The following is a 53,651-nucleotide window of genomic DNA, read 5'->3' on the forward strand; positions in this document are numbered from 1 at the left end:
CGACTTGCATGTATTAGGCACGCCGCCAGCGTTCGTCCTGAGCCAGGATCAAACTCTCCAAAGAATTTGATATAGCTCTTGAAAATGACGAAGCTTGCGCTTCAATCAAAACTTGTAAAACTTTTTTTGCCTCATCGTTCAGTTTTCAAAGACCAAATGTTGTCGTGTTAGCGACTTTTTAATAATAGCGAGTTCACTTTTTAAAGTCAACCATTTTTTATTATTTTTTCACTTTTTTTCTGTTGCTCAAATTTGAACAGCAGCGACGTTTATTAATATATCAATGCCTGCACTATTCGTCAACTGTTTTTCTAAAAAAACTTTGATTGCTTCAAAAATTATTTCGATACGCTTAAATTGGCCGTGGACTCCCTTCTTAACCAATGGAAAAGCTCAGGCGAAATCACCTGAGCTCATCACTGGCAAGAGAACATTACGACGATTTGGACGAGACGCGTTTCTTCGTCTTTAATGACTCTTTAGGACCACTATTCGATTTTGACACTGCTTCACCGTGCGCTGGCGCTTGGAAGCGATGAAGCATCAACACTTGGTAAGCGTTGGCGAACACGAGCGTCGCAAGTGCCGGCCATAGAAGAGCGATCTCATCTGTCGCTTGCAGTGCCGGAATCCACTCAATCAACGTAATGACGATCATCAAGAAGAGCGCGGGGATAAATGCACTCGCGTTCGTCTGTCTCGCCTTGCTCGTCGCTACGATCCACGACACGACGACTAGGACGAGCATCTCTCCGATATAACGCCACATGTGATCATTTCCAAATGCGAGCATGCGTAGATAGACCGCGTCAAATAACGCGAATACAATCAAGAGCACTTGAACTCGATTCCACAGTTTCGCTCCGCGGAATAAATCCAAGCCGACTCGGTGGACGATCAAGTAGGCAAAAAAGCCCATCATACTGATTCCCGTCCACGTGCTCGAGTAACTGAGTGCCGTCACGATCGCTTCCCACGACTGACTGACCAAATAACCCGGATTGGCGAGTATATTCATCAGGAACCCAAATAGCGTCCCGAAAACGAGCGTCGTCCAAAACAAACGTAAAAAACCTTGTACTTTCATCTGCTAACCATTCACCCTTCTATTTGTTGAATGACCGATTGCGCCAATTCATCATATGTTGTCTCAAACGGATGCCCATCCCGGTAGACCGAAGGCGCAAAGTCGTCTTCGTTGTCATACGGCTGACCGAGCGGGATTTGCGCGAGCAGTTTACTCTTGAGCGCTTCTGATAATTTTTCGCCGCCGCCGTAACCGAAGACGTATTCTTTCTCGCCCGTTACCTTACTCTCGAAGTACGCCATATTCTCAATGATTCCGAGCACTTTATGGTTCGTCTTGATTGCCATCGCACCCGCTCGAGCCGCGACGAAAGCAGCGGTCGCGTGAGGTGTCGTTACAATCAACTCCTGGCATGACGGGAGCATCGAGTGGATATCAAGCGCGACGTCACCTGTCCCTGGCGGTAAATCGAGCAACAAGTAGTCGAGGTCGCCCCACTCCACATCATTGAAGAAGTTGTTGAGCATCTTCCCGAGCATCGGTCCGCGCCAGATGACCGGCGCATTGTCTTCGACGAAGAAGCCCATCGAGATGACTTTTACCCCGAACCGCTCGACCGGGATGATTTTTTCACCTCGGACGACGGGACGTTCTTCAATCCCGAGCATGTCCGGGACGCTGAACCCGTAAATATCGGCATCGATCAAGCCGACCTTTTTACCGGCACGTGCTAACGCGACCGCCAAGTTGACCGACACCGTCGACTTCCCGACGCCGCCTTTTCCTGAAGCGATTGCTATGAACGTCGTTCCTGAGTTTTCACGAAGGATAGCCGGTTTTGTCGCTTCTTGTAAACTTTCGTCATTTAGCGCTTCGAAACGAAGGCCGACCGTCTTAAAGCCTTTTCCTTTCAACAATGTGACGATCTCTTGTTGCAGCTGAAGCTGCTCTCCGCTCCCGGTCTGACCGAGTGCCACTTTCACGCTGACATAGTCTTCTTTAATTCGGACGTCTTTCACGCCAGCTGTATCTCCAAGCGTACGATTGATCGTCGGATCGACCAACCCTGCTAATTCTTCACGAACTTGTTCTACTGTAAGCATGTCATTTCCCCCTAATTTCTGTCTCGATAACAGTATATCAAAAAAAGCGTTTTCTTGAGGGAACGAAAACCAACTATTTCTCGAGCAACAAAAAAACTCTCCGCCCATAAAGGGCGGAGAGTTTAGACCAAACTGTTCGAAGATTAACGCTTCGAGAACTGTGGTGCGCGACGTGCTGCTTTAAGACCGTATTTTTTACGCTCTTTCATACGTGCGTCACGAGTCAAGAAGCCTTTTTCTTTGAGGCTTGGACGGAATTCTGGGTCCGCTTGAAGAAGCGCACGTGATACGCCGTGGCGAATCGCTCCAGCTTGTCCAGTGAATCCACCACCGTTAACGTTAACGATGATATCGTATTTACCTTCTGTTTCAGTCAATACGAGTGGTGATTTTGCCATCATGATCAAAGTCTCATGACCGAAGTATTCTGAAATATCACGGCCATTTACAACAACTTTGCCGTCACCTGCAACGAGGTGAACACGAGCCACCGAGTGCTTGCGGCGGCCAGTTCCGTAGTAACGTACATCTGCCATCGTTTAGTTCCTCCTTGTGTCCCGATTAACCGCGAAGTTCGTAAACTTCTGGTTTTTGTGCTTCGTGGTTGTGCTCAGCTCCAGCGTAAACGTGGAGTTTAGTGAATTGTTGACGACCGAGTGATCCTTTTGGAAGCATCCCTTTGATCGCGAGTTCAAGCATACGCTCTGGGCGTTTTGCAAGAAGCTCTTTTGCAGTTTGTGATTTCAAGCCGCCTGGATGACCTGAATGACGGTAGTACATCTTGTCGTTCAGTTTGTTACCAGTCAATTTGACTTTCTCAGCGTTGATGATGATGACGTGGTCTCCGCAATCAACGTGTGGTGTGAAAGTTGGCTTGTGCTTACCGCGAAGAAGTGATGCTACTTCACTAGTCATACGACCGAGTGTTTTGCCTTCTGCATCGATAAGGTGCCATTTGCGTTCTACTTCAGATGCTTTAGCCATGAATGTCGTGCGCATGTGGAATACCTCCTAAAATGTCTGTTCATTTGAATTTTTTAATGCTTGTTTGATGCTTTATCATAATCCTAGTTTACGGGGCTAAGATTGTGGTTCATCTCTCAATGTGAAAATGAAATGCCAATGAATATGATACGTTTTTACAAGGGGAATGTCAATCTACTTTTTTATAATTCACATTCCATAAATATAGACCGTGCGGTGGAGCCGTAATCCCAGCACTGCGGCGGTCTTTCGCCGCGAGCATTCGACTCACATCGGCCGGCTCATACTTCCCTCTGCCAACCTCCATTAACGTACCGACCATAATCCGGACTTGGTTGTACAGAAAGCCGGATCCGACGAACCGAAAGTACATTTCGTCTCCCACCTCAACGAGTTCCGCTTCATAAATCGTGCGGACACGGTCCACCACTTCTGACTTCGTCACCGAAAACGAAGTGAAATCATGTGTCCCGACGAGTGACCGGAGCGCTTGACGCATCCGTTCCCGGTCAAGCGCATACGTCACCGTCACGGCATGATGGCGGCGGAACGGATCGACGTCAGTGCGAATGAAGTAACGATACTCTTTCCGTTTCGCACCGTAGCGGGCATGGAAAGAAGCATCTACTTCTTCGGCCGAACAAACAAGGATATCATCTGGCAACATCGCGTTCAACGCTTTGACGAAGCGATCTGCCGGCATCGATAAATGCGTATCGAAGTGGATGACCTGACCTTTCGCGTGAACACGGGCATCCGTCCGCCCAGAAGCGACAACTTTCATCGCTTGACCATGCATCTTCGCAAGAACCGTCTCGACTTCGGCCTGAACCGTATTGCCGTTTGGCTGGACTTGATAACCCGCATAATTCGTCCCATCATAAGCAATCGTCAATTTAACCCGTCTCATCCTATCCCTCGCAATCCAATCAAAATGAGTGTCAAGCAGACAAATACGATCAACAATCCTGTGTCGCGTCGTTCCCACGTCATCTCACGCCACCTCGTCCGCCCTTCACCCCCACGGTACCCGCGGGCTTCCATCGCCGTGGCAAGGTCCTCAGCCCGCTTAAACGCGGACACGAACAATGGGATCATGAGCGGGACGACCGCTTTTAACCGATCTTTAATCGGACCACTCTTTAAATCGACGCCTCGCGCCTGTTGCGCCTTCATGATGCGATCCGTCTCGTCGGCTAGCGTCGGCAAGAAACGAAGCGAGATGGACAGCATCAGGGCGATCTCGTGTGCCGGCACTCGTATGCGTTCGAGGGGACGAAGACCAGCTTCAATCGAATCGGTCAGTTCCATCGGCGTCGTCGTCAAGGTGACGAGCGTCGTCAACATGACGAGATAGAAGAAACGGAGCGAGACGATCAAGCCCATTCTCACCCCTTCCGAATAAATCGAGAACGGACCGAGTGAAACGAGCAACGTCCCTTCCCGATTGAAGAACAGTTGCAACAGGAGTGTGAACACGATCAAAAATAAAATCATTTTCAACCCGTTCCATAAATAGCGCCATGACAACTGAGACAATTTGACCGCGAATAACGTGAACGCGAGTAAAAACACGTTCGTCCACAAATTGTCGGCCAAGAAGACGACTGGAATAAACCCGAGGATGAACAGCGTTTTGGCCCGAGCGTCAAGTGTGTGCAGCCATGAATGACCGGGAATGTATTGCCCGATAATCATATGGCTCCCCCCTTTCTCAACTCGGCCGCAATCCAGTCCGCCAGTTCGACTTCCGTCCGAAGGGATGGAGGCTCGACCCCGAACGTCGGTGCGAGTTCAAGCGCGAGCCGAAGCACGTTCGGGACGTCGAGTTGCAACGAGCGAACGAGTGACTCGTCCTTGAACAGTTCGAACGGGTCACCATCGAAGGCGACTTGTCCTTGTTCCATGACGACGACACGTTCCGCATACGTCAACACGTCATCCATGTCATGCGAGACGAGGATGAGCGTCAAGTCGAGTTCTTCTTTTAAACGTTTAAACAGCGCCAGCATGTCTTGACGGCCGAGCGGGTCGAGTCCTGCCGTCGGTTCATCGACGACTAAGACGTCCGGACGGCTCGCGAGCACGCCCGCAATCGCGACACGTCGCATCTGTCCGCCCGACAAATCGAACGGGGAACGGTCCCATAACGTTTCATCGAGACCGACAAGGCGCAGGGCCGCATGAGCCCGTTCTTTCGACTCGGCCTCCGTCGCACCGAAGTTGCGGGGACCAAACATCACGTCGCGTTCGACCGTCTCTTCAAACAGTTGATGCTCGGGATACTGAAAGACGAGCCCAACGCGGCGTCGAAGCGGAAGCAAACTTTGCTTTTTATCGCGACGCTTCGTAATCGCACGTACTGTAATGTCATCCACGACGACACGACCTTTTGTCGGTCGCAGTAAGCCGTTCATGTGCTGAACGAGTGTCGATTTCCCAGAGCCGGTATGGCCAAGAAACGCAACAAGCGCCCCCGACGGAATAAATACATTCACATCGCGCAGCGCGGTTCGTTCAAACGGAGTATTCAATTGATATTGGTAAGTCACTTCTTCAATGCTAATCGGCATAGATGGTTCACCAACTCCGAATGTTGTAGCATCAGACGATCGAGTGGTATGCCCCGTTCCTTCAGTTCGAGTTGCATCCGTACGATAAACGGCACATCCAATTGGATGGCACGTAACGCTTCCGGATTTCTAAACACGTCTTCTGGTGTACCGGTCATTGCAATTTTCCCTTTAGACAAGGCAATGATACGGTCGGCAAACAACACTTCGTCGAGCTCGTGTGTAATGGCGACAACGGTCATCCCTTCTGAGACGAGCTGTTGTACCGTTTGTAACACCTCTTTACGCCCAATCGGGTCGAGCATCGAGGTAGCTTCATCGAGCACGAGGACATGCGGGCGCATTGCGAGAGCCGAAGCAATCGCAACACGCTGCTTTTGTCCACCGGATAACTGATGCGGTTCACGGTCCGCTAGTTCCGATAATCCAACGCGCGCTAGACTGTCATCAATTCGACGAACCATTTCTTGACGTGGAAGTCCCATGTTTTCGAGAGAGAACGCCACATCATCGCGCACGGTCGCCCCGACAAACTGATTGTCGGGATTTTGGAAGACGACACCGATCCGTTTACGAACGTCCCACACGTCTGTGGCGTCCGTCGGATCGAGCGTCTCAACCCGGACCTCTCCTTCCTGAGGAAGCAAAAGCCCGTTCCACAACTTCGTCAAAGTCGACTTGCCGGAACCATTATGGCCAACGATGGCGAGCCATTCCCCTTTGTATACATCGAGTGACAACCCGTCTAAGGCTGGCTCGGTTTGTCCCGGGTAACGAAACACGACATCACGTACCATAATTTGAGATTCCATCTGTCGACTCCTTTCCGATGTGGAAACAGGGCAATACGTGACCGCATGCCCTGTTGACTGCCTAATGAATTAGACGAGTTCGATGATTACGACTTCCGCACCGTCACCGCGGCGTGGGCCGACTTTCATGATGCGTGTGTATCCACCTTGACGTTCAGCGTAGCGTGGTGCCACGTCTTCGAACAATTTTTGGATTGCGTTTTTCTCTCCAGCGCTCTCTTTGCGAACGAATGAAGCTACTTGACGACGGGCATGAAGATCGCCACGTTTTCCAAGAGTGATTAATTTTTCAACGACTGGGCGAAGTTCTTTCGCTTTTTGTTCAGTTGTTTGAATGCGCTCGTTGATAATAAGGTCAGTTGCAAGATCACGCAAAAGAGCCTTGCGTTGCGAGCTTGTACGGCCAAGTTTCGAATAAGCCATTACATTTCCCTCCTTCGGTTGAACTTAGTCTTCTTTACGCAAGCCCAAACCGAGCTCGTCCAACTTGAGTTGAACTTCTTCGAGTGATTTACGTCCGAGGTTACGGACTTTCATCATCTCTTCCTCTGATTTGTTTGCGAGTTCTTGAACAGTGTTGATGCCGGCGCGCTTCAAGCAGTTGTACGAACGAACTGAGAGATCGAGTTCTTCGATCGTCATTTCAAGTACTTTTTCTTTTTGGTCTTCTTCTTTCTCGACCATAATTTCTGCGTTGAGAGCTTCGTCAGTCAAACCAACAAAGATATTCAAGTGTTCTGTCAAAATTTTCGCTCCAAGCGATACTGCTTCTTCCGGACGGATTGAACCATCTGTCCACACGTCTAATAGAAGCTTATCGAAGCTAGCATCTTGACCGACACGTGTTTTGTCTACTTCGTAGTTCACGCGTTGAATCGGTGTATAGATCGAATCGATTGGAATGACACCAATCGGCATATCATCACGTTTGTTATCTTCTGCCTGGACGTAACCACGACCACGGCGAGCAGTCAAACGCATGCGAAGCGTCGCATTGTCAGCGAGAGTCGCGATGTGGAGCTCAGGATTCAAGATTTCAACGTCGCTATCATGGGTAATGTCTGCCGCAGTGACAGCACCGGCACTTGAAACGTTAATCTCAAGCGTTTTCTCTTCTTCCGAGTACACTTTGAGCGCTAACTTCTTGAGGTTTAAAACAATTTGGGTGACGTCTTCGACGACTCCGTCAATCGTTGAGAACTCGTGAAGTACGCCATCGATTTGAACCGCCGTAATCGCTGCACCAGGAAGCGATGACAATAAAATTCGACGCAGTGAGTTGCCGAGAGTAGTGCCATATCCACGTTCAAGCGGTTCCACCACGAATTTACCAAACGTAGCATCCTCGCTGATTTCGACCGTTTCGATCTTTGGTTTTTCAATCTCGATCATCTGAACCCCTCCTTGAGTGTATCCTGCCACGCAGCTTGCGCTGCATTGTATATGTTGTTCGTGCTAGGTAAGCCCATCACACGCACAAACGATTATACGCGGCGACGTTTTGGAGGGCGGCAACCGTTGTGCGGAACAGGTGTTACGTCACGGATTGCAGTTACTTCAAGACCAGTAGCTTGGAGGGCACGGATTGCCGCTTCACGTCCAGCACCAGGACCTTTAACGTTAACTTCTACTGTACGCATACCGTTGTCCATTGCAACTTTCGCTGCAGTTTCAGCAGCCAATTGTGCTGCGAACGGTGTCGATTTACGTGATCCTCTAAATCCAAGGTTACCAGAAGTAGCCCATGAGATCGCGTTACCTTGCGTGTCAGTGATTGTGATGATTGTGTTGTTAAATGTAGAACGGATGTGTACCACACCGACTTCAATATGCTTTTTGACTTTACGTTTTGAACGTACATTTTGCTTACGTTTCGCCATTGTTCAATTCCCTCCTTTACTTCTTCTTGTTCGCTACTGTACGGCGTGGGCCTTTACGAGTACGCGAGTTGTTCTTCGTGTTTTGTCCGCGAACAGGGAGACTACGGCGATGACGGACACCGCGGTAGGCGCCGATTTCGATCAAACGCTTAATGTTGAGTGAAACTTCACGACGAAGGTCACCTTCAACTTTAATTCCGTCAATTGCTTCACGGATGCGGTTGATTTCGTCTTCTGTAAGATCACGTGTGCGTGAATCTTCAGATACGTTTGCAGTCTTCAAGATTTCTTGTGCTTTTGTTTTACCAATACCAAAGATGTATGTGAGCGAAATAACGATACGTTTTTCGCGCGGAATATCTACACCAGCAATACGTGCCATGTGTGCACCTCCTCTTAGATTAACCTTGTTTTTGTTTGTGTTTCGGGTTTTCGCAAATTACCATTACTTTTCCTTTACGGCGAATAACTTTACATTTTTCGCAAATCGGTTTTACCGACGGTCTTACTTTCATGATTATACCCTCCTCCTGGAAAAATCGGAGTTACTTATAACGGTACGTGATTCGCCCGCGAGTCAAGTCGTACGGAGACAACTCGACAGTTACGCGGTCGCCTGGAAGGATTCGAATGTAGTGCATCCGAATTTTCCCTGAGACGTGCGCGAGCACCGTGTGGCCGTTTTCTAACTCCACTTTAAACATTGCGTTTGGAAGTGGTTCGATAACAGTGCCTTCCACTTCAATGACATCTTGTTTCGCCATCATTTATTCCCCTTTCTATATGAAGATATTTAGGAGCACAGACGATCTATTGTACAGTACTGTGAGAGAAGGATCCATAACGGATCAGCACGCAACAATAGAGCCTCATTCACCGGAATCGAGTTTCGTTAAAATCTCGTATCCATCGTCTGTGATGGCGATGGTGTGCTCAAAGTGGGCGCACATGCTACCGTCCACTGTCACAACTGTCCAGTTGTCAGCCAGCGTTCGAACATAGCGTTGACCAGCGTTGACCATTGGTTCAATGGCTAACGTCATCCCAGTCTTTAGGCGCGGCCCTTTCCCCGGTGGACCATAGTGCGGAATTTGCGGTTCTTCATGCAAATTTTGACCGACACCATGACCGACATACTCACGGACGACAGAAAACTCATGAGATTCAACATACGCTTGAATCGCATGCGAAATGTCTGTCAATCGCAGTCCAGCCTTGGCGTGCTCCAATCCTTTATACAGACTTTCTTCGGTTACGTCAAGCAACCGCTGTGTCTCTTCTGAGATTGTTCCCACTGGATAAGTCCAAGCGGAATCTCCATGGTATCCGTTATAGTGGGCACCGATGTCGATCGAGATGATATCTCCATCGTTCAATACCCGTTCTCCGGGAATTCCATGAACAAGTTCTTCGTTCACTGAAGCGCAAACACTACCGGTAAAACCGTTGTAGCCTTTGAACGACGGTGTCGCACCTTGGCTGCGAATGTAATCTTCCGCAATCCGGTCGAGCTCTAGCGTCGTAATACCTGGTTTGATGTGCTCTTTGAGCACCTGGTGCGTTCGAGCAACAATTTGCCCAGCCTCACGCATAATCGCAATTTCTCGAGGCGTCTTCGTGATGATCATTCAGTATCACCGAGTAACGCTTTAACATCGGCATAAACGACATCGATTGGACGATCTCCATCCAATGTACGAAGATACCCTTTTTCTGCATAAAAGTCAATAAGTGGTTTCGATTGCTCGATGTTGACGTCAAGGCGACGGCGAACCGTTTCCTCTTTATCGTCTTCACGTTGCATGAGTGCCGACCCATCCACATCACAGATGCCTTCCACTTTTGGTGGATTGAAGATCACATGATATGTCGCTCCACACGTCGGGCAGATCCAACGACCTGTCAAACGCGGAACGAGAATTTCCGCAGCCACATCAATGTTGACGACGTGGTCGATCTGTTTCCCCAAATCTTTAAGCAAACTTTCGAGTGCCTCTGCTTGAGCAACAGTACGCGGGAATCCATCGAGTAAAAAGCCGTTTTTCGTATCATCTTGACTCAAGCGTTCACGTACGATTCCGATTGTTACCTCATCCGGTACGAGTTCCCCTTTATCCATGAACGATTTAGCTTCTTTACCAAGTGGCGTTCCGCCTTTGATTGCCGCACGAAACATGTCGCCTGTCGAAATGTGTGGGATTTGGTACTCTTCGACGATTTTAGCCGCTTGAGTCCCTTTCCCTGCACCCGGTAAGCCCATGAGTACTAGATTCATCTCAGTTAGCCTCCAGTTTTGATTTTCACAACACATCGTAAACACGACAGGAAGGAAGGGAGAGCCCTTCCTTCCGCTTTAACGGATAAAGCCTTTGTAGTGTCGTTTTACGAGTTGACTTTCGATTTGTTTCATCGTTTCGAGGGCTACCCCGATTACGATCAACAAGCTCGTCCCTCCGATTTGCACCGAAGTTGGGAGACCGGCAAGCTTAATGAAGATTGTCGGCATGATCGCAACGAGCGATAGGAAAATCGCTCCGAAGAAAGTCAATCGATAGAGCAACTTCGTGATGTACTGTTCTGTTTGCGCCCCAGGACGAATCCCAGGAATATAGCCACCTTGCTTCTGCAGATTTTCTGCCATTTGTTCTGGGTTGACCTGAATAAATGTATAGAAGTAAGCGAACGCGATGATGAGCGCTACGTAGATTGACATTCCGATTGGAGATGTCGTATCGAAGTAAGTCTGCAACTTCTGCGTCGTTTCCGGAGAAGCAATGAAGCTTGCAACAGTTGGCGGTGTCACCATGAAGGAAATCGCGAAGATAACCGGGATGACACCAGCAGCGTTTAGCTTGATTGGCAAGTGCGTCGACTGACCGCCCACAGGGGTACGGTTCGCCGTGCGCTTCGCGTATTGAATTGGAATCTTACGTGCCGCTTGTTGAACATAAATGATCCCAACCGTCACAGCAAGAATAACGAGCAATAGCACAGCCAAGTAAACGATGTTAATGAATAACGCGTCTCCAGCATTTTGGAGCTTCGTCTCGTAAATCTGCGTGAAGATTCTTGGGAACCCAGCGATGATACCCGCGAAGATGATGACGGAAATACCATTCCCGACACCTTTCTCCGTTGTCATCTCACCGAGGAACATCAAGAACGCCGTACCTGCAGTAAGTACAATCGCGATCACGAAATAGGTTGCCGTTCCCCACGTCTCATTGACGAGACCTGGGTAGAGGCGGTTAAATCCGAACGACAGTGATGTCGCTTGGACAAACCCTAACATGATCGTCCCATAGCGCGTGACCGTCGCTAGCTTCTTACGCCCGGACTCGCCTTGTTTTGCCCATTCGGCAAACTTCGGAACGACGTCCATTTGTAAAAGTTGTACAACGATCGATGCCGTGATGTACGGCATGATCCCCATTGCGAACAGGGAGAAGTTCTGTAAAGCATTTCCTCCAAACAAGTTCAAGAAGTCGAGTAGACCTCCTGAGTCAAAACGCAACACATCCGTATTCACCATCGGCACCGGGATATGGGCCCCGATGCGGAAAATGATGATGATTGCGAGTGTGAAGAGAATACGCTGTCGAATATCTTTCACGCGCCACATATTGGAGATCGTCTGAAACATCAGATCACCTCAACTGAACCGCCAGCTGCTTCGATCGCTTCTTTCGCTGCACCCGAGAATTTGTTGGCTTTAACAGTTAATTTTGTTTCAAGCTTGCCGTTAGCAAGTACTTTGATTCCGTCTTTAGCAGAGCTGACGACACCAGTCTCGATTAAGAGTTCTGGAGTGACTTCAGTACCTGCTTCGAAACGGTTAAGCGTGTCTAGGGAAACAACTGCATACTCTTTACGAGTAGGGTTGTTGAAACCGCGTTTTGGAAGACGACGGTAAAGTGGGTTTTGTCCACCTTCGAACCCTGGACGAACGCCACCGCCTGAACGAGCTTTTTGACCTTTATGTCCACGGCCAGAAGTTTTACCGTTACCAGTCGCCATACCGCGACCGACACGGTTGCGTTCGTGACGCGAACCTGGAGTTGGCTTCAATTCATGGAGTTTCATAGTGGCACCTCCTTATTATTAAAATCGATATTATTCGTTAATTTCTTCTACAGTCACAAGGTGCGACACTTTTTTGATCATACCACGCATCGCGACGTTGTCAGGGACAACGACGGTTTGATGCATTTTGCGAAGACCAAGTGTACGTACTGTTACACGCTGATCCTCGGGACGACCGATTGTGCTGCGTGTGAGGGTGATTGCGAGTTTCGCCATGTCTAGTTCCCTCCCTTATTTAAGAAGTTCTTCTACGCTTTTACCGCGTAGTTTAGCAACTTCCTCTGCTTTTTTAAGCTCTGTCAAGCCTTTGACCGTCGCACGGACGATGTTGATCGGTGTGTTTGATCCAAGCGATTTCGAAAGGATGTCACCTACACCTGCAAGTTCGAGCACTGCACGAACTGGACCACCGGCGATAACCCCAGTACCTTCAGAAGCAGGTTTCATGAATACACGACCTGCTCCGTATACTCCTGTGATTTCGTGTGGAATTGTTGTACCAACCATTGGTACTTGAACCATGTTTTTCTTAGCGGCTTCAATAGCCTTGCGGATCGCTTCTGGCACCTCTTGTGCCTTACCTGTACCGAAACCGACGTGACCATTTTTGTCACCTACGACTACGAGAGCGGCGAAACGGAAGCGACGGCCACCTTTCACAACTTTCGCGACGCGGTTTACGGTAACAACGCGTTCTTCAAGTTGTTCCATGTTAACGTCTAACTGGCGCATCGAGTGTCCCCTCCTTTTTGTTAGAATTTAAGACCCGCTTCACGAGCTGCTTCTGCAACAGCTTTGACGCGGCCATGATAGAGGTATCCACCACGGTCGAACACAACAGTGTCGATACCTTTCTCGAGTGCACGTTCAGCTGCAAGTTTACCAACAGCTTTCGCTGCTTCAACGTTGCCGCCGTTTGTAAGATCGAGTGCTTTATCTTTCGAAGATGCTGACACAAGCGTTGTTTGTGACGCGTCATCGATAAGTTGTACGTAGATGTTCTTGCTCGAACGGAATACGTTCAAACGTGGACGAGCTGCCGTCCCGGTGATCGTACGACGTACACGAGCATGACGTTTCTTACGAACTGCATTTTTATCTGCTTTTGTGATCATTTATGCCACTCCTTTCCGTTCATTTCGTGACGAATTACTTACCAGTCTTACCTTCTTTACGGCGAATACGTTCATCAGAGTAACGAACACCTTTACCTTTGTAAGGTTCTGGAGCACGGTACGAGCGGATTTGAGCTGCAACGTGACCGACGCGCTCTTTGCTAATACCTTTTACGATGATTTGCGTGTTTGAAGGAACTTCGATCTCGATACCTTCTTCAGCAACGTACTCGATTGGATGCGAGTAACCGAGGCTGAGGACGAGTTTGTTACCTTGCTTAGCAGCACGGTAACCAACCCCTGAGATCTCAAGTGTTTTCTGGAACCCGTTAGACACACCTTCCACCATGTTGGCGATGAGGGCACGTGTCGTACCGTGGATCGTACGGTTCTCTTTCGAGTCATCCGGACGAACAACAGTTAGTTCGTTTTCTTCAATTTTGACTTCCAAGGCTGGGTTAGCTGAAAGCGAAAGTTCACCTTTAGCACCTTTTACTGTGACAATGTTGCCTTCTGCAACCGTTACAGTAACGCCAGCTGGAATCGTAACTGGTTTTTTACCAATACGTGACATTGATTACACCTCCGTTCTTGTTAGAAAAGTGACTTACCAGATGTAGGCGAGCACTTCGCCGCCGACTTGTTGTTGGCGAGCTTCTTTATCAGTCATAAGACCTTTTGATGTCGAAAGAACTGCGATACCGAGTCCTCCGAGTACTTTTGGTACTTCATCTGCTTTTGCATATACACGAAGACCTGGTTTCGAAATACGTTTGAGACCAGTGATAACACGTTCGTTGCTTGCTCCATATTTAAGGAAAAGACGAAGTGTACCTTGTTTAGCGTCCTCGATATATTCAACATCGCGAATGAAACCTTCACGCTTGAGGATCTCTGCAACCTCACGTTTGATATTAGAAGCTGGAAGCTCCAATTTTTCATGGCGAACCATGTTAGCGTTACGGATACGTGTAAGCATATCTGCAATAGGGTCTGTCATTACCATGCGATGTACCTCCTTTCACACTGTTAGTGGATTACCAACTTGCTTTTTTAACACCAGGGATTTGACCTTTGTATGCAAGATCACGGAACTTGATACGGCTGATCCCGAATTTACCCATGTAACCATGTGGACGACCTGTGATACGGCAACGGTTATGAAGACGTACAGGTGACGAGTTACGTGGCAATTTGCTGAGTCCGATGTAGTCGCCTTCAGCTTTTAATTGCGCGCGTCTCTCAGCGTACTGGGCAACGAGTTTCTCGCGTTTTTGCTCGCGATTCACCATTGACTTTTTAGCCATGTTGTCGACCTCCCTTTATTATTTTTGGAATGGCATTCCGAGAAGTGTGAGCAATTCACGTGCTTCTTCGTCTGTGTTCGCTGTTGTAACAACAACGATATCCATACCGCGTACTTTAGTTACTTTATCGTAATCGATTTCAGGGAAAATAAGCTGCTCTTTCACACCAAGCGTGTAGTTACCGCGTCCGTCGAATGCTTTCTTCGATACACCGCGGAAGTCACGTACACGTGGAAGTGAAACAGTTACTAATTTGTCGAGGAAATCGTACATGCGCTCGCCACGAAGTGTTACTTTCGCACCGATCGGCATGCCCTCACGAAGTTTGAAACCAGCGATTGATTTCTTAGCCTTCGTTACGAGTGGTTTTTGACCTGAAAGAATTGATAATTCTTCCACTGCCATGTCAAGAGCTTTCGAGTTCGAAACAGCGTCACCTACACCCATGTTGATGACGATCTTGTCGACTTGTGGCACTTGCATAACCGAGTCATAGTTGAATTTATCCATCATCGCTTTCACGATGTCGCTTTTATACTTCTCTTGCAAACGGTTCATAGTCGAATGGACCTCCTTTCGTCACGTTGTTCTTATTTATCGAGTACTTCGCCCGATTTCGCGACACGAACTTTTTTACCATCGACTACTTGGAAACCAACGCGAGTTGGTTTGCCCGTTTTAGGGTCGATTGGCATGACGTTCGAGACGTGAATTGGTGCTTCGATTTCAAGGATACCGCCTTGTGGATTCGCTTGTGATGGTTTAGCGTGTTTTTTCATCACGTTAACCCCTTCAACGACTACGCGGTTCTTGCTTGGCATAGCTTTGAGGATAACCCCTTGCTTGCCTTTATCTTTACCAGACATTACCTGGACTGTATCGCCTTTTTTAACATGCATCGTTTTGCGCACCTCCTTATAGGATTGAAATTGGAAATTAAAGTACTTCCGGTGCCAACGAAACGATCTTCATGAATTCTTTTTCACGAAGTTCACGTGCAACTGGCCCGAAGATCCGAGTGCCGCGTGGGCTCTTGTCATCTTTGATGATGACTGCTGCGTTCTCATCGAAACGGATGTACGAACCATCTTTACGACGAGCGCCGCGTTTTGTACGAACGACAACTGCTCTGACAACGTCACCTTTTTTAACAACGCCACCTGGTGTTGCTTGTTTTACCGTCGCGACGATGATGTCACCGATGTTTGCAGTCTTACGACCTGAACCACCGAGGACTTTAATTGTCAACAGTTCACGCGCGCCAGAGTTGTCTGCTACTTTCAAGCGAGATTCTTGTTGAATCATGCGAGTGTACCTCCCTCCGGATGTTTATAGATCCGAACTGTTATTAGATGATTACTGATTCTTCTACTACTGTTACGAGACGGAAACGTTTGTCTTTAGAAAGCGGACGTGTTTCCGCGATGCGGACCACATCGCCTACTTTAGCGACATTGTTCTCATCGTGCGCTTTAAATTTCTTCGTGTAGTTTACACGTTTTCCATAAAGCTTATGACGTACTTTTGTTTCAACTGCAACGACGATCGTTTTGTCCATTTTGTCAGACACGACGCGTCCAGTGAGTACTTTACGCTTATTGCGTTCCATGAGTGTTACCTCCTCTTCAATAATCCGATTAGATTAGCCGTTGTTGATGCCGAGTTCGCGTTCACGAAGAATCGTTTTAGCACGCGCAATCGACTTGCGTACTTCACGGATACGAGCAGGATTCTCAAGCTGACCTGTAGCTAATTGGAAACGAAGGTTAAAGAGTTCTTCTTTCCACTCGCCTACTTTACCGTTGAGCTCTTCATTTGTTGATTGACGGAGATCAGTTGCTTTCATTCGTATCACCACCATTTTCTTCACGTTTCACGAACTTACATTTCACTGGAAGTTTGTGCGCTGCAAGGCGAAGTGCCTCACGTGCGACTTCCTCAGATACACCCGCGATTTCGAACATTACTTTACCAGGCTTAACTACAGCTACCCAGCCTTCTGGAGCACCTTTACCCGAACCCATTCGAACTTCGAGAGGCTTTTTAGTGTACGGCTTGTGTGGGAAGATCTTGATCCACACTTTACCGCCACGTTTCATATAACGTGTCATTGCGATACGTGCTGATTCGATTTGACGGTTTGTGATCCAGCTCGCTTCGAGCGATTGGAGACCGAATTCACCGAAATGTACTGTTGTGCCGCGTTTTGCATTTCCGCGCATTTTACCACGGTGTACACGACGATATTTCACGCGTTTAGGTAACAACATAGTGTGTTGCCTCCTTCCTGAAAGAGTGTTTATTATTTAGTGTTTTTTGTTGGAAGAACTTCTCCGTGGTAAAGCCATACTTTAATTCCGATTTTACCATAAGTTGTGTCAGCTTCAGCTGTTCCGTAGTCGATGTCGGCACGGATTGTATGAAGCGGAACTGATCCTTCTGAGTACTTCTCTGAACGAGCGATATCAGCGCCACCAAGACGACCAGAAACTTCTGTTTTGATCCCTTTGATGCCAGTGCGCATCGAACGTTGAATTGACTGTTTCATTGCACGACGGAATGACACACGGCCTTCCAATTGACGAGCGATGTTTTCAGCAACAAGCTTAGCGACCGCATCCGCGTTTTTCACTTCAACAACGTTGATGTGAACACGTTTGCCTTCAGCAAGCTTTGTGATATTTTTACGGAGTGACTCGATTTCCGAACCACCTTTACCGATGACCATACCTGGTTTCGCAGTGTGAAGCGAAATGTTTACGCGGTTTGCAGCGCGTTCGATTTCAACTTTAGCCACACTAGCATCCTTCATTTTGTTTTCGATGTATTCACGAATAACGTAGTCTTCATGAAGGAGATCTGCGTAGTCTTTCTCAGCGTACCAACGCGAATCCCAGTCTTTGATAACACCAACGCGAAAACCGTGCGGATTTACCTTTTGACCCACTACATATCCCTCCTTATTTCTCAGTTACCACGATGTGAATGTGGCTTGTGCGTTTGTTAATACGACTTGCGCGACCCATCGCACGTGGGCGGAAGCGTTTGAGTGTTGGACCTTCGTTGACGAAAATTTCAGATACAACAAGGTTCTCAATGTTCATATCGTAGTTGTGCTCTGCGTTAGCAATCGCTGACTTCAATACTTTTTCAACGATTGGCGACGCTGCCTTGTTCGTGTGAGCAAGGACAGAGAGCGCTTCGCCGACTTGTTTCCCGCGAATTAAGTCTACAACGAGACGTGCTTTGCGAGGAGCAAGACGGACCATATTAGCTGATGCTTTAGCTTGCATGGATTTGACCTCCCCTCAGATTACCGTTTCGTTTTCTTGTCTGATCCGTGACCTTTATACGTGCGTGTTGGAGCGAATTCACCAAGTTTGTGACCGACCATGTCTTCTGTCACGAATACTGGTACGTGTTTACGACCATCGTGTACACCGAACGTGTGACCCATGAATTCTGGGAAGATTGTCGAGCGACGTGACCAAGTTTTGATGACTTGCTTCTCACCAGATTCGTTAAGTTTGTCAACTTTAGCGAGCAAATGGTGATCTGCGAATGGACCTTTTTTCAAGCTGCGACCCATGATAGAACCTCCCTTTGGAATGATTCGGGAACGGCTCTTTCGAACCGCCCAAGAATCATGTAATAATTATTTCTTACGACGACGAAGGATGTACATGTCGCTCGATTTGTTTTTCTTACGAGTTTTGTAACCAAGAGCTGGTTTACCCCAAGGAGTAAGTGGGCCCGAACGACCGATTGGCGCACGACCTTCACCACCACCGTGTGGGTGATCAACTGGGTTCATTACAGAACCACGTACTGTTGGGCGTTTGCCTAACCAACGTGAACGTCCTGCTTTACCGATGTTTACAAGTTCGTGTTCTTCGTTACCAACTGAACCGATTGTCGCGCGGCAAGTGCCGAGGAACAAGCGTGATTCACCTGATTGAAGACGAACGATGACGTACTTGCCGTCACGTCCTTGGATTTGTGCCGATGCACCAGCCGCACGAACAAGCTGACCGCCTTTACCAGGCTTAAGCTCGATGTTGTGGATAGTAGTACCGACAGGGATGTTTACGAGTGGAAGAGCGTTCCCCACTTTAATATCCGCTTCAGGACCAGACATGATTTCCATGCCTACTTTGATGCCCTTAGGAGCGAGGATGTAACGTTTCTCACCATCTGCATAGTTGATGAGGGCGATGTTAGCTGAACGGTTTGGATCGTATTCGATCGTAGCAACGCGTCCGATGATAGCATCTTTGTTACGTTTGAAATCGATGATACGGTATTTACGTTTGTGCCCGCCACCTTGGTGACGTACAGTCAAACGACCTTGGTTGTTACGACCGCCTTTTTTCGAAAGCTTTTCAGTTAACGATTTCTCAGGACGGTTCGTTGTGATCTCTGCAAAGTCGAGAGATGTCATGTTACGGCGACCGTTAGTGGTCGGCTTAAACTTTTTAATTGCCATCGAGGATTCCCTCCTTTTCTTCTAAGGTAGTAAATTAACCGAGGAAGTCGATTGTGTTGCCTTCAGCAAGAGTTACGATCGCTTTTTTACGACGCGATGTGTAACCAGAGTGACGACCGACACGTTTCGCTTTCGGTTTCATGTTCATTGTGTTTACCGAAGCAACTTTCACGTTGAAAATTGTTTCGATAGCGTGCTTCACTTGTGATTTAGTCGCTTTAACTTCGATCTCGAAAACGTATTTGTTAGCTTCCATGAGGCTAACTGAACGCTCAGTGATGATCGGACGTTTGATGATATCGTATGCTTGAGCCATTATGCAAGCACCTCCTCTACCTTCGCAACCGCATCTTTAGTGAAGATGACTTTATCGTTAGCAATGAGGTCAAGAACGTTAACGCCCGCTGCCTCGATTACAGTCACTCCTGGGATGTTACGAGCTGCGAGAGCGATAGTCTCATTGTAGTCCGCTGTGACTACAAGAGCCTTACGTTCTACTGATAGGCCAAGAAGTACTGCGACCATATCTTTTGTTTTTGGTGCATCGAAAGCAAGGCCTTCGAGGACGATCATTTCGTTGTTTTGTACTTTCGACGACAAAGCCGAGAGAAGTGCAAGACGACGAACTTTTTTAGGAAGCTTGTAAGAGTATGAACGTGGAGTTGGACCGAAGACTGTTCCACCACCAACCCATTGTGGTGAGCGGATCGAACCTTGGCGCGCACGACCAGTTCCCTTTTGTTTCCATGGTTTACGGCCGCCACCGCGTACTTCCGAGCGACCTTTCGTATCGTGAGTACCTTGACGGCGTGATGCTTGTTGCATGACGATCGCGTCATAAAGTACTGATTCGTTTGGCTCGATACCGAAGATGGCTTCAGCCAATTCGATTTCGCCAACTTGTGAACCTGTTTGGTTTAGCAAAGCTACTTTAGGCATTCGTAATTCCTCCTTTCCGTGCAGTTAATTAGTTACCTTTGACAGCTGTCTTGATGATGACGTTCGATTTACGAGCGCCTGGGATTGCGCCTTTAACGAGTACAAGGCTGCGTTCCACGTCAACTTTGACAATTTCAAGGTTTTGAATCGTTTTACGCTCGCCACCCATTTGACCAGGAAGAAGCTTCCCTTTAAATACGCGGTTAGGCGCTACAGGACCCATTGAACCAGGGCGACGGTGGTAACGCGAACCGTGGGACATTGGTCCACGTGATTGTCCGTGACGCTTAATCGCACCTTGGAATCCTTTACCTTTTGAAGTACCTGTTACGTCCACTAATTCACCTGCAGCGAAAATGTCCGCCTTGATCTCTTGACCGATTTCGTATCCTTCTACTGAAGTACGAATTTCTTTCATGAAGCGCTTAGGTGTCGCGCTTGCTTTCGCAGCGTGACCTTTTGCCGGTTTGTTTTGACGTGATTCTTTGATGTCTCCAAAACCGAGTTGAACTGCTTCGTAACCGTCTGTTTCAAGTGTTTTAACTTGAAGCACGACGTTTCCTTCGACAGCAACTACTGTTACCGGTACGACTTCGCCTGCTTCGTTGAAGATTTGAGTCATACCAAGTTTTGTTCCTAAGATTCCTTTAGCCATGAGATACACCTCCTGTTTAATAATTATTGTCTCTTCTGGCTAGTATCTACTATATGAAGAATTAAAGTTTGATTTCGATGTCAACACCTGATGGTAATTCGAGACGCATAAGCGCATCAACCGTTTTTGGTGTTGGGTTAACGATGTCGATCAAGCGTTTGTGTGTACGCATTTCGAACTGTTCACGAGCATCTTTATACTTGTGGACCGCACGAAGGATCGTGTAGATCGATTTGTCAGTTGGAAGCGGGATTGGGCCCGAGACCTTCGCACCTGAACGTTTCGCAGTTTCAACGATTTTCTCAGCTGATTGATCGAGAACGCGATGGTCGTATGCTTTTAAGCGAATACGGATTTTTTCATTTGCCATGTAAGTTTCCCTCCTTTGTCGCCTACTTTTAAAAATAGACAGTTCTCAGCGGAAATTTCCACACCGGCCATGGCAAAGCTGCCTGGCGTGTCATAACCTCCCGCTTCATCGCAGCGTGCTTGTGTCAGCAGAGGCATCCGATCATTGCAAATCAACGATAGGACCCATTTTCTGCTGTAAAGTCTCTCACCACTCGCACAAACACTTAATCATTATATCGAATCTGCAAAACAAATGCAAGATTTGATTTTTTTCGATCGTGCCGGATGTCTGATGAGTTGTTCAACGTTCACTAATGTAACAAGATTCGAATCCTTTTGCAAGTTCTTTTCCTTCTTTTGTTGAACTATTTTTCAAAAGAAGGCCCATGCCAACTCTTCCTAGCGTTTCATATACTCTTTAAACTGCTCAGTGACGGCTTCGACGACTGATGCCGGAGCTCGTTTCAAACACGTTTGCACAATCGAGTTGTTGAACGGGTGCGTCATAAAGTATTCGTGCAGCTTGTCGACTTTCTCTTCCCGCCCCATCACTGAATAGAGGACGACCCACTCTTCAAGATGCATCCAACTCTCGTCCGGTTCAATGTAAGGATGCGTATAAATCCCGTCCGTGCAACGCATCCGAAAACTAGCCATCACGTCGATGTCCTGGCCTTCAAACGTATATTCGCCAAAGTACGTCGTCATATACTCGTCGTGCGGACCAGACTCTTCTTTTTTTCCGGCACGGCTGAGCACACGGTCAATCGTCTCGAACTGGTCAGGCTCAACGAATAGATCTAAGTCACGCGCCGTCTCGACGATTCCGTGATGCTTGAGTAGACTTGACCCGCCAAAGCGGCAGGCAACGCCGTTCAACCGGCAAAGCGTCTCCACTTGCTTTTCCATCATCGATTCTCCTTCCTACAATCCTATCTCCTATCCTATCACTTCGTTTCAAAAAACAAAAAAGCAGCCCGCAAATGCGGACTGCTTAAGACATCGATTACTCGACGATTTCTGTTACCGAACCAGCACCTACAGTACGGCCACCCTCACGGATTGAGAAACGTGTTCCGTCTTCGATCGCGATTGTAGAAATCAATTCGATCGTCAACTCGATGTTGTCTCCTGGCATTACCATTTCAGTACCTTCTGGAAGGTGAACGATACCTGTTACGTCAGTTGTACGGAAGTAGAACTGCGGACGGTAGTTCGCGAAGAATGGCGTGTGACGGCCACCCTCTTCTTTAGAAAGAACGTAGATTGAAGCTTTGAATTTAGAGTGCGGAGTGATTGTACCTGGTTTAGCAAGTACTTGTCCACGCTCGATGTCTTCACGTGATACACCACGGAGAAGAGCACCGATGTTGTCGCCAGCTTCTGCATAGTCAAGAAGCTTACGGAACATCTCTACACCAGTACATACAGTTTTCTTAGTTTCTTCTGTAAGACCAACGATTTCAACTTCGTCGTTGACGCGGAGAATACCACGCTCAACACGACCAGTCGCTACAGTACCGCGACCAGTGATTGAGAATACGTCCTCAACTGGCATCATGAAGTCTTTGTCCGTGTCACGAACAGGCTCAGGGATGTACTCATCAACTGCGTTCATGAGTTCCATGATTTTTTCTTCCCATTGTGGTTCGCCGTTAAGCGCGCCAAGAGCTGAACCTTTGATTACAGGGAGGTCGTCGCCTGGGAAGTCATATTCAGAAAGAAGTTCACGGATTTCCATCTCAACGAGTTCGAGAAGCTCTTCGTCGTCAACCATGTCAACTTTGTTCATGAATACTACGATGAAAGGAACACCTACTTGACGTGAAAGAAGAATGTGCTCACGTGTTTGTGGCATTGGGCCATCTGTTGCCGAAACAACGAGGATCGCGCCGTCCATTTGTGCAGCACCAGTGATCATGTTTTTAACATAGTCAGCGTGACCTGGGCAGTCAACGTGTGCGTAGTGGCGTTTTTCAGTTTCGTACTCGATGTGAGCTGTTGCGATTGTGATACCGCGCTCGCGCTCTTCTGGAGCACCATCGATTGCGTCAAACTTTGTAGCTGTTTTCCCTTGTGCTTTTGAAAGTACAGCTGAAATCGCTGCAGTCAAAGTTGTTTTACCGTGGTCGACGTGGCCAATTGTACCAACGTTAACGTGCGGTTTAGAACGGTCGAATTTTTCTTTACCCATTCTAGATTCCTCCTCTATAGACAATTAATTTTTTATTTAACTAGGAAGACGTAGGCTACTTTTAACATACGTCCTCCTTAGCTTACAACAATCATTTCAGCGTTACAACCGTTATTAGCCGTTCGCTTTTTTGATGATTTCTTCTGCAATTGACTTCGGTACTTCTTCGTAGTGGTCGAAGTGCATCGAGTACGTTCCACGTCCTTGCGTACGTGAACGGAGTGACGTTGCATATCCGAACATTTCCGAAAGTGGAATCATCGCTTTAACGACTTGTGCGTTACCGCGAGCTTCCATACCTTCTACGCGTCCACGGCGTGACGTGACGTCACCCATGATGTCTCCCAAGTATTCTTCTGGGATGACAACTTCAACACGCATCATTGGCTCAAGGATGACAGCTTTCGCTTGTTCCTTAAGTTGTTTGACCGCCATCGAAGCAGCAACTTTAAACGCCATCTCGTTCGAGTCGACATCGTGGTACGATCCGAAGACGAGGGCAGCTTTAACGTCAACTACTGGGTAACCAGCGAGGATACCGTTTTCGAGAGCTTCTTGAATACCGTTTTGAACAGCTGGTACGTATTCACGTGGAACAACACCACCGACGATCTTGTTCTCAAATTCGAATCCAGCACCTTCTACGTTAGGTTCGAATTCAACGACAACGTGACCGTACTGACCGCGTCCACCCGATTGACGTACGAATTTCGAATCGATCTTCGCAGCGCTACGGATTGTCTCACGGTAAGCAACTTGTGGTGCACCGACGTTTGCTTCGACTTTGAATTCGCGACGCATACGGTCAACGAGGATATCAAGGTGAAGCTCACCCATACCAGAGATGATCGTTTGACCAGTCTCTTGGTTTGTTTCAGTGCGGAAAGTTGGATCCTCTTCTGCGAGTTTCGCGAGGGCTTGACCCATCTTGTCTTGGTCTGCTTTCGATTTAGGCTCGATTGCGACCGAGATAACCGGTTCTGGGAATGTCATTGACTCGAGAACGACGTTGTCTTTCTCTGAGCAAAGTGTGTCACCAGTCGTTGTATCTTTAAGACCAACAGCAGCGGCGATGTCACCAGAAAATACCATTGGAATTTCTTCACGGCTGTTTGCATGCATTTGAAGGATACGACCGAGACGCTCGCGCTTCCCTTTAGTCGAGTTCTTCACATACGAACCAGCTTGTGCTGTACCAGAGTACACACGGAAGAATGTCAATTTACCGACGTAAGGGTCAGTCATGACTTTGAACGCAAGTGCCGAGAACGGCGCTTCGTCAGAAGGTTCACGCGTGATTTCTTCTTCTGTATCGAGGTTGATTCCTTTGATTGACTCGACATCAACTGGTGATGGGAGGTAATCAACAACAGCGTCCAACATCAATTGAACACCTTTGTTTTTAAAGGCCGAACCTACAAGTACAGGGTAGAATTCAACGCTAAGTGTTGCTTGACGAATACCAGCTTTGAGTTCTTCGATTGAGATCTCTTCGCCTTCGAGGTATTTCATCATCAAATCTTCGTTGTAATCCGCAACGCCTTCGATCAAGCGACCACGAAGTTCTTCAGCTTGGTCAGCCATATCAGCTGGGAAGCCTTCTGTTACTTCGATGTCAGTACCGAGGTCGTTCGAGTACATGTATGTCTTTCTTTCGACGAGGTCGATGATTCCTTTGAATTCATCTTCTGCGCCGATTGGAAGTTGGATTGGGTGTGCGTTAGCGTGTAAACGTTCGTGAAGTGTTTTCACCGAGTACATGAAGTCCGCACCGATCTTATCCATCTTGTTGACGAATACGACACGTGGAACACCGTATGTTGTCGCTTGACGCCATACAGTTTCTGTTTGTGGTTCAACACCTGACTGAGCGTCAAGTACAGCAACTGCGCCATCAAGTACACGGAGTGAACGTTCAACTTCAACTGTGAAGTCTACGTGTCCAGGTGTATCGATGATGTTTACACGGTGGCCATTCCACTGTGCAGTCGTCGCTGCAGAAGTGATCGTGATTCCACGCTCTTGCTCCTGCTCCATCCAGTCCATTTGTGAAGCTCCTTCATGAGTTTCACCAATCTTGTGGATACGACCTGTGTAATAAAGAATACGTTCAGTTGTAGTCGTTTTACCGGCATCGATGTGAGCCATGATCCCGATGTTACGAGTATTCTTTAGGGAGAATTCTCTTGCCATACTGGGTATTCTCCTTCCGCATGTGTTTTTCGTGTGCTGGCACACGATATGATTATACCCGAAAGCCACTCCATTAAGCCACCGCTTGGTGACGTGGAGTGGTCTTTACGTTTAACTTACCAACGATAGTGAGCAAACGCTTTGTTCGCTTCTGCCATCTTATGCATGTCTTCGCGTCTCTTAACAGAAGCACCAGTGTTATTGGCTGCATCCATGATTTCATTCGCGATACGTTGCTCCATCGTCTTCTCGTTGCGGAGACGAGCGTAGTTCACGAGGTAACGAAGACCAAGTGTCGTACGGCGTTCTGGACGAACTTCAACAGGAACTTGGTAGTTTGCTCCACCTACACGGCGAGCTTTAACTTCAAGTACAGGCATGATGTTTGTCATTGCTTCTTCGAACACTTCCATAGGCTCTTTGCCTGAGCGTTCAGCGATGAGACCAAATGCGTTGTAAATGATAGTTTGAGCTGTACCTTTTTTACCGTCTAACATGACACGGTTAATGAGGCGAGTTACCAATTTCGAGTTGTAGATCGGATCTGCGATAACGTCACGACGTTCTGCACGGTTTTTACGCATCCGAGTACCCTCCTTTCAAAATTTCAGTAGTTTAGTTTGCGAGAATTACTTCTTCGCAGCTTTCGGACGTTTCGTACCGTATTTAGAACGGCCTTGCATACGTCCGTCCACACCTGCAGTGTCAAGTGCACCACGAACGATGTGGTAACGTACTCCTGGTAAGTCTTTTACACGTCCTCCGCGGATAAGAACAACGCTGTGCTCTTGAAGGTTGTGGCCAATACCTGGAATGTACGCAGTCACTTCGATTTGGTTAGTCAAACGAACACGGGCATACTTACGTAAAGCCGAGTTCGGTTTCTTCGGAGTCATTGTACCAACACGTGTACAAACACCACGTTTTTGTGGTGAGCTCACGTTTGTTTGTGACTTGATGAAACTGTTGTAACCTTTGTTAAGTGCTGGAGAGTCAGATTTAACGACTTTCGATTTGCGTCCTTTACGGACTAACTGGTTGATAGTAGGCATCTTTGAAGATCCTCCCTTCCTGAATTATGCTATTTTCTAGACCCACCGACCCGGGTGGTTCATTTAAGGTCATAACGAAACGCTTTTACGAGGCGTAGGCATTCCATGACCTCGCAAAAACGTGAGTTATACCTTGAAAGTGGCAATAATAGCAGCCAAACCTTTCCGTAGAAAGATCGGTTAACGTCCAAGTAGCTTGCCGACTGCTGGACACCATTGTCATCGACAACAACCGATTGGCGGCACTAAATCATAGTAGCACCGCCAAAGAGTGCTGTCAAGACGTTTTTACTCGACGTTCGCGTCTTCGAGGACGGCTTTCGACGCATCTTCTTTAAGTTTAACGTCACGGTATACCGGCATCCCTGTACCAGCTGGCACGAGTTTACCGATGATGACGTTCTCTTTGAGTCCGAGAAGATAGTCGCGTTTGCCTTTGATGGCAGCGTCTGTCAACACGCGAGTCGTTTCTTGGAACGAAGCGGCCGAGAGGAACGAATCTGTCTCAAGCGACGCTTTCGTGATTCCGAGAAGGACCGGTTTCGCCGTTGCTGGGCTCTTACCTACGCGAAGTACGTCTTTACACGCTTCTTTGAAGACGCCGATATCGACGAGTGAACCAGGGAGAAGTGGCGTGTCACCTGACTCGATGACTTTGACGCGACGAAGCATTTGGCGAACCATGACTTCGACGTGTTTGTCGCCGATTTCTACCCCTTGCATCCGGTATACTTTTTGAACTTCTTGAAGAAGATAGTTTTGGACACCAGACACACCACGGACGGTGAGCAATTCTTTCGGATCGATCGAACCTTCCGTGAAGACTTCCCCGGCATCTACCGTGTCGCCGATCTGAACGCGTAAACGCGCTCCGAACGGAATCGTGTACGTACGAGTCTCACTGAGTCCTTCGACCGTGAGTTCCCGCTTGTCACGCGACTCGGTAAAGTCGATGACCGTACCAGGAATTTCCGAGATGACCGCTTGCCCTTTCGGGTTACGAGCCTCGAATACCTCTTGGATACGTGGAAGACCTTGCGTGATATCATCTCCGGCTACCCCACCTGTGTGGAAGGTACGCATTGTAAGCTGCGTTCCTGGCTCACCGATTGATTGCGCGGCGATGATTCCGACTGCTTCGCCAACTTCAACGTTCGAGCCGGTCGCCAAGTTGCGGCCGTAGCACTTCTTACATACGCCGTGTGACGTGTTACATGTGAAGGCTGTACGGATTTCAACTCGTTCGATACCAGCGTCGACGATGTCGCGGGCGATATCTTCTGTGATCAATTGGTTCTTCTCAATCATGACTTCACCCGTTTCCGGATGTGCCACTGTCTCGAACGCTGTACGGCCGACGAGGCGGTCATACAAGTTTTCGATTTCTTCCGTGCCTTCGCGGAGAGCGGCAACGCGGATTCCGCGGTCCGTTCCACAATCTTCTTCACGGATGATGACATCTTGGGCAACGTCGACGAGACGACGCGTCAAGTAACCTGAGTCAGCCGTTTTAAGGGCTGTATCGGCAAGACCTTTACGCGCACCGTGCGTCGAGATGAAGTATTCTTGAACCGTCAGTCCCTCACGGAACGACGATTTGATTGGAAGTTCGATGATGCGGCCAGATGGAGCGGCCATCAAACCACGCATCCCTGCGAGCTGCGTGAAGTTGGACGCGTTACCACGGGCACCTGAGTCAGACATCATGAAGATCGGGTTCAAGCGGTTGAGGGATTTCATCAATCGCGATTGAATCTCGTCCTTCGCTTCGTTCCAAGAGCGTACAACGCGCTCGTAACGCTCATCTTCAGTGATGAGACCACGACGGAACGACTTCATGATTTGGTCGACTTGAGTTTGCGCTTCATCAAGGATTTCTTGTTTGTCCGGAAGAACGATGATATCGGCGATTCCGACCGTCACACCCGCTTTAGTCGAGTGTTTGAAGCCGAGATCTTTCATCCGGTCAAGCATGCGGCTCGTTTCAGTCGTTTCAAACTTCTGGAACACTTCCGCGATGACTTTACCAAGGAATCCTTTTTTGAACGGTTCGATGAGTGGACGTGCGGCAATTTCTTCCGCGACGTTGGCACCTTTTTCGATGAAGTACTTATCAGGCGTTGCTTCCTGCAAGTTTTCCATCGTCGGTTCGTTCAAGTATGGGAACGTGTTCGGCAAGATCTCGTTAAAGATCATCTTACCGACTGTCGTGATTAACATTTTCTCATTTTGCTCCGCTGTGAACGTCGGGTTGTTGAGCGTACGTGCTGGAAGGGCGACACGTGTATGCAAGTGGACGTATCCATTTTGATACGCGATGAGCGCTTCGTTGACGTTCGACAAAATTTTCCCTTGTCCGATGGCATCGTCGCGTTCAAGCGAGATGTAGTAGTTACCGAGGACCATATCCTGCGATGGTGTAACAACTGGTTTACCATCTTTCGGGTTCAAGATGTTCTGTGCAGCGAGCATGAGGAGACGAGCTTCTGCTTGCGCTTCGGCTGAAAGTGGTACGTGGACCGCCATTTGGTCACCATCAAAGTCGGCGTTGTAAGCCGTACATACGAGTGGGTGTAGACGAATCGCACGGCCCTCGACGAGAATCGGTTCGAAAGCTTGAATCCCTAGACGGTGAAGTGTAGGGGCACGGTTCAAGAGAACCGGATGCTCACGAATGACTTCTTCGAGGACGCCCCAGATTTCTGGTTGCATCTTCTCAATTTTGCGTTTGGCGTTCTTGATGTTCGACGCGATTCCGCGACCGACAAGTTCTTTCATCACGAACGGTTTGAAGAGTTCAAGGGCCATCTCTTTCGGGAGACCACATTGGAACATCTTCAAGTTCGGTCCAACGACGATAACCGAACGTCCTGAGTAGTCGACCCGTTTACCAAGAAGGTTTTGACGGAAACGACCTTGTTTCCCTTTCAACATATGTGAAAGCGACTTAAGTGGACGGTTACCTGGACCTGTTACCGGACGACCACGACGACCGTTGTCGATGAGGGCGTCAACCGCTTCTTGAAGCATACGCTTCTCGTTTTGCACGATGATGTTCGGCGCGCCGAGATCGAGCAAACGTTTGAGACGGTTGTTACGGTTGATGACTCGACGATATAAATCGTTCAAGTCAGAAGTCGCAAAGCGCCCACCGTCGAGCTGCACCATCGGGCGAAGCTCAGGTGGAATGACAGGAAGTACTTCGAGGATCATCCAATCTGGATCATTCCCCGACGTGAAGAACGCATCGAGCACTTCAAGACGTTTGATCGCACGTGTACGACGTTGGCCTTGAACTGTCTTCAATTCTTCGCGGAGTTCTCCGACTTCCTTCTCGAGTTGTACGTCTTGAAGGAGTGTCCGGATCGCTTCCGCACCCATGTCTGCTTTAAAGTCACTACCGTACTTCTCACGGTAGAGACGGAATTCTTTTTCCGAGAGAAGTTGTTTCTTCTCGAGCGGAGTGTCACCTGGTTCTGTCACGACGTACGACGCGAAGTAGATTACTTCTTCGAGCGCACGCGGTGACATATCGAGAACAAGCCCCATTCGACTTGGAATCCCTTTGAAGTACCAGATGTGCGAAACCGGAGCCGCGAGCTCGATGTGGCCCATACGTTCGCGACGCACTTTCGCTTTCGTCACTTCAACGCCACAGCGGTCACAAATGACTCCTTTATATCGGATTCGTTTGTATTTCCCGCAGTAACATTCCCAGTCTTTCGTAGGACCGAAGATTCGTTCACAGAACAGTCCGTCCTTCTCTGGTTTGAGTGTACGATAGTTGATTGTTTCCGGCTTTTTGACTTCCCCGTAAGACCACGAACGGATCTTTTCGGGTGAAGCCAAGCCGATTTTCATATATTCAAATCGATTAACATCTACCAAGGGGCCGACCTCCCTTTTCGCCTTATTCCTCTTCCGTAACAGTCGGTTGAACGACTTGTTCTAACGCCGATGTTGCGTTCGGGATGTTGTCGTCATCTTCATCTTTCATTTCAACTTCTTCGTCGTCCACAGACATCATCTTGACTTCCATACCGAGCGCTTGAAGCTCTTTGATCAAGACGCGGAACGATTCAGGAACGCCCGCTTTCGGAACGCTCTCGCCTTTCACGATTGCTTCGTATGCTTTCACACGACCAACCGTGTCATCCGACTTGATTGTAAGGATTTCTTGGAGCGTGTAGGCTGCGCCGTACGCTTCAAGTGCCCAAACTTCCATCTCACCGAAGCGCTGTCCACCGAACTGTGCTTTACCACCGAGCGGTTGTTGCGTAACGAGCGAGTATGGTCCTGTCGAACGAGCGTGAAGTTTATCATCAACCATGTGCGCAAGTTTGATCATATACATGACACCGACCGAGACGCGGTTATCGAACGGTTCACCAGTACGACCGTCATAGAGACGAGTCTTGGCATCTTTGTCCATTCCAGCTTCTTCAATCGTTGCCCATACGTCTTCTTCACGTGCGCCATCGAATACAGGTGTCGCCACTTTGATGCCGAGCTTTTTAGCCGCCATTCCAAGGTGGAGTTCAAGTACCTGACCGATGTTCATCCGCGATGGTACACCGAGTGGGTTAAGCATGATGTCAATCGGTGTGCCGTCTGGCATATATGGCATGTCTTCTTCAGGGAGGATCCGCGAGATAACACCTTTGTTACCGTGACGTCCCGCCATCTTATCCCCTTCGTGAATCTTACGTTTTTGAACGATGTAGACACGAACCATTTGGTTCACACCTGGTGAAAGTTCGTCGCCGTTCTCACGGTCGAACACCTTGACGTCCAAGATGATGCCGTCGCCGCCGTTTGGTACACGGAGTGACGTATCACGGACTTCACGGGCTTTCTCACCGAAGATCGCATGCAAGAGACGCTCTTCCGCCGTCAGTTCAGTTACACCTTTAGGCGTGACTTTCCCGACGAGGATATCGCCATCTTTCACTTCCGCACCAATGCGGATGATCCCACGATCGTCCAAGTTGCGAAGCGCGTCATCACCGACGTTCGGAATATCACGTGTGATTTCCTCAGGTCCGAGTTTCGTGTCTCGTGACTCTGACTCATACTCCTCGATGTGAATCGAAGTGTAGACGTCATCTTTCACGAGGCGCTCACTCATGATGATCGCATCCTCATAGTTGTAACCGTCCCAAGTCATGAAGGCGACAACGACGTTACGACCGAGCGCGAGCTCACCCATATCCATCGATGGACCGTCAGCAAGGATTTCTCCTTTTTCGACTTGGTCACCAGCAGCGATGATCGGCTTTTGGTTATAGCACGTTCCTTGGTTCGAACGAACGTACTTTTGAAGTTTGTAGCGGTCAAGGTCACCTGAAACCGTTGTTCCGTTCACGTCAGACGTGCGGCGGACCAAAATTTCACGCGCTGTGACACGCTCGACGACACCTGGGTATTTCGCGATAATCGCGGCCCCAGAGTCTTTCGCTGACACGTACTCCATACCAGTACCGATAATCGGCGAGTCCGGTTGAAGGAGTGGTACAGCTTGACGTTGCATGTTCGCTCCCATGAGGGCACGGTTCGAGTCATCGTTCTCAAGGAACGGGATACATGCTGTTGCCGCAGAAACAACCTGTTTCGGCGAAACGTCCATGTAGTCGACTCGACTTGGCTCAACTGACAAGTTTTGTCCGCGGAAGCGGCAAAGGACTTGCTCGTTTGCAAAGTAACTGTCTTCAGTGAGCGGCATGTTCGCCTGGGCGACGACGTAGAGATCTTCTTCATCCGCCGTCATATATTGAATCTCGCTCGTGACGAGACCTGTTTCTGGGTCGACTCGGCGGTACGGTGTCTCAATGAAACCGTACTCGTTTACTTTCGCAAAAGATGAAAGCGAGTTGATGAGACCGATGTTCGGTCCTTCAGGTGTTTCGATTGGACACATCCGACCGTAGTGCGAATAGTGAACATCTCGAACTTCGAAGCCGGCACGCTCACGTGTCAAACCACCCGGTCCGAGTGCAGAGAGACGACGCTTGTGCGTGAGCTCTGCGAGCGGGTTTGTTTGGTCCATGAACTGTGACAACTGCGAGCTACCGAAGAACTCTTTCAGCGATGCGATTACCGGGCGGATGTTAATCAGCGCCTGTGGTGTGATCGCATTTTGATCTTGAATCGACATCCGTTCTTTTACGACACGTTCCATACGAGAAAGACCGATACGGAATTGGTTTTGGAGAAGTTCTCCGACTGAACGAAGACGACGGTTTCCTAAGTGGTCGATGTCATCTGTTGTTCCGACTTCGTGAAGTAAGTTGAAGAAGTAGTTGATCGATGCAATGATATCCGCTGGTGTGACGTGCTTGATGCTACGGTCGATGTTGCCATTACCGATAATGTTCAAGACACGCTCTCCATCCGGGTCATCCGGTGAGATGACTTTAATCGATTGGAGACCAAACGGCTCACCTTCAGCAACGCCGCCAGTTGGCTCAGCGTCCATGTAACCGAGACCGTTTTCCAAATGCGGAAGGACGCGGTCTAAGTTGCGACGGTCGAGGATTGTTCCAGCTTCGGCGATCACTTCGCCTGTCTCTGGGTCAACGAGCGTCTCGGCCAATTTCTGACCGAAGAGACGGTTTTTAAGATGAAGTTTTTTGTTCATCTTATAACGACCAACGTTTGCGAGGTCGTAGCGTTTCGGGTCAAAGAAACGTGAGACGAGAAGTGATTTCGCGTTTTCAACCGTTGGTGGTTCACCAGGGCGGAGACGCTCGTAAATCTCGATCAACGCTTTCTCTGTCGACTCGGTATTATCTTTTTCAAGGGTGTTCCGAAGATATTCATCATCCCCGAGAAGGTCGATAATTTCTTGGTCCGTACCAAATCCGAGAGCACGCAACAACACCGTTACCGGGATCTTACGGGTACGGTCGATACGAACATAAACGATATCCTTAGCATCTGTCTCAAGTTCGAGCCATGCTCCACGGTTCGGGATGACTGTTGCACCGAAACCACGTTTACCGTTTTTATCGAGTTTAGAATTGTAATAGACGCTCGGCGAACGAACAAGCTGGGAAACGATGACGCGTTCTGCGCCGTTAATAATAAACGTTCCCGACTCTGTCATAATCGGGAAATCACCCATGAATACTTCTTGTTCTTTAAGCTCACCTGTCTCTTTGTTTTGCAGACGTACTTTCACGCGCAATGGCGCAGAATAAGTGACGTCGCGCTCCTTCGAGTCATCAATCGAATATTTCGGCTCGCTAAGCGAGTAATCGATGAACTCAAGCACGAGGTTTCCAGTGAAGTCGGAGATTGGCGAAATGTCGGTAAACATCTCTTTCAATCCTTCACGTAAGAACCACTCATAAGAAGCAGTTTGAATTTCAATCAAATTCGGAAGCTCTAATACCTCACTGATACGGGCAAAGCTTCTTCTCTGACGGTGACGACCGTACTGAACAAGTTGACCAGTCAACTGATTCACCTCTCAGACCCCCAATTCTCTATCGAATTTTTCGGGCGTAATAATCGAACATTGTCATTGAATGTCGCCCTTTTTCCGCGTCTAAAAAGCGGCAAACGCGGCAATTCAAGGCGAATTCCATTCCAATGGCATTTTATAATGTTAGCATATACGTTATAGCGAGTCAACAAGACTCAACCGTTTGTCAAGAGCGAATTGCCCGGAAAATAAAATAGCCTTTGTCTTTGGCAACCGTCTCGACCTGACCGAACACATCTTCAAGCAACTTCTTAGCAGAAGGTGCTCCTTGTTTCTTTTGAATGACGACGTAGAGTGCCCCGCCCATGACGAGATGCGCGTGCGCATCTCTTAAAATCGTGTGAACCACTTGCTTCCCGGCCCGAATCGGCGGATTGGTCACGATAGCGGCAAATTGCTCGCCTCCGACTCCATCATATGCGTGGCTAAGCCGTGTTTCGATCGTCACCCCGTTTTGGGCGGCGTTTTGCTCTGACAAGGCAAGCGCTCGTTCGTTCACGTCGACGAGAAGCGCTTCACGCCCAGAGGCGTCGGCAAGCGAGATCCCCATCGGACCGTAGCCGCAGCCTACATCTAAAATGCGACCTTCAACTTCCGGCACTTCAAATGACTCGATTAAGAGACGTGACCCAAAATCGACCGATCCTTTCGAGAACACGCCGCGGTCCGAGGTGAAGCGATACATCTTCCCTCGCAACTCATACGTCCACGTCTCAGGGGCACTTTTCGAACTCGGATTGTTCGTATAGTAATGATCTCCCATGCATTGAACCTCCTAACCCACTCTTCAAGGAAATAAAAGAAGCTCGCCATAGCGAGCTTCTATACGTTGTGAAGTAAAAGTTAGATTACTTAACTTCGACAGATGCGCCAGCTTCTTCAAGCTTAGCTTTAACTGCGTCTGCATCTTCTTTAGAAACGCCTTCTTTGACTGGAGCCGGAGTTCCGTCAACGAGTGCTTTTGCTTCTTTAAGACCGAGGCCAGTAAGTTCACGTACTGCTTTGATTACGTTGATTTTACCAGAACCTGCGCTTGTGAGGATTACGTCGAATTCAGTTTGCTCTTCAGCTACTGCTGCGCCTGCACCTGCTGCTGCTACTGGAGCTGCTGCTGATACGCCGAATTCTTCTTCGATTGTTTTTACGAGTTCGTTAAGTTCGAGAACCGTCATTGATTTGAGGTCTTCGATGAATTGCTCTTTGTTGAAAGCCATTATGGTTTTCCTCCTTTGATGTTGTAAAAAGTTTTTTACGCTACGCGACAAAGATTAAGCAGACTGCTCTTCTTTTTGTTCTGCGATTGCGTTTGTTGCGATTGCGAGCCCGCGGATCGGAGCTTGAAGGACGCTGAGAAGCATCGAGAGAAGACCATCGCGTGATGGAAGTTCTGCAAGGGCTTTAACTTCTTCGAGTGAAGTTACTTTGCCTTCGATGATTCCGCCTTTAAGTTCGAGCGCTTTGTGCTCTTTTGAGAAGTCGTTCAAGATCTTCGCTGGAGCAATAACGTCTTCTTTCGAGAACGCGATTGCAGTAGGACCTGTGAAGACTTCATCGAGACCGTCATAACCAGACTGAGTCGCCGCGCGACGAAGGAGACCGTTTTTGTATACTTTGAACTCGATTCCAGCGTCACGAAGTGTTTTACGGAGTGTAGTCACTTCTTCAACTGTAAGTCCACGGTAGTCAACAACGATCGTTCCAACGCTTGCTTGCATTTTCTCAGCGATTTCATCAACGAGTACCGATTTCTGAGCTACGATTTTTTCGCTTGCCATGTTTGTGCACCTCCTAGTCAATTCTTATACCGGACGAGAGGCTGCTCTCCAAAAAGAAATCCCTCGTATGAAGACATACGAGGGCGTAATTGTTTGAAAGTAAACCTGTGACAACAGGCTCAAGTTCGAGCAAAGACACCTCGGAAGGGTTTACGGACCGATGTCCACCTTCTGTCTGCGGTAATCCAACATATTCGGTTGAACGTGTTTTACTTTAACAGCGGCATCACACGTTGTCAACAGTTTATTTCAAGTGAATTACTTGATGAAATCGGCAGTTGCGACACGGATACCAGGACCCATTGTCGAAGAAAGCGCGATGTTTTTGAGGTAAGTTCCTTTTGCAGTAGCAGGCTTAACTTTCATGAGTGTCTCAAGGATAGTCTCGATGTTCTCAGAGAGTTTTGTTGCTTCAAATGACTTCTTACCAACTGGTACGTGGATGTTACCGGCTTTATCAACACGGTACTCGACTTTACCAGCTTTGATGTCCGCGATTGCTTTCGCAACGTCGAACGTGACTGTGCCTGTTTTCGGGTTAGGCATGAGGCCTTTTGGTCCGAGAACGCGACCGAGTTTACCAACTTCACCCATCATGTCAGGTGTCGCAACGATAACATCGAAGTCGAACCATCCTTGTTGGATTTTAGTGATGTACTCAGCGTCGCCGACGAAGTCAGCGCCAGCCGCTTCAGCTTCTTTAACTTTTTCGCCTTTTGCAAAGACGAGAACTTTTTGTGTTTTACCAGTACCGTGTGGAAGTACAACGGCACCGCGGATTTGTTGGTCCGCTTTCTTCGGATCTACGCCGAGACGGACAGCAATTTCGATTGTTTCATCGAACTTAGCTGTTGCAGTTTTTTGAACGAGTTCAACCGCTTCTGCGAGGTCGTAAGACTTCGTGCGATCAACAAGCTTAGCTGCTTCTTGGTGTTTTTTACCCATGATTCTTTTCCTCCTTGTGGTTAGCGGAATTTCCTCCCACATAATGAAGGGATTGAAGGTGAGCAAAATATGCACCGACAATCCCAGAGACTAATAAATTAGTCTTCGATTACAATACCCATACTGCGCGCAGTACCTTCAACCATAAGCATCGCTGTTTCTACAGACGCTGCGTTAAGGTCAGGCATTTTAAGTTCAGCGATTTCGCGAACTTTATCACGCTTAACCGTTGCTACTTTCTTACGGTTCGGTTCTCCTGAACCGCTCTCGATACCAGCAGCTTTTTTCAAAAGAACTGCAGCTGGTGGAGTTTTCGTAATGAATGTAAACGAACGATCTTCGTATACCGTAATGACTACAGGAATAATCAATCCGGCTTGGTCTTGTGTACGAGCGTTGAACTCTTTACAGAATCCCATGATGTTAACACCTGCTTGACCAAGTGCTGGACCAACTGGTGGTGCTGGGTTAGCTTTACCAGCAGGGATTTGAAGTTTAACGAGTTTAGTAACTTTTTTCGCCACGAGACACACCTCCTTAAGTCTAAAATGTGGTTTCTTGGACGTTGTGCGCCCTCCCACTCAATCTATTAGGTCGAGTTTGTACTGAAATATAGCACAACATCAAACATTTCCGATTGTACCATCCGTTTCCGAGAATGGCAAGTGGGTTTTAGTTAATTTTCTGAACTTGTTCGAAATCAAGCTCAATTTTTGTTTCGCGGCCGAACATGTCGACGACGACTTTGAGCTTCTCTTTGTCAGTTTCGATCTCATCAATCGTACCTTCAAAGTTCTCGAACGCGCCTTCTTTGACACGTACGAGATCGCCAAGCTCATAGTTATAACGGTCTTTCTTCTCGATCAGACCCATCTGCGAAAGGACGTTCGTCACTTCGTCAGGCTGGAGCGGGATCGGCTTGGCGCCGCCCCCGGTTGATCCGAGGAAGCCCGTTACGTTTGGCGTGTTACGAACAACATACCATGAATCGTCTGTCATAATCATCTCGACGAAGACGTATCCAGGGAAGTTTTTCACTTCACGCTCTTTAATTTTCTTTTCGCCACTCTTCAACGTGACTTCTTCTTGCGTTGTTTCGGTCGGAACGAGGACGCGGAAAATTTTATCTTCCATGTTCATCGAACCGATTCGACGTTCTAGGTTTTCTTTGACATTGTTCTCAAAGCCAGAGTACGTCTGGACAACAAACCATTGTTTCTCCACGGCTTTCACCTCTTTCCTTAGTTAATCAATAGGTTGACGAGATAACTGACACCAGTATCTACGCCGAACACGAACAGGCCGATCACGACGACCGTCGCGATGACTGTGATGGTATATTTTGTGAGCTCTTTACGAGTCGGCCAACTCGTCTTCTTTAACTCTTTCCATACATCGCGCAAAAAGTTCATGGTAGCTTCCTCCTACGTTGAATGCCAATCTACGTTACTTTGATTCTCGATGTGTTGTGTGCGCATTGCAACGACGGCAGAACTTGTTCAGCTCGAGCCGCGTCTGCACATCATCTTTCTTGGTCGTCGAGTAAACTCTTGACCCGCAATCCGCGCACTCGAGACTTACTTTCTTTGCCATCCATAAGCGCCCCTTTCGACAGCTCCATATTAAAAAAGAGCGAAAAAAAAACGCCTCCTGTAAATGGCGTCTACGGACAAGGCGCTGCCTTAAAAGTATCACATAGGAGGCGTGCGGTCAATACGAGTTAACTCGTCAGCATTTTAACGTCAACATGCCGCTCGAATTTTTTCTTCACGCGCTGCAAGGCGTTATCGATCGACTTCACGTGACGGTCAAGGTCGTCAGAGATTTCTTGATACGAACGGCCATCCAAATAAAGACGAAGCACTTTTCGTTCCAAGTCACTGAGGAGCTCATCCATCTTCTCTTCCATGAACAGTTGTTCTTCCCGCGTGACGAGCAAGTCTTGCGGGTCGTTCGGATGCGGGGGCAAAATCACGTCGAGCAACGTCCGGTCAGACTCATCGTCAAAGATCGGCTTGTCGAGCGAGACGTATGAGTTGAGCGGAATATGCTTCTGACGCGTCGCCGTCTTAATCGCCGTGATCATCTGACGGGTGATACACATCTCGGCAAAACTCTTAAACGACGCGAGGCGTTCATCCCGATAGTCACGCACGCCTTTATACAGACCGATCATTCCCTCTTGGACGATATCCTCGTGGTCGGCGCCGATTAAAAAGTAAGACCGCGCCTTCGCCCGCACGAAGTAACGGTAACGTTCAATCAAAAACTCGAGCGCATCACTATCCCCTTCATTCCGCGCTAGAGAGACGAGCTCTTCGTCTGACATCGTTTCAAACTGCTCGTATGGCCATCCGTTCATGTTTCATACCCCCCGGCTATTGATAATGAACTATGTAAGTTAGTGCTCTTATTATAGGCGTCATACAAAACGACCGTCAAATAAATTTCAAAAAATTCCGTCAATTAGATATGGTGTAACTTATACAACTAATAGTATACAACATTTCTTTCCAAAAAAATGTCAAATTAAAAACAAAAAACGAGTCCATTGTATGAACTCGTCAGTGAGAATCCTCACCGTTCGACTTACGGCGCCGCATTTCTTCAAAACGGGCCATGACGTCAGGCGGGATATCGATTGTTTTTCGATTGGACCGGTCGCTCGCGAGCGTCTGACGCTCTTGCTCAATCGCCACTTTCGCTTGCTTCCAATCCTTTAATAGTTCGGTCGCCGGGACACGGAGGGCACCTTGACCGAAGATGACCCATTGCTCGGTAAAGTCGTTTGTGGCGACGAATAACGTCACTAAACGATCGTCCACGAGTTCATGGGCCCGCCTTTCGATCCACTCATCCGCCGTTTCGTTCTCCTTCGTATAGACGACCTCTACCCGGCTCCGCTTCTGGATCGACTCGCGCCCATAGCGCATGTGGGCATCAAAGACGACCGTCACCATGCGGCCTGTAGCGGCCTGATACTCGGCCATCGCTTCAATCAAGTCATTTCGAGCTTGATCGAAGTCGATGTCCCGCAGTTTTCGAAGATGCGGCCACGCCCCAATGATGTTATAGCCATCGACGAGGAGTAATTCTCGCTTTTTCAGGCTCATGATAACGGATTACGAGAGCGATGCACCTCATACAGAAGAAGTGCGGCCGCGACCGAAGCGTTGAGCGACGTGACATGACCGACCATCGGCATATGGACGAGGAAGTCACACGCCTCGCGCACGAGACGGCCCATCCCTTTCCCTTCGCTGCCGATGACGACGACAAGTGGCATGTTCCCATCGAGCCGACGATAGTCTTGACTCTCACTCGCGTCAGTTCCGACGATCCACATCCCTTTTTCTTTCAATTCTTCGAGCGTCCGCGTCAAGTTCGTGACACGCGCGACCGGGATATATTCAATTGCTCCCGTCGAGGCTTTCGCGACGGTTTGCGTCAAGCCGACCGAGCGCCGTTTCGGAATGATGACTCCATGGGCGCCGACCGCGTCAGCTGTCCGTAAAATCGATCCCAAGTTGTGCGGGTCCTCTAGCTCATCGAGCAAAATAAAGAGCGGTGTCTCCCCTTTAGACTCGGCAAGCGCGAACATATCGTCAAGCGTCTTATACTCGTAAGCCGCAACGGCCGCGACGACGCCTTGATGGTGTTCACTGCCCGCCATCTTTTCAAGCTTCGTCTTCGGGACGAACGAGATCTGTACCGAGGCCTCATTGGCCATGCCGATAATTTGGGCGAGCGGCCCTTTGTGCTGCCCTTCCATGATAAAGACTTTATTCATATCCCGTCCGCTCCGAAGCGCCTCGATTACTGGATTACGTCCATATAAGAAATCGATGCCTTCTTCAAGGACGTCAACTTCTTGATAGTCCGGGCGTTCCGGCTTTTGACGGTGCGGACGGTCGCCCCGTTCGCCTCTTGGACGGTCGAACGAACGCTTGTCGTTCGCTCGTCCTCCGTCATGTCGTTTCGGGTTGCTCGGTTTCGAGCCATGTGAGTGCCTGTTCGATGAGTTCTTCAAGACGATCCCTTCTTTCTATTAGATATGTGTAGCCGATCAATGCCTCAAAAGCTGTCGAGTAGCGGTACGTGTGGACGTCGGTGCGTTTCGGGATCGACCCTGATTTCGCATTTTTACCGCGCCGGACGATCGCTGTCTCGTCCTCGCTCAAGATACCCGTCTCTAACCAGTGGGTGACGACGCTCGCTTGCGCGGTTGCGTTCACGTAACGGACGGCCCCGCGATGGAGGTCGTTCGGTCGCGTCAACCCTTTGCCGAGCAGTCGTTTTCGTACCGCCATCTCATACACTGCGTCGCCCATATAAGCGAGGGCGAGCGCGTTTAGTTGATTCGCATTCGTCATGACCGTTTCCACCGTACGCCTTGCGCCGTATCTTCGAGCTGGATGTTCTGTTGTTTCAACAAGTCACGGATTTCGTCGGCACGGGCAAAGTTACGCTCTGCTCGGGCCGTATTCCGCTCGAGAATTAACTGATCGATCTCGGCGTCGAGTAGTTCTGTTTCCACTTCAATCGTCAACCCGAGCACGCCCGTCAATTCCTTGAACAAGTCGAGCACTTGCTCGAGCGTATCTTTCGAGACATGGTCTGCTTTGGCGTAGATGTTTGCCTCTTTTGCTAAATCAAACAATACTGTCACGGCGTTCGCCGTGTTGATATCATCATCCATCGCTTCGATAAATGCTGCTTTCACCGTCGCAAGTTTTCGCTCCATCGCCTCGCTCGGTTCAACGAGACCGGCCGTGACCGACAGACGGTGTTCGACGTTATGGTACGCTTCCTTGATCCGGTCCCATCCGTTCGCGGCCTGATTGATCAGCTCGCGGCTATAGTTGATCGGATGACGGTAGTGGACCGATAACATGAAGAAACGGAGCACCATCGCGTCGACTTCTTTTAACGCCTCGTGGACGAGCAGGAAATTCCCGAGTGATTTCGACATCTTCTCGTTCTCGATGTTGATGAAGCCGTTGTGGAGCCAGTAGTTCGCAAACTTCGTATGGTTGCACGCCTCAGACTGCGCAATCTCATTCTCGTGGTGCGGGAATTTGAGGTCATGCCCGCCTGCGTGAATGTCGATCGTTTTGCCGAGGTGCTTCTTCGCCATCGCCGAGCATTCGATATGCCAGCCGGGGCGTCCTTGTCCCCAAGGGCTGTCCCAAGCCGGCTCATCTGGTTTAGCCGCTTTCCAGAGCACGAAGTCGAGCGGGTCTTCCTTCTTCTCCCCGACGTCGACACGTGACCCGGCCCGAAGGTCTTCGATCGACTGTTGGCTGAGCTTGCCATACTCTTCAAACTTACGCGTCCGGAAATAGACATCGCCTTCTGACGCGTAGGCGTAGCCTTCATCCTCTAAGTTACGGATAAAGTCGATGATTTCCTCCATCGTGTCGGTGACACGTGGATGCACGTCCGCTGGCAAGACGTTCAACGCACCCGTATCCGCCAAATAAGCGTCGATATAGCGGTTCGTCAGCGTTGCGACATCTTCACCGAGCTCATTCGCCGTACGGATGATCTTATCATCCACATCGGTAAAGTTGAGGACGTACTTCACGTCGTAGCCTCGGTATGTCAAATAGCGGCGTACCGTGTCGAATGCGATGGCCGGACGGGCGTTTCCGACGTGAATATAATTATAGACGGTCGGTCCGCATACGTACATGGACACTTTCCCAGGAACGATCGGGTTGAACGGTTCTTTCTTATTCGTGAGGCTGTTGTAAAACTGAATCATGTGACTTCTCCTCCATCTGTTTCTCGAGTGATGCTAACTGACGTTGCAGATCGGCTACAGCGTTCTCTAACCGCTCTTGGCATTCACGATCCGGGTCCGGTAAGCGATGGTCGAGGTCGTGCTGTTTGACCCGCTCCCCGTTGCGGATGACGACACGTCCAGGGATTCCGACGACGGTCGAGTCTGACGGGACATCTTTTAAGACGACCGAACTGGCCCCGATTTTGACGCAATCGCCTATCGTGATATTACCGAGCACTTTCGCGCCGGCCGAGATGAGCACATCGTTCCCGATGGTCGGATGCCGCTTCCCTTTTTCTTTGCCGGTTCCGCCGAGCGTCACGCCTTGATAGATGGTGACGTTATTGCCGATGATGGCCGTCTCCCCGATGACGATCCCGAATCCGTGGTCGATAAAGACACCTTCGCCGATGATGGCACCCGGATGAATCTCAATCCCGGTCACCCAGCGACTCGTCTGGGCAATCATTTTAGCCAATAGTTTAATATTGCGAGTCCACAACCCATGCGCGATCCGATGCGACCATAAGGCATGGAGGCCTGGATACGTCAATACGACTTCTGCTTTTGAGCGGGCAGCCGGATCGAGTTCGAGCACGTTCCGGATGTCGGCGCTCACACTTTTCCAAAATCCCATAATTGTTCTCCTTTTCCATATCAAAAACAAAGACGCCCCTGTGCCAAGGCACAGAGACGCCGTAAGCGCGGTTCCACTCTGTTTGGGAAAGTTCCCCTCTCAAGTCTCGTTAACGCCGAGTCGCGGTCCCGACTACATATCGCCGGAACGGCTCCGAGGTGCACTTCGACGGGGGACGCTTCTAGAACTTCCAGCCTAGGTTCTAGTCTCTGACAAGTGTCAACCCGCTTACTTTCCTCATCGTTGCCTTTAAGCTAATAATGTTGTGAGACGTGCCAACACACGCTCTTTGCCAATCAGCGCAATCGCGTTTGGAAGTTCTGGTCCATGTGTTTGTCCGGTCGTGGCGACACGGATTGGCATGAACAAGTTCTTTCCTTTTTGCCCAGTCGCTTTTTGAGTGGCCTTCGTAGCCGCTTTGACAGCTTCCGGTGTGAAGTCTTCGATCGCCTCGAGCTGCGTTTTGAACTCGGCGAGTACAGCCGGCACCGCTTCACCGGCAAGCACCGCGTTCGCCGCCTCGTCATACTCGACCTCGTCTTTAAAGAACAAGTCTGTCAACGGTACAATTTCGGCACCGTGTGTCATTTGTTCTTTATAAAGAGCGATGAGCGCTGTGGCCCAGTCCGCCTCTTCCATTGACAAGGCAACAGGCAATCGTCCTGCTTCTTGTAAGAATGGTAAACTGAGTGCCACCACTTCGTCAAGCGAAGCCTGCTTCATGTAGACACTGTTGATCCAAGCGAGCTTATGCTGGTCGAATACGGCCGGACTCTTCGATAGACGGCCCGCGTCGAACATGTCGATAAACGCTTCTTTCGTGAAGATTTCCTCTTCACCGACTGGAGACCAACCGAGAAGCGAGATGAAGTTGAAGAGCGCACCAGGGAGATATCCGAGGTCTGCATATTGTTCGATGAACTGGATGATCGACTCATCACGTTTCGAGAGCTTCTTATGGTTCTCGTTATAGATCAATGTCATGTGACCGAACGTCGGATACTCCCATCCGAGTGCATCGTATACCATCATCTGTTTCGGTGTGTTCGCGATATGGTCATCCCCGCGCAACACGTGGCTGATTTTCATCAAGTAGTCATCGACGACGACGGCAAAGTTGTACGTCGGGATCCCGTCTTGCTTGACGATGACCCAGTCTCCGAAGTCTTTCGACTCGAACGAAACGTCGCCTTTGACAACGTCTATCCATTTGTACGTAACCTGTTCTGGCACTCGAATCCGAATCGACGGCTTCCGTCCTTCGGCTTCGAACGCCGAGCGCTCAGCGTCGCTCAAGTCGCGATGTGCTCCCGAGTAGCGTGGTGCTTCACCGCGTGCGATCTGTGCCTCGCGCTCCGCTTCGAGTTCTTCTGACGTCATGTAGCATTTATAAGCGAGCCCTTTGTCCATCAACTCGTTCACGTATTTGTTGTAGATGTCGAGTCGTTCCATTTGGAAATATGGACCGTAATCGCCATCGCGACCCGGACCTTCATCCCACTCGATACCGAGCCATTCCAAGTACTTCATCTGACTTTCGACACCGTTCTCGACGTTTCGTTTTTGATCCGTGTCCTCGATCCGAAGAATCATTTTCCCGCCTGCGTGGCGAGCATATAAATAGTTAAATAGCGCGGTCCGGGCGTTCCCGATATGAAGGTGACCCGTCGGACTTGGCGCATAGCGTACACGCACTTCACTCATAATATTTCCACCTTTCTTCTCTTCTGCCCAAATAGTATACCACTTTTTTCAAGCACGGTTGAGCAAGATGACCGCCTGGGCGGCGATTCCTTCTTCACGTCCCGTGAAACCTAACCGTTCCGTCGTCGTCGCTTTCACGTTCACTTGGCTAATATCAGCTTCAAGCAGTTCGGCGATGACCGCGCGCATGTCATCGATATACGTCCGGAGCTTCGGCCGTTCCGCCATAACAGTCGCGTCTACGTTGCCGAGCACATACCCTTCTGCCTTGACGAGTTGCCATACGTGTTGGAGCAACACTTTCGAGTCTGCATCTTTAAACTCGGGATCCGTATCCGGGAAGTGTTTGCCGATATCCCCTGCCGCGATGGCACCGAGCGCCGCATCTGCGATGGTGTGAAGTAACACGTCGGCATCCGAGTGTCCAAGCAAACCGCGGTCGTGGGGAATCTCGATCCCTCCTAATATAAGCGGGCGCCCTTCTGCGAACGCATGTACATCAAAACCTTGTCCGATTCTCATCGATAGTCCTCCTTCGTCAAGATCGCTTCCCCGAACAACAAATCCTCGGGGGTCGTCATTTTTATGTTGTGATAGTCACCTGGAATGACGGTGACTTCTTTACCTGACCACTCGAACAAGCTCGCATCATCAGTCCCGATGAATTGGGATGATTCTGCCTGGTCATGAATCGCCCGGATGTCAGCCACAGGAAACGCTTGCGGTGTCTGAGCGAGCCAAAGCGTCTCACGGGGAACAGTTTGCGTAATCGTCCCCGCGGTCACTTGTTTCACCGTATCTTTCACAGGAACGGCTAAAATGGCCCCTTTCGTCTGAGCCGCTTCCGCTACTTGATGCAACTGACTGATTCGAACGAACGGCCGGGCCCCGTCATGGATCAACACAACTCCGTCCGTGTCGATTGTCTGTAAACCGGCTCGAACGCTCTGTTGCCGTTCTTCCCCTCCTGCCACGTACGTAATCGGCGTCGGGACGTGACGTAACTCATGCGCGAACCAGGCTTCTTCTTCCGGACGAATCGCCAGAACAATCTGTTCACACCATGTGTCTCTCGCAAACGCCTCGACGGTCCAGACGATGATCGGTTTTCCTTGGAGCGACAACATCAACTTATTCTCATCGGCTCCCATACGTTTGCCTTTCCCGGCAGCCGGGATGACGACCGTGTAACGTACCATCACGTTCACCTCTCTTCGTGAAAAAAGAGAGCGCTGATGCGTCTCTTTTTCCATACTTATTCAGGGCGAGCAAAAATCATTCGGCCCGCGGATGTTTGGAGTACGCTCGTCACGACGACAGGGAGCGTCTTCGAGATGAGCTTGCGTCCGCCTTCGACGACGACCATCGTCCCGTCTTCGAGGTAAGCGACCCCTTGGTTCTGTTCTTTCCCTTCTTTGATGACCGTCACGACCATCTCTTCTCCGGGAATGACGATCTGTTTGACCGAGTTGGCCAAATCATTAATGTTGAGCACCGGTACGTTTCGGACTTCACACACTTTATTCAAGTTGTAATCGTTCGTCACGACGATGCCTTTTTTTAACTCGGCGAGCTTGATCAATTTAATATCGACTTCGGCCACGTCTTCAAAGTCACCATCGTAAATCTCGACCTCGATTCGATCGTTGTTTTGGAGCTCTTTTAAAATATCCAGACCGCGTCGGCCTCGATTCCGTTTAAGCGTATCCGACGAGTCGGCGATGTACTGCAACTCTCCGATGACGAACTGAGGAACGATGAGTGTCCCTTCGATGAATCCGGTCTTCGAAATATCGGCGATCCGACCATCGATGATTACGCTTGTATCTAATATTTTATCGTTAGAGCGGCGTAATGGTTCCGCTTCCGGCTTGTCCCGTTCACTTTTCACGAACAACTTGATCCATTCGTTCCGCTTCCGGTAACCAACGGCAAATCCAAAGTAACCGAACAGGGCAGTCACAAAAATCGGTACAATCTTACTGAGTAAGAAGATGCCTGTGACCTCAAGCGATACACTGATCAAAAAGGCAATCAATAAACCGATGATCAATCCGATCGAGCCGAATAAAATATCGCCGACCGGTAAACGGACGAGCCGTTCTTCGACAAAACGGATAAATTTGACGATCACATCGGTCAAAAATAAACTGAGAATGAAGAAGATAAGTCCACCAATCAAACTAGCAACGTAAGGAATCGTCAACCATGCCGGCACGCTGACACCGAGGTCATCAAGAAGCACCATCGCTTCGATCATGCCAAACCATCCGACGACGAGTCCAATCAAAATAAATCCGAGTCGCACTGCAATCTTCACTCATTCCACCTCCTTCTATTGAATTAAAATTTCAAAAAAATAACACTTATATTGTAACACGGTTCTTTTAAATCCGTTCGTTACAAAGCGTTAAAAACTGCCGGAAGCGCCCCGTCAGAACGGGATGGCAAGTTGGAGCGCTTCATCGACAGTACTGACACCGACCACGTCGATACCAGGCGGGGCGGTCCAGCCCCCTAGGTTATTCTTCGGAATAATCGCACGCGTGAAACCGAGCTTGGCCGCTTCCGCGACACGTTGCTCAATCCGTGACACACGGCGCACTTCCCCGGTCAATCCGACCTCGCCGATGCAGACATCGGTCGGACGAGTCGGACGGTCCCGGAAACTCGAGGCGATGGAAATACAAATCGCCAAATCGATTGCCGGTTCATCGAGCTTGACCCCGCCCGCCGCCTTCAAATAAGCATCTTGCGTTTGAAGCAAGAGACCCGAACGTTTCTCCAGCACGGCCATAAGAAGAGCGACCCGATTTTGGTCGATTCCCGTTGCCATCCGGCGGGGGTTCCCGAACGACGTCGGGGAAATGAGTGCTTGCAGCTCAACGAGTACCGTCCGTGTCCCTTCCATCGACGCGACGACCGTCGAGCCTGAGACGCCCGCCGTCCTTTCTTCGAGGAAAATCTCTGACGGGTTGAGCACTTCCTCAAGACCGCCTTCTTTCATCTCGAATATTCCAATCTCGTTCGTCGAACCGAACCGGTTTTTGACGGCCCGTAAAATCCGGAACGTGTGGTGACGTTCTCCTTCAAAATACAGAACAGCATCCACCATATGCTCGAGCAGACGCGGTCCGGCAATCGATCCTTGCTTCGTCACGTGGCCGACGATAAAGACGGCGACCCCTCGTGTCTTGGCAATTTTCATGAGCGCAGCCGTACATTCCCGCACTTGGGCGACGCTGCCTGGCGCCGATTGGATTTCATCCATGTATACCGTCTGAATCGAGTCGATAATGACGAACCCAGGTTCCTCTTCATCGATGACCCGTTCGATCATGAGCATGTCCGTCTCGGCGAGAACGTATAAATCCTGCGTCGGTAACCCTAGTCGTTCTGCGCGCAGCTTTGTCTGCTTCAACGATTCTTCCCCAGAAATATATAGCACTTTCCGACCGCTATGGGCGAGATGTGCACTCACTTGCAGGAGAATTGTCGACTTCCCGATCCCCGGGTCCCCACCGACGAGGACAAGCGAGCCCGGGACAATTCCGCCCCCGAGCACCCGGTCGAACTCTTGACTGTTCGTATGCACACGTGTTTCTTCTTGGGAAACGACGTCTGAGAGACGCTCTGGCTTCAGTTGTCGCGACGAGCTATGGACGAACGCAGCTCCCCGTTTCGCTTTCTTTTCTTCAACAAATTCTTCGACGAGCGTGTTCCACTCGTTACATCCCGGACAACGACCCATCCATTTTGGGGATTCATATCCACAAGACTGACATACGTACTTCGTTTTAATTTTTGCCATGTTATTCCCTTCTGTCTAAAAAAGCCCCCTCACAAGAGAGAGGGAGCTCCGTATTTACTGGACGACACCTTCGTTGCGGACGATGAATTCACCGTCTTGAACATCGAGAGCCACTTTACTGCCTTTCGTGATTTCCCCGCTGAGCATCGATTCTGAGAGTCGGTCTTCCACCTCGCGTTGGAGCGCACGGCGGAGCGGACGAGCCCCGTACTCAGGGTCATAGCCGACGACGGCAATCTTCTCAAGCGCCGATTCTGTCAAAGTGAAATCGATGCCTTGCTCGCCAAGTCGGTCTGTGAGCGTCTTCGCCATAAGTTTGACGATTTCTTGGATATGCTCTTTTTGAAGCGAATGGAAGACGGTGATCTCGTCGATCCGGTTCAAGAACTCAGGCCGGAACGCTTTCTTCAATTCTTCCATGACTTTATCTTTCATTTCCGTATATTCACGTTTCACGTCATCTTCGACGGTGAAGCCGACATATTTGTTTCGTTTAAGTGCGGCCGCACCGACGTTTGACGTCATGATGATGACCGTGTTGCGGAAGTCGACCGTACGACCTTTCGAGTCGGTCAGACGCCCGTCATCGAGCACTTGGAGCAAGATGTTGAACACTTCAGGGTGAGCTTTCTCAATCTCATCAAGCAAGATAACCGAGTATGGCTTACGACGGACTTTCTCCGTCAACTGACCGCCTTCTTCGTATCCGACATACCCTGGAGGTGATCCGACGAGACGGCTCGTCGCGTGTTTTTCCATATACTCTGACATGTCGATTCGGATGATCGCATCCTCGTCACCGAAGAGCGCCTCAGCGACAGCACGCGCTAGTTCCGTTTTCCCGACACCGGTCGGTCCGAGGAAAACGAATGAACCGATCGGACGTTTCGGATCTTTCAGTCCGGCCCGGGCCCGACGGATCGCCCGTGAGATTGATTTGACGGCTTCATCTTGACCGATGACCCGACCGTGTAAGATCGACTCGAGCTTGAGGAGACGGTCTGTCTCCTCTTCGGCAATTTTTGTCACCGGCACACCCGTCCAGCTTGCGACGACTTGAGCGATGTCTTCTTTCGTCACTTCAAGCTTTTCATTGCCTTGCTTGTTCTGCCATTCTGATTTGAGATGCTCGAGTTCATCGCGAAGCTTCTGTTCTGTATCACGAAGCGAAGCCGCTTTTTCAAACTCTTGGCTCTGGACGGCCGCATCTTTTTCTTTACGGATCGATTCGAGACGTGCTTCAAGCTCTTTTAAGTTCGGCGGCGCCGTGAATGAACGGAGGCGAACTTTCGAAGCCGCTTCGTCGACGAGGTCGATCGCTTTATCTGGAAGGAACCGGTCCGAAATATAGCGGTCAGATAAGACAACCGCTTCATGAATCGCCTCATCCGTAATTGTGACACGGTGGTGAGCCTCATAGCGGTCACGCAAACCGAACAAGATCTGTTCAGCCTGGTCCGTCGTCGGCTCATTCACTTGAATCGGTTGGAAGCGGCGTTCGAGTGCGGCATCCTTCTCAATGTATTTCCGGTACTCGTCAAGCGTTGTTGCACCGATACACTGGAGCTCTCCTCGCGCGAGCGACGGTTTCAAGATGTTCGAGGCATCGATCGCTCCTTCGGCTCCACCCGCCCCAATCAACGTGTGTAACTCGTCGATGAAGAGAATGACGTTGCCGGCCTGGCGAATCTCGTCCATGACTTTTTTCAATCGGTCTTCAAACTCACCGCGGTATTTCGTTCCCGCGACGAGCGTACCCATGTCAAGCACCATGACGCGTTTGTTGCGAAGCGTCTCCGGCACTTCATTGTTGATGATCTGTTGCGCGAGTCCTTCGACAACTGCCGTCTTACCGACACCTGGCTCTCCAATCAATACCGGGTTGTTCTTCGTCCGGCGAGACAACACTTCGATGACCCGTTGGATTTCACCGGCACGGCCGATAACAGGGTCGAGACGTGACTCACGCGCTTGTTGCGTCAAGTCACGGGCCAAGCCATCAAGTGTCGGTGTCGCTGCGCTCGTGCCTGGTTGTGATGCGTTTGACGACGATTCCGTGTTCCCGAGAAGTTGAAGCACTTGTTGCCGTGCTTTCGTCAAGCTGATACCGAGGTTGTTCAAGACGCGGGCAGCGACGCCTTCGCCTTCACGAATCAATCCGAGTAAAATATGCTCTGTCCCGACGTAAGAATGACCGAGTTTACGGGCTTCATCCATCGAGAGCTCGATTACTTTTTTCGCACGCGGCGTGTAGTGGATTGTCGAACCGTTCTCAGAACCACGGCCAATCAGCGCCTCGACTTCTTGTTGAATTTTCTCAGAAGTTAGACCGAGGGCGAACAACGCTTTGGCAGCAATCCCTTCACCTTCACGGACAAGTCCGAGCAAGATATGTTCCGTACCAATATTATGATGGCCAAGTCGTACCGCTTCCTCTTGTGCTAAAGCTAATACGCGCTGAGCTCGTTCTGTAAATCGACCAAACATCATTGACAAAACCTCCTTAAAGTTGGATCAAACTAAACCATGATCTAACGTTCGACGTACGAGAGTCGCTCGTTCGCGATCTCGTTCTTTCGTAGATAATGTTTTCCCGAAATGTTTTTGTAGGAAACCTGATTGTAGGCGGACGATCAAATCATGAAACTGCGGTGGACTCCAGTCGGACAAAATACCGAGGTCACTCGCTAAATGTAAATCGGATAACCGTTCAATCGCCTCTGTCGACGACAATAATTTGGAATACCGTAAAATCCCGTAAGAACGATAAAACTGATCTTCCAATTCATCTTGGTTACCGGCTAGGAGCTGTTCTCGGGCTTGACGTTCTGCGTGGACGATTTGTTCTGTAATTTCCATAAAATCAGATAACAGCTGCGATTCATCGCTGCCAAGCGTCCGTTGATTCGATAACTGGAACAAACGCCCGGCTGCGTCACTGCCTTCTCCGTAACGTCCTCGAATCGTGTATCCGAGTTTGCGAAGTTCTACTAATATAGGAGTTATTCGTCCCGTTAACGTCAGACCCGGCAGGTGAAGCATGACCGATGCGCGAAGTCCGGTACCGATATTGCTCGGACACGTCGTCAAATAACCAAGCTCTTCATCGAAAGCGTATGGGAGCGACTCACCACAGAGCGCGTCGACTCGTTTCGCAAGTTCGAACGCTTCTTGGACTTGATAGCCGGGAAGCAACGTTTGGATGCGCAAATGATCTTCTTCGTTAATCAACACGCTAATCGTCTCGTCTTCACTCAGGAAAACAGCACTCTCATCTTTTTCCGCAATCGTCGGGCTGATCAAATGCTTTTCGACGAGAGCTTGCCGCGTCACTTGATCATAGGCGCGCATATGCAGATATTCAAAGCCTTGTAAGCCGCCCAAGGCCGTCTCGATGCGTTCGCATAGCTGTCGCTGTCCTTCTTGAGACAATGTAGGAGAAAAGACGGTGTCTTTTAAATTGCGTGCCAAACGAATTCGTGTCGAGATGACAAGATCATCAAGCTTGGCCCGTTCTTTCATTTTTGGACCGAGTGGATGTTTGAGGAATGTCTCCATCACGCCTCACCTTGCCCTTTCAGTTGCGTCATTTCTTTTTTGATTCGTGCCGCTCGTTCATAATCTTCTTGTTCGACGGCCCGTTCTAACTCCCCTGCTAACTTTACAAGACGTTCGCCGATTCGCTCATCCGGTGTGCGTAACGCGTCAGGTACCGAACCGACATGATGGTCATGCCCTTGCTGGTACTGACGTGTCATTTTAATCAACTCTTCACGGAAAACTGTGTAGCATGAGGCGCAGCCCGCTTTTCTTAGGTGCGTCACCTCGCTCTGTGTCATCTGGCAAGTTGGACACCGCTTCACGACAGGAACGTAACCAGCCATCACTTCGACTGTACAGTTCCGACATAGTTTTCGTTCGACTGGGACCCCGTTTTCCAACATAACGACTTCATTGACGGCAGGACGCCGTTTACACCGTTCGCATAACATGTCTTAAGCCTCCGTCAGTGATAACTAAGTAACTTCATCAGGGCGAGTAGCTGCTGTCTTCGAATCAGATAGCGGTCGTCGGCGTTCAAGCCGAGCGTTTCGTCGGACAACAAGTGGTACAGTAAACGGACATCCCGCTCGCTCAACATACCTTCTTCAAATAAACGGATCAAAATGTTTTCAACAAGTTGTTCCGTCAGGCGAGGATGGTCTTGTAAAATATCCATTAAACTCGTCAGCAAGTCTTGTTTCTCATGAAGAATGACGCGACGAATTCGAATATAACCGCCCCCGCCTCGCTTACTTTCTACAAGGTAGCCTTTTTCGACCGTAAAACGTGTATTGATGACATAGTTGATTTGAGACGGAACACATTCAAAACGTTTCGCGATATCTTGTCGTTTGATTTCAATCGCTTCTGCCTGACTTTCCTTCAGCACTTGCTTCAAATACTGTTCGATTACATCAGATATGTTTCTCATCTCCACCACCCTCTGACCATCTTTGACTTTTGTTTTTATTCTATCACTGATTTAAAAAAAGGCAAACGAAAAGCGACGACGCAAATGCGTCGTCGCTCAAAAGAAAAGACGACCAAGCATGTGCTTGGTCGTCCTTCATATGGCCTGGCAACGTCCTATCCTCACAGGGGGAGACCCCCAACTACTTTCGGCGCTGAAGCGCTTAACTTCCGTGTTCGGCATGGGAACGGGTGTGGCCGCTTCGCTATCGCCACCAGACAAGGGATTGTTCCCTGAA

Annotated in this window: 68 protein-coding genes, 2 rRNA genes and 2 other annotated features; all 70 genes read right to left on the bottom strand. The window is 49.3% G+C overall.

The genetic code is table 11. From position 1 onward, the window contains the following. Positions 1-64, bottom strand: a 16S ribosomal RNA gene (locus EVJ21_RS14400); the annotation flags it as partial. A 369-nt stretch (positions 65-433) separates the two neighbouring features. Further along, positions 434-1,087 carry a KinB-signaling pathway activation protein gene (locus EVJ21_RS14405; RefSeq protein ID WP_071398651.1) on the bottom strand — a complete coding sequence of 218 codons (654 nt, stop codon included), beginning with the start codon at positions 1,085-1,087 and terminating at the stop codon, positions 434-436. An 11-nt stretch (positions 1,088-1,098) separates the two neighbouring features. After that, positions 1,099-2,130: a P-loop NTPase gene (locus tag EVJ21_RS14410; RefSeq protein WP_071398652.1), complete on the bottom strand. Its 1,032-nt coding sequence runs from the start codon at positions 2,128-2,130 to the stop codon at positions 1,099-1,101. Positions 2,131-2,273: 143 nt separating this feature from the next. Continuing rightward, positions 2,274-2,666 carry a 30S ribosomal protein S9 gene (gene rpsI / locus EVJ21_RS14415; protein ID WP_070329232.1) on the bottom strand — a complete coding sequence of 131 codons (393 nt, stop codon included), beginning with the start codon at positions 2,664-2,666 and terminating at the stop codon, positions 2,274-2,276. 25 nt (positions 2,667-2,691) lie between these two features. Beyond that, positions 2,692-3,129, bottom strand: a complete 438-nt coding sequence (gene rplM / locus EVJ21_RS14420; protein WP_016510784.1) for a 50S ribosomal protein L13 — start codon at positions 3,127-3,129, stop codon at positions 2,692-2,694. A 154-nt stretch (positions 3,130-3,283) separates the two neighbouring features. After that, on the bottom strand, positions 3,284-4,024 hold the full coding sequence (gene truA, locus EVJ21_RS14425) for a tRNA pseudouridine(38-40) synthase TruA (protein ID WP_131466492.1): 741 nt from the start codon (positions 4,022-4,024) through the stop codon (positions 3,284-3,286). Next, positions 4,021-4,812 (bottom strand): energy-coupling factor transporter transmembrane component T family protein, encoded by a 792-nt coding sequence (locus EVJ21_RS14430; RefSeq protein ID WP_070329234.1) that lies wholly within the window; start codon positions 4,810-4,812, stop codon positions 4,021-4,023. Before EVJ21_RS14430 ends, truA begins: the two co-directional genes overlap by 4 nt. Then, a complete protein-coding gene (locus tag EVJ21_RS14435; RefSeq protein WP_016510779.1) occupies positions 4,809-5,687 on the bottom strand; it encodes an energy-coupling factor transporter ATPase in 879 nt (292 codons plus the stop codon). The genes EVJ21_RS14430 and EVJ21_RS14435 overlap by 4 nt, the downstream gene beginning before the upstream one ends. After that, the gene (locus EVJ21_RS14440; protein WP_070329236.1) at positions 5,663-6,499 is read right to left on the bottom strand and encodes an energy-coupling factor transporter ATPase; all 837 of its coding nucleotides are present in this window, start codon (positions 6,497-6,499) and stop codon (positions 5,663-5,665) included. The genes EVJ21_RS14435 and EVJ21_RS14440 overlap by 25 nt, the downstream gene beginning before the upstream one ends. Positions 6,500-6,568: 69 nt before the next feature. Further along, the gene (rplQ, locus tag EVJ21_RS14445; RefSeq protein ID WP_016510776.1) at positions 6,569-6,922 is read right to left on the bottom strand and encodes a 50S ribosomal protein L17; all 354 of its coding nucleotides are present in this window, start codon (positions 6,920-6,922) and stop codon (positions 6,569-6,571) included. Between the two features lie 24 nt (positions 6,923-6,946). Further along, complete coding sequence (locus EVJ21_RS14450) at positions 6,947-7,891, bottom strand: DNA-directed RNA polymerase subunit alpha (protein WP_070329237.1); 945 nt, start codon at positions 7,889-7,891, stop codon at positions 6,947-6,949. A 92-nt stretch (positions 7,892-7,983) separates the two neighbouring features. Next, entirely contained in the window at positions 7,984-8,379 is a 396-nt protein-coding gene (rpsK, locus tag EVJ21_RS14455) for a 30S ribosomal protein S11 (protein ID WP_070329238.1), read from the bottom strand. Positions 8,380-8,395: 16 nt separating this feature from the next. Beyond that, positions 8,396-8,761, bottom strand: a complete 366-nt coding sequence (gene rpsM / locus EVJ21_RS14460; protein ID WP_035386113.1) for a 30S ribosomal protein S13 — start codon at positions 8,759-8,761, stop codon at positions 8,396-8,398. 19 nt (positions 8,762-8,780) lie between these two features. Beyond that, positions 8,781-8,894: a 50S ribosomal protein L36 gene (rpmJ, locus tag EVJ21_RS14465; protein ID WP_003156543.1), complete on the bottom strand. Its 114-nt coding sequence runs from the start codon at positions 8,892-8,894 to the stop codon at positions 8,781-8,783. Positions 8,895-8,924: 30 nt separating this feature from the next. After that, positions 8,925-9,143, bottom strand: a complete 219-nt coding sequence (gene infA / locus EVJ21_RS14470) for a translation initiation factor IF-1 (RefSeq protein ID WP_035386112.1) — start codon at positions 9,141-9,143, stop codon at positions 8,925-8,927. Between the two features lie 105 nt (positions 9,144-9,248). Beyond that, entirely contained in the window at positions 9,249-10,007 is a 759-nt protein-coding gene (map, locus tag EVJ21_RS14475) for a type I methionyl aminopeptidase (RefSeq protein WP_016508902.1), read from the bottom strand. Beyond that, positions 10,004-10,654 carry an adenylate kinase gene (locus EVJ21_RS14480; protein WP_070329239.1) on the bottom strand — a complete coding sequence of 217 codons (651 nt, stop codon included), beginning with the start codon at positions 10,652-10,654 and terminating at the stop codon, positions 10,004-10,006. The genes map and EVJ21_RS14480 overlap by 4 nt, the downstream gene beginning before the upstream one ends. Before the next feature lie 78 nt (positions 10,655-10,732). Then, a complete protein-coding gene (secY, locus tag EVJ21_RS14485) occupies positions 10,733-12,022 on the bottom strand; it encodes a preprotein translocase subunit SecY (RefSeq protein WP_070329240.1) in 1,290 nt (429 codons plus the stop codon). Beyond that, positions 12,022-12,462 carry a 50S ribosomal protein L15 gene (gene rplO, locus EVJ21_RS14490; protein ID WP_021066618.1) on the bottom strand — a complete coding sequence of 147 codons (441 nt, stop codon included), beginning with the start codon at positions 12,460-12,462 and terminating at the stop codon, positions 12,022-12,024. The genes secY and rplO overlap by 1 nt, the downstream gene beginning before the upstream one ends. A gap of 30 nt (positions 12,463-12,492) precedes the next feature. Beyond that, complete coding sequence (rpmD, locus tag EVJ21_RS14495; protein ID WP_016508937.1) at positions 12,493-12,678, bottom strand: 50S ribosomal protein L30; 186 nt, start codon at positions 12,676-12,678, stop codon at positions 12,493-12,495. Positions 12,679-12,693: 15 nt separating this feature from the next. Further along, a complete protein-coding gene (rpsE, locus tag EVJ21_RS14500; protein WP_016508948.1) occupies positions 12,694-13,194 on the bottom strand; it encodes a 30S ribosomal protein S5 in 501 nt (166 codons plus the stop codon). 20 nt (positions 13,195-13,214) lie between these two features. After that, on the bottom strand, positions 13,215-13,577 hold the full coding sequence (gene rplR, locus EVJ21_RS14505) for a 50S ribosomal protein L18 (RefSeq protein WP_070329241.1): 363 nt from the start codon (positions 13,575-13,577) through the stop codon (positions 13,215-13,217). A 34-nt stretch (positions 13,578-13,611) separates the two neighbouring features. Then, positions 13,612-14,151: a 50S ribosomal protein L6 gene (gene rplF, locus EVJ21_RS14510; RefSeq protein ID WP_016508938.1), complete on the bottom strand. Its 540-nt coding sequence runs from the start codon at positions 14,149-14,151 to the stop codon at positions 13,612-13,614. A 33-nt stretch (positions 14,152-14,184) separates the two neighbouring features. Next, positions 14,185-14,583 carry a 30S ribosomal protein S8 gene (gene rpsH / locus EVJ21_RS14515; protein ID WP_021066614.1) on the bottom strand — a complete coding sequence of 133 codons (399 nt, stop codon included), beginning with the start codon at positions 14,581-14,583 and terminating at the stop codon, positions 14,185-14,187. 31 nt (positions 14,584-14,614) lie between these two features. Next, positions 14,615-14,884 carry a 30S ribosomal protein S14 gene (gene rpsN, locus EVJ21_RS14520; protein ID WP_035386110.1) on the bottom strand — a complete coding sequence of 90 codons (270 nt, stop codon included), beginning with the start codon at positions 14,882-14,884 and terminating at the stop codon, positions 14,615-14,617. Positions 14,885-14,902: 18 nt separating this feature from the next. Continuing rightward, complete coding sequence (gene rplE, locus EVJ21_RS14525; RefSeq protein WP_016508927.1) at positions 14,903-15,442, bottom strand: 50S ribosomal protein L5; 540 nt, start codon at positions 15,440-15,442, stop codon at positions 14,903-14,905. A gap of 32 nt (positions 15,443-15,474) precedes the next feature. Further along, positions 15,475-15,783, bottom strand: coding sequence for a 50S ribosomal protein L24 (rplX, locus tag EVJ21_RS14530; protein WP_070329242.1), 309 nt, complete (start codon positions 15,781-15,783; stop codon positions 15,475-15,477). 37 nt (positions 15,784-15,820) lie between these two features. Then, positions 15,821-16,189, bottom strand: a complete 369-nt coding sequence (gene rplN, locus EVJ21_RS14535) for a 50S ribosomal protein L14 (RefSeq protein WP_012727667.1) — start codon at positions 16,187-16,189, stop codon at positions 15,821-15,823. A gap of 43 nt (positions 16,190-16,232) precedes the next feature. Beyond that, entirely contained in the window at positions 16,233-16,493 is a 261-nt protein-coding gene (rpsQ, locus tag EVJ21_RS14540) for a 30S ribosomal protein S17 (protein ID WP_016508930.1), read from the bottom strand. Positions 16,494-16,526: 33 nt separating this feature from the next. Further along, entirely contained in the window at positions 16,527-16,730 is a 204-nt protein-coding gene (rpmC, locus tag EVJ21_RS14545; RefSeq protein ID WP_016508900.1) for a 50S ribosomal protein L29, read from the bottom strand. Beyond that, entirely contained in the window at positions 16,717-17,154 is a 438-nt protein-coding gene (rplP, locus tag EVJ21_RS14550) for a 50S ribosomal protein L16 (protein ID WP_016508922.1), read from the bottom strand. The genes rpmC and rplP overlap by 14 nt, the downstream gene beginning before the upstream one ends. Before the next feature lie 32 nt (positions 17,155-17,186). Continuing rightward, positions 17,187-17,831 carry a 30S ribosomal protein S3 gene (rpsC, locus tag EVJ21_RS14555; protein WP_035386108.1) on the bottom strand — a complete coding sequence of 215 codons (645 nt, stop codon included), beginning with the start codon at positions 17,829-17,831 and terminating at the stop codon, positions 17,187-17,189. 13 nt (positions 17,832-17,844) lie between these two features. Further along, entirely contained in the window at positions 17,845-18,177 is a 333-nt protein-coding gene (gene rplV / locus EVJ21_RS14560) for a 50S ribosomal protein L22 (RefSeq protein ID WP_021066609.1), read from the bottom strand. Between the two features lie 20 nt (positions 18,178-18,197). Next, entirely contained in the window at positions 18,198-18,473 is a 276-nt protein-coding gene (rpsS, locus tag EVJ21_RS14565) for a 30S ribosomal protein S19 (protein ID WP_012727673.1), read from the bottom strand. Between the two features lie 66 nt (positions 18,474-18,539). Beyond that, on the bottom strand, positions 18,540-19,370 hold the full coding sequence (rplB, locus tag EVJ21_RS14570) for a 50S ribosomal protein L2 (RefSeq protein WP_070329243.1): 831 nt from the start codon (positions 19,368-19,370) through the stop codon (positions 18,540-18,542). Between the two features lie 34 nt (positions 19,371-19,404). Next, a complete protein-coding gene (gene rplW, locus EVJ21_RS14575; RefSeq protein ID WP_024372184.1) occupies positions 19,405-19,686 on the bottom strand; it encodes a 50S ribosomal protein L23 in 282 nt (93 codons plus the stop codon). Further along, positions 19,686-20,309 carry a 50S ribosomal protein L4 gene (gene rplD / locus EVJ21_RS14580; RefSeq protein WP_070329244.1) on the bottom strand — a complete coding sequence of 208 codons (624 nt, stop codon included), beginning with the start codon at positions 20,307-20,309 and terminating at the stop codon, positions 19,686-19,688. The genes rplW and rplD overlap by 1 nt, the downstream gene beginning before the upstream one ends. Positions 20,310-20,337: 28 nt before the next feature. Next, positions 20,338-20,964, bottom strand: a complete 627-nt coding sequence (gene rplC, locus EVJ21_RS14585; RefSeq protein ID WP_131490779.1) for a 50S ribosomal protein L3 — start codon at positions 20,962-20,964, stop codon at positions 20,338-20,340. 61 nt (positions 20,965-21,025) lie between these two features. Continuing rightward, positions 21,026-21,334, bottom strand: a complete 309-nt coding sequence (gene rpsJ, locus EVJ21_RS14590) for a 30S ribosomal protein S10 (protein WP_016508894.1) — start codon at positions 21,332-21,334, stop codon at positions 21,026-21,028. A gap of 380 nt (positions 21,335-21,714) precedes the next feature. Beyond that, positions 21,715-22,224: a nucleotidyltransferase family protein gene (locus EVJ21_RS14595; protein WP_070329245.1), complete on the bottom strand. Its 510-nt coding sequence runs from the start codon at positions 22,222-22,224 to the stop codon at positions 21,715-21,717. Between the two features lie 97 nt (positions 22,225-22,321). Continuing rightward, on the bottom strand, positions 22,322-23,509 hold the full coding sequence (gene tuf, locus EVJ21_RS14600) for an elongation factor Tu (protein ID WP_070329246.1): 1,188 nt from the start codon (positions 23,507-23,509) through the stop codon (positions 22,322-22,324). Positions 23,510-23,623: 114 nt separating this feature from the next. After that, a complete protein-coding gene (fusA, locus tag EVJ21_RS14605; protein WP_070329247.1) occupies positions 23,624-25,702 on the bottom strand; it encodes an elongation factor G in 2,079 nt (692 codons plus the stop codon). A 116-nt stretch (positions 25,703-25,818) separates the two neighbouring features. Beyond that, positions 25,819-26,286, bottom strand: coding sequence for a 30S ribosomal protein S7 (gene rpsG, locus EVJ21_RS14610; RefSeq protein WP_016508928.1), 468 nt, complete (start codon positions 26,284-26,286; stop codon positions 25,819-25,821). Positions 26,287-26,331: 45 nt separating this feature from the next. Continuing rightward, positions 26,332-26,754 (bottom strand): 30S ribosomal protein S12, encoded by a 423-nt coding sequence (gene rpsL, locus EVJ21_RS14615; protein WP_012727683.1) that lies wholly within the window; start codon positions 26,752-26,754, stop codon positions 26,332-26,334. Positions 26,755-27,042: 288 nt separating this feature from the next. Then, positions 27,043-30,642, bottom strand: a complete 3,600-nt coding sequence (gene rpoC, locus EVJ21_RS14620; protein ID WP_070329248.1) for a DNA-directed RNA polymerase subunit beta' — start codon at positions 30,640-30,642, stop codon at positions 27,043-27,045. 22 nt (positions 30,643-30,664) lie between these two features. After that, positions 30,665-34,213, bottom strand: coding sequence for a DNA-directed RNA polymerase subunit beta (gene rpoB / locus EVJ21_RS14625; RefSeq protein ID WP_070329266.1), 3,549 nt, complete (start codon positions 34,211-34,213; stop codon positions 30,665-30,667). Between the two features lie 193 nt (positions 34,214-34,406). Next, a complete protein-coding gene (locus tag EVJ21_RS14630; RefSeq protein ID WP_131490780.1) occupies positions 34,407-35,003 on the bottom strand; it encodes a class I SAM-dependent methyltransferase in 597 nt (198 codons plus the stop codon). An 85-nt stretch (positions 35,004-35,088) separates the two neighbouring features. Next, a complete protein-coding gene (rplL, locus tag EVJ21_RS14635) occupies positions 35,089-35,454 on the bottom strand; it encodes a 50S ribosomal protein L7/L12 (RefSeq protein WP_070329250.1) in 366 nt (121 codons plus the stop codon). 54 nt (positions 35,455-35,508) lie between these two features. After that, positions 35,509-36,015, bottom strand: a complete 507-nt coding sequence (rplJ, locus tag EVJ21_RS14640) for a 50S ribosomal protein L10 (RefSeq protein ID WP_070329251.1) — start codon at positions 36,013-36,015, stop codon at positions 35,509-35,511. 45 nt (positions 36,016-36,060) lie between these two features. Further along, positions 36,061-36,214 (bottom strand) — a sequence feature (ribosomal protein L10 leader region). A 59-nt stretch (positions 36,215-36,273) separates the two neighbouring features. After that, positions 36,274-36,960, bottom strand: a complete 687-nt coding sequence (gene rplA, locus EVJ21_RS14645; RefSeq protein ID WP_083274148.1) for a 50S ribosomal protein L1 — start codon at positions 36,958-36,960, stop codon at positions 36,274-36,276. A gap of 98 nt (positions 36,961-37,058) precedes the next feature. After that, entirely contained in the window at positions 37,059-37,484 is a 426-nt protein-coding gene (gene rplK, locus EVJ21_RS14650; protein ID WP_070329252.1) for a 50S ribosomal protein L11, read from the bottom strand. Between the two features lie 148 nt (positions 37,485-37,632). Further along, complete coding sequence (gene nusG / locus EVJ21_RS14655; RefSeq protein ID WP_016508920.1) at positions 37,633-38,184, bottom strand: transcription termination/antitermination protein NusG; 552 nt, start codon at positions 38,182-38,184, stop codon at positions 37,633-37,635. A gap of 17 nt (positions 38,185-38,201) precedes the next feature. Continuing rightward, on the bottom strand, positions 38,202-38,372 hold the full coding sequence (gene secE, locus EVJ21_RS14660; protein ID WP_012727692.1) for a preprotein translocase subunit SecE: 171 nt from the start codon (positions 38,370-38,372) through the stop codon (positions 38,202-38,204). Between the two features lie 34 nt (positions 38,373-38,406). Continuing rightward, a complete protein-coding gene (rpmG, locus tag EVJ21_RS14665) occupies positions 38,407-38,553 on the bottom strand; it encodes a 50S ribosomal protein L33 (protein WP_083274150.1) in 147 nt (48 codons plus the stop codon). A 127-nt stretch (positions 38,554-38,680) separates the two neighbouring features. Continuing rightward, on the bottom strand, positions 38,681-39,322 hold the full coding sequence (gene sigH / locus EVJ21_RS14670) for an RNA polymerase sporulation sigma factor SigH (protein WP_070329253.1): 642 nt from the start codon (positions 39,320-39,322) through the stop codon (positions 38,681-38,683). Positions 39,323-39,524: 202 nt separating this feature from the next. Continuing rightward, a complete protein-coding gene (locus EVJ21_RS14675; protein WP_070329254.1) occupies positions 39,525-40,073 on the bottom strand; it encodes a YacP-like NYN domain-containing protein in 549 nt (182 codons plus the stop codon). Beyond that, positions 40,070-40,807: a 23S rRNA (guanosine(2251)-2'-O)-methyltransferase RlmB gene (rlmB, locus tag EVJ21_RS14680; RefSeq protein ID WP_035386115.1), complete on the bottom strand. Its 738-nt coding sequence runs from the start codon at positions 40,805-40,807 to the stop codon at positions 40,070-40,072. Before rlmB ends, EVJ21_RS14675 begins: the two co-directional genes overlap by 4 nt. A gap of 121 nt (positions 40,808-40,928) precedes the next feature. Beyond that, on the bottom strand, positions 40,929-41,333 hold the full coding sequence (locus tag EVJ21_RS14685; protein WP_035386102.1) for a Mini-ribonuclease 3: 405 nt from the start codon (positions 41,331-41,333) through the stop codon (positions 40,929-40,931). Then, a complete protein-coding gene (gene cysS / locus EVJ21_RS14690; protein WP_131466496.1) occupies positions 41,330-42,727 on the bottom strand; it encodes a cysteine--tRNA ligase in 1,398 nt (465 codons plus the stop codon). Before cysS ends, EVJ21_RS14685 begins: the two co-directional genes overlap by 4 nt. Then, entirely contained in the window at positions 42,696-43,385 is a 690-nt protein-coding gene (gene cysE, locus EVJ21_RS14695) for a serine O-acetyltransferase (RefSeq protein WP_131466498.1), read from the bottom strand. Before cysE ends, cysS begins: the two co-directional genes overlap by 32 nt. A 49-nt stretch (positions 43,386-43,434) precedes the next feature. Continuing rightward, positions 43,435-43,638 (bottom strand) — a binding site (T-box leader). Next, a complete protein-coding gene (gene gltX / locus EVJ21_RS14700; RefSeq protein ID WP_201739246.1) occupies positions 43,635-45,092 on the bottom strand; it encodes a glutamate--tRNA ligase in 1,458 nt (485 codons plus the stop codon). Its footprint overlaps the feature before it by 4 nt. A 45-nt stretch (positions 45,093-45,137) precedes the next feature. After that, positions 45,138-45,611 (bottom strand): 2-C-methyl-D-erythritol 2,4-cyclodiphosphate synthase, encoded by a 474-nt coding sequence (ispF, locus tag EVJ21_RS14705; RefSeq protein ID WP_131466502.1) that lies wholly within the window; start codon positions 45,609-45,611, stop codon positions 45,138-45,140. After that, entirely contained in the window at positions 45,608-46,288 is a 681-nt protein-coding gene (gene ispD / locus EVJ21_RS14710) for a 2-C-methyl-D-erythritol 4-phosphate cytidylyltransferase (protein WP_201739024.1), read from the bottom strand. The genes ispF and ispD overlap by 4 nt, the downstream gene beginning before the upstream one ends. A 56-nt stretch (positions 46,289-46,344) precedes the next feature. Continuing rightward, positions 46,345-47,409, bottom strand: coding sequence for a PIN/TRAM domain-containing protein (locus EVJ21_RS14715; protein WP_070329260.1), 1,065 nt, complete (start codon positions 47,407-47,409; stop codon positions 46,345-46,347). Between the two features lie 114 nt (positions 47,410-47,523). Next, positions 47,524-48,900 carry a DNA repair protein RadA gene (gene radA, locus EVJ21_RS14720; RefSeq protein WP_131441626.1) on the bottom strand — a complete coding sequence of 459 codons (1,377 nt, stop codon included), beginning with the start codon at positions 48,898-48,900 and terminating at the stop codon, positions 47,524-47,526. A gap of 54 nt (positions 48,901-48,954) precedes the next feature. Beyond that, positions 48,955-51,390, bottom strand: a complete 2,436-nt coding sequence (gene clpC / locus EVJ21_RS14725; RefSeq protein WP_070329262.1) for an ATP-dependent protease ATP-binding subunit ClpC — start codon at positions 51,388-51,390, stop codon at positions 48,955-48,957. A gap of 24 nt (positions 51,391-51,414) precedes the next feature. Next, positions 51,415-52,458: a protein arginine kinase gene (locus EVJ21_RS14730; RefSeq protein ID WP_131490781.1), complete on the bottom strand. Its 1,044-nt coding sequence runs from the start codon at positions 52,456-52,458 to the stop codon at positions 51,415-51,417. Beyond that, entirely contained in the window at positions 52,458-52,892 is a 435-nt protein-coding gene (locus EVJ21_RS14735; RefSeq protein ID WP_070329264.1) for a UvrB/UvrC motif-containing protein, read from the bottom strand. The genes EVJ21_RS14730 and EVJ21_RS14735 overlap by 1 nt, the downstream gene beginning before the upstream one ends. 14 nt (positions 52,893-52,906) lie before the next feature. Then, positions 52,907-53,374, bottom strand: coding sequence for a CtsR family transcriptional regulator (locus EVJ21_RS14740; RefSeq protein WP_070329265.1), 468 nt, complete (start codon positions 53,372-53,374; stop codon positions 52,907-52,909). Positions 53,375-53,516: 142 nt separating this feature from the next. Beyond that, a 5S ribosomal RNA gene (gene rrf, locus EVJ21_RS14745) occupies positions 53,517-53,632 on the bottom strand. Between the last annotated feature and the right edge of the window lie 19 nt (positions 53,633-53,651).

It is taken from the genome of Exiguobacterium sp. SH0S2 (genome assembly GCF_004337185.1).
In the GTDB taxonomy this organism is placed as follows: Bacteria; Bacillota; Bacilli; order Exiguobacteriales; family Exiguobacteriaceae; genus Exiguobacterium; species Exiguobacterium aurantiacum_A.

Bases quoted from the DNA above. Each gene is read 5' to 3' on its own strand.
- rplC (WP_131490779.1), bottom strand. From the start codon at position 20,964: ATGGCTAAAGGAATCTTAGGAACAAAACTTGGTATGACTCAAATCTTC.
- map (WP_016508902.1), bottom strand. From the start codon at position 10,007: ATGATCATCACGAAGACGCCTCGAGAAATTGCGATTATGCGTGAGGCT.
- rplM (WP_016510784.1), bottom strand. From the start codon at position 3,129: ATGCGCACGACATTCATGGCTAAAGCATCTGAAGTAGAACGCAAATGG.
- rplL (WP_070329250.1), bottom strand. From the start codon at position 35,454: ATGGCTTTCAACAAAGAGCAATTCATCGAAGACCTCAAATCAATGACG.
- EVJ21_RS14435 (WP_016510779.1), bottom strand. From the start codon at position 5,687: ATGCCGATTAGCATTGAAGAAGTGACTTACCAATATCAATTGAATACT.
- rplN (WP_012727667.1), bottom strand. From the start codon at position 16,189: ATGATTCAACAAGAATCTCGCTTGAAAGTAGCAGACAACTCTGGCGCG.
- rpsS (WP_012727673.1), bottom strand. From the start codon at position 18,473: ATGGGTCGCAGCTTGAAAAAAGGTCCATTCGCAGATCACCATTTGCTC.
- secY (WP_070329240.1), bottom strand. From the start codon at position 12,022: ATGTTTCAGACGATCTCCAATATGTGGCGCGTGAAAGATATTCGACAG.
- radA (WP_131441626.1), bottom strand. From the start codon at position 48,900: ATGGCAAAAATTAAAACGAAGTACGTATGTCAGTCTTGTGGATATGAA.
- infA (WP_035386112.1), bottom strand. From the start codon at position 9,143: ATGGCGAAACAAGATGTCATTGAAGTGGAAGGCACTGTTATCGAACCA.
- rplW (WP_024372184.1), bottom strand. From the start codon at position 19,686: ATGGCTCAAGCATACGATATCATCAAACGTCCGATCATCACTGAGCGT.
- EVJ21_RS14440 (WP_070329236.1), bottom strand. From the start codon at position 6,499: ATGGAATCTCAAATTATGGTACGTGATGTCGTGTTTCGTTACCCGGGA.
- EVJ21_RS14450 (WP_070329237.1), bottom strand. From the start codon at position 7,891: ATGATCGAGATTGAAAAACCAAAGATCGAAACGGTCGAAATCAGCGAG.
- rpsG (WP_016508928.1), bottom strand. From the start codon at position 26,286: ATGCGTAAAAACCGTGCAGAACGTCGTGACGTTATCGCAGATCCGATC.
- rplQ (WP_016510776.1), bottom strand. From the start codon at position 6,922: ATGGCTTATTCGAAACTTGGCCGTACAAGCTCGCAACGCAAGGCTCTT.
- rpsI (WP_070329232.1), bottom strand. From the start codon at position 2,666: ATGGCAGATGTACGTTACTACGGAACTGGCCGCCGCAAGCACTCGGTG.
- rpmC (WP_016508900.1), bottom strand. From the start codon at position 16,730: ATGAAAGCAACTGATCTCCGTCAATCAACAAATGAAGAGCTCAACGGT.
- EVJ21_RS14430 (WP_070329234.1), bottom strand. From the start codon at position 4,812: ATGATTATCGGGCAATACATTCCCGGTCATTCATGGCTGCACACACTT.
- rpmG (WP_083274150.1), bottom strand. From the start codon at position 38,553: ATGGCAAAGAAAGTAAGTCTCGAGTGCGCGGATTGCGGGTCAAGAGTT.
- rplX (WP_070329242.1), bottom strand. From the start codon at position 15,783: ATGCATGTTAAAAAAGGCGATACAGTCCAGGTAATGTCTGGTAAAGAT.
- EVJ21_RS14675 (WP_070329254.1), bottom strand. From the start codon at position 40,073: ATGAGCCTGAAAAAGCGAGAATTACTCCTCGTCGATGGCTATAACATC.
- EVJ21_RS14730 (WP_131490781.1), bottom strand. From the start codon at position 52,458: ATGGAGACATTCCTCAAACATCCACTCGGTCCAAAAATGAAAGAACGG.
- rpsM (WP_035386113.1), bottom strand. From the start codon at position 8,761: ATGGCACGTATTGCTGGTGTAGATATTCCGCGCGAAAAACGTATCGTT.
- rpmJ (WP_003156543.1), bottom strand. From the start codon at position 8,894: ATGAAAGTAAGACCGTCGGTAAAACCGATTTGCGAAAAATGTAAAGTT.
- rpsJ (WP_016508894.1), bottom strand. From the start codon at position 21,334: ATGGCAAATGAAAAAATCCGTATTCGCTTAAAAGCATACGACCATCGC.
- EVJ21_RS14685 (WP_035386102.1), bottom strand. From the start codon at position 41,333: ATGACGAATGCGAATCAACTAAACGCGCTCGCCCTCGCTTATATGGGC.
- cysE (WP_131466498.1), bottom strand. From the start codon at position 43,385: ATGGGATTTTGGAAAAGTGTGAGCGCCGACATCCGGAACGTGCTCGAA.
- rplF (WP_016508938.1), bottom strand. From the start codon at position 14,151: ATGTCACGTATTGGTAAAAAACCAGTTACGATTCCAGCTGGCGTTACT.
- rpsL (WP_012727683.1), bottom strand. From the start codon at position 26,754: ATGCCTACTATCAACCAGTTAGTCCGTAAAGGACGCAAATCGAAAGTC.
- rplR (WP_070329241.1), bottom strand. From the start codon at position 13,577: ATGATCACAAAAGCAGATAAAAATGCAGTTCGTAAGAAACGTCATGCT.
- rpsH (WP_021066614.1), bottom strand. From the start codon at position 14,583: ATGGTAATGACAGACCCTATTGCAGATATGCTTACACGTATCCGTAAC.
- EVJ21_RS14595 (WP_070329245.1), bottom strand. From the start codon at position 22,224: ATGGAAAAGCAAGTGGAGACGCTTTGCCGGTTGAACGGCGTTGCCTGC.
- truA (WP_131466492.1), bottom strand. From the start codon at position 4,024: ATGAGACGGGTTAAATTGACGATTGCTTATGATGGGACGAATTATGCG.
- clpC (WP_070329262.1), bottom strand. From the start codon at position 51,390: ATGATGTTTGGTCGATTTACAGAACGAGCTCAGCGCGTATTAGCTTTA.
- rplJ (WP_070329251.1), bottom strand. From the start codon at position 36,015: ATGGCAAGCGAAAAAATCGTAGCTCAGAAATCGGTACTCGTTGATGAA.
- rplE (WP_016508927.1), bottom strand. From the start codon at position 15,442: ATGAACCGTTTGCAAGAGAAGTATAAAAGCGACATCGTGAAAGCGATG.
- EVJ21_RS14410 (WP_071398652.1), bottom strand. From the start codon at position 2,130: ATGCTTACAGTAGAACAAGTTCGTGAAGAATTAGCAGGGTTGGTCGAT.
- sigH (WP_070329253.1), bottom strand. From the start codon at position 39,322: ATGAACGGATGGCCATACGAGCAGTTTGAAACGATGTCAGACGAAGAG.
- rplP (WP_016508922.1), bottom strand. From the start codon at position 17,154: ATGTTGTTACCTAAACGCGTGAAATATCGTCGTGTACACCGTGGTAAA.
- rpsE (WP_016508948.1), bottom strand. From the start codon at position 13,194: ATGCGCCAGTTAGACGTTAACATGGAACAACTTGAAGAACGCGTTGTT.
- EVJ21_RS14480 (WP_070329239.1), bottom strand. From the start codon at position 10,654: ATGAATCTAGTACTCATGGGCTTACCGGGTGCAGGGAAAGGGACTCAA.
- rpsN (WP_035386110.1), bottom strand. From the start codon at position 14,884: ATGGCTAAAAAGTCAATGGTGAATCGCGAGCAAAAACGCGAGAAACTC.
- EVJ21_RS14405 (WP_071398651.1), bottom strand. From the start codon at position 1,087: ATGAAAGTACAAGGTTTTTTACGTTTGTTTTGGACGACGCTCGTTTTC.
- tuf (WP_070329246.1), bottom strand. From the start codon at position 23,509: ATGGGTAAAGAAAAATTCGACCGTTCTAAACCGCACGTTAACGTTGGT.
- secE (WP_012727692.1), bottom strand. From the start codon at position 38,372: ATGAACTTTTTGCGCGATGTATGGAAAGAGTTAAAGAAGACGAGTTGG.
- rpmD (WP_016508937.1), bottom strand. From the start codon at position 12,678: ATGGCGAAACTCGCAATCACCCTCACACGCAGCACAATCGGTCGTCCC.
- rplO (WP_021066618.1), bottom strand. From the start codon at position 12,462: ATGAAACTCCATGAATTGAAGCCAACTCCAGGTTCGCGTCACGAACGC.
- cysS (WP_131466496.1), bottom strand. From the start codon at position 42,727: ATGATTCAGTTTTACAACAGCCTCACGAATAAGAAAGAACCGTTCAAC.
- rplA (WP_083274148.1), bottom strand. From the start codon at position 36,960: ATGGGTAAAAAACACCAAGAAGCAGCTAAGCTTGTTGATCGCACGAAG.
- rplV (WP_021066609.1), bottom strand. From the start codon at position 18,177: ATGCAAGCTAAAGCATCAGCTAATATGGTCCGTCTTGCTCCTCGCAAA.
- rplD (WP_070329244.1), bottom strand. From the start codon at position 20,309: ATGCCTAAAGTAGCTTTGCTAAACCAAACAGGTTCACAAGTTGGCGAA.
- ispD (WP_201739024.1), bottom strand. From the start codon at position 46,288: ATGGTACGTTACACGGTCGTCATCCCGGCTGCCGGGAAAGGCAAACGT.
- fusA (WP_070329247.1), bottom strand. From the start codon at position 25,702: ATGGCAAGAGAATTCTCCCTAAAGAATACTCGTAACATCGGGATCATG.
- rpsK (WP_070329238.1), bottom strand. From the start codon at position 8,379: ATGGCGAAACGTAAGCAAAATGTACGTTCAAAACGTAAAGTCAAAAAG.
- ispF (WP_131466502.1), bottom strand. From the start codon at position 45,611: ATGAGAATCGGACAAGGTTTTGATGTACATGCGTTCGCAGAAGGGCGC.
- EVJ21_RS14735 (WP_070329264.1), bottom strand. From the start codon at position 52,892: ATGTTATGCGAACGGTGTAAACGGCGTCCTGCCGTCAATGAAGTCGTT.
- rpsQ (WP_016508930.1), bottom strand. From the start codon at position 16,493: ATGGAACGCAATAAGCGTAAAGTACTCACTGGACGCGTCGTGTCTGAC.
- rplB (WP_070329243.1), bottom strand. From the start codon at position 19,370: ATGGCAATTAAAAAGTTTAAGCCGACCACTAACGGTCGCCGTAACATG.
- EVJ21_RS14630 (WP_131490780.1), bottom strand. From the start codon at position 35,003: ATGGGAGATCATTACTATACGAACAATCCGAGTTCGAAAAGTGCCCCT.
- EVJ21_RS14740 (WP_070329265.1), bottom strand. From the start codon at position 53,374: ATGAGAAACATATCTGATGTAATCGAACAGTATTTGAAGCAAGTGCTG.